45 protein-coding genes (2 of these 45 running past the window's edge) are annotated in these 57,671 nt (G+C 75.5%); 18 read left to right on the top strand and 27 right to left on the bottom strand.

All coding sequences use genetic code 11. The features are described from left to right. The 10 genes from CELF_RS12965 to CELF_RS12920 all read right to left on the bottom strand — a co-directional run. Positions 1-217, bottom strand: the 5' portion of a protein-coding gene (locus tag CELF_RS12965) for a hypothetical protein (protein ID WP_013771720.1). 86 nt of this gene lie to the left of the window's left edge; only the first 217 of its 303 coding nucleotides appear in the window; it begins with the start codon at positions 215-217; its stop codon lies beyond the left edge, outside the window. Then, positions 214-1,476 (bottom strand): putative T7SS-secreted protein, encoded by a 1,263-nt coding sequence (locus tag CELF_RS12960; RefSeq protein ID WP_013771719.1) that lies wholly within the window; start codon positions 1,474-1,476, stop codon positions 214-216. The genes CELF_RS12965 and CELF_RS12960 overlap by 4 nt, the downstream gene beginning before the upstream one ends. Next, positions 1,473-1,802, bottom strand: a complete 330-nt coding sequence (locus tag CELF_RS12955) for a hypothetical protein (RefSeq protein ID WP_013771718.1) — start codon at positions 1,800-1,802, stop codon at positions 1,473-1,475. The genes CELF_RS12960 and CELF_RS12955 overlap by 4 nt, the downstream gene beginning before the upstream one ends. 115 nt (positions 1,803-1,917) lie before the next feature. Then, positions 1,918-3,099, bottom strand: coding sequence for an acetyl-CoA C-acetyltransferase (locus CELF_RS12950; RefSeq protein WP_013771717.1), 1,182 nt, complete (start codon positions 3,097-3,099; stop codon positions 1,918-1,920). Continuing rightward, positions 3,096-3,758, bottom strand: coding sequence for a CoA transferase subunit B (locus CELF_RS12945; protein WP_013771716.1), 663 nt, complete (start codon positions 3,756-3,758; stop codon positions 3,096-3,098). Before CELF_RS12945 ends, CELF_RS12950 begins: the two co-directional genes overlap by 4 nt. After that, positions 3,755-4,534, bottom strand: coding sequence for a CoA transferase subunit A (locus CELF_RS12940; RefSeq protein ID WP_013771715.1), 780 nt, complete (start codon positions 4,532-4,534; stop codon positions 3,755-3,757). The genes CELF_RS12945 and CELF_RS12940 overlap by 4 nt, the downstream gene beginning before the upstream one ends. A gap of 9 nt (positions 4,535-4,543) precedes the next feature. After that, positions 4,544-6,082 (bottom strand): dihydrolipoamide acetyltransferase family protein, encoded by a 1,539-nt coding sequence (locus CELF_RS12935; RefSeq protein WP_013771714.1) that lies wholly within the window; start codon positions 6,080-6,082, stop codon positions 4,544-4,546. Then, entirely contained in the window at positions 6,079-7,158 is a 1,080-nt protein-coding gene (locus tag CELF_RS12930) for an alpha-ketoacid dehydrogenase subunit beta (RefSeq protein WP_013771713.1), read from the bottom strand. Before CELF_RS12930 ends, CELF_RS12935 begins: the two co-directional genes overlap by 4 nt. Further along, positions 7,155-8,333, bottom strand: a complete 1,179-nt coding sequence (gene pdhA, locus CELF_RS12925; RefSeq protein ID WP_013771712.1) for a pyruvate dehydrogenase (acetyl-transferring) E1 component subunit alpha — start codon at positions 8,331-8,333, stop codon at positions 7,155-7,157. Before pdhA ends, CELF_RS12930 begins: the two co-directional genes overlap by 4 nt. A 97-nt stretch (positions 8,334-8,430) precedes the next feature. Continuing rightward, complete coding sequence (locus CELF_RS12920; protein WP_013771711.1) at positions 8,431-9,150, bottom strand: SACE_7040 family transcriptional regulator; 720 nt, start codon at positions 9,148-9,150, stop codon at positions 8,431-8,433. Between the two features lie 84 nt (positions 9,151-9,234). Between CELF_RS12920 and CELF_RS12915 the strand changes: the two genes are divergently transcribed. The 6 genes from CELF_RS12915 to CELF_RS20475 all read left to right on the top strand — a co-directional run bounded on the left by CELF_RS12915 (position 9,235) and on the right by CELF_RS20475 (position 15,782). Further along, entirely contained in the window at positions 9,235-10,842 is a 1,608-nt protein-coding gene (locus CELF_RS12915; RefSeq protein WP_013771710.1) for a carboxyl transferase domain-containing protein, read from the top strand. A 5-nt stretch (positions 10,843-10,847) separates the two neighbouring features. Then, a complete protein-coding gene (locus CELF_RS12910; RefSeq protein ID WP_013771709.1) occupies positions 10,848-13,001 on the top strand; it encodes an acetyl/propionyl/methylcrotonyl-CoA carboxylase subunit alpha in 2,154 nt (717 codons plus the stop codon). After that, positions 12,998-14,173: an acyl-CoA dehydrogenase family protein gene (locus CELF_RS12905; protein ID WP_013771708.1), complete on the top strand. Its 1,176-nt coding sequence runs from the start codon at positions 12,998-13,000 to the stop codon at positions 14,171-14,173. The genes CELF_RS12910 and CELF_RS12905 overlap by 4 nt, the downstream gene beginning before the upstream one ends. After that, the gene (locus CELF_RS12900) at positions 14,170-14,646 is read left to right on the top strand and encodes a MaoC family dehydratase (RefSeq protein ID WP_013771707.1); all 477 of its coding nucleotides are present in this window, start codon (positions 14,170-14,172) and stop codon (positions 14,644-14,646) included. Before CELF_RS12905 ends, CELF_RS12900 begins: the two co-directional genes overlap by 4 nt. Beyond that, complete coding sequence (locus tag CELF_RS12895) at positions 14,643-15,452, top strand: HpcH/HpaI aldolase/citrate lyase family protein (RefSeq protein ID WP_013771706.1); 810 nt, start codon at positions 14,643-14,645, stop codon at positions 15,450-15,452. Before CELF_RS12900 ends, CELF_RS12895 begins: the two co-directional genes overlap by 4 nt. Before the next feature lie 177 nt (positions 15,453-15,629). Next, on the top strand, positions 15,630-15,782 hold the full coding sequence (locus tag CELF_RS20475) for a hypothetical protein (RefSeq protein WP_157457163.1): 153 nt from the start codon (positions 15,630-15,632) through the stop codon (positions 15,780-15,782). 46 nt (positions 15,783-15,828) lie between these two features. On the opposite strand, the gene CELF_RS12890 is transcribed toward CELF_RS20475, so the two are convergent. From CELF_RS12890 to CELF_RS12875, 4 genes are all read right to left on the bottom strand, one after another. Beyond that, positions 15,829-17,499 carry a hypothetical protein gene (locus CELF_RS12890; RefSeq protein WP_013771704.1) on the bottom strand — a complete coding sequence of 557 codons (1,671 nt, stop codon included), beginning with the start codon at positions 17,497-17,499 and terminating at the stop codon, positions 15,829-15,831. A 117-nt stretch (positions 17,500-17,616) separates the two neighbouring features. Further along, positions 17,617-18,732 (bottom strand): bifunctional 2-methylcitrate synthase/citrate synthase, encoded by a 1,116-nt coding sequence (locus CELF_RS12885; protein ID WP_013771703.1) that lies wholly within the window; start codon positions 18,730-18,732, stop codon positions 17,617-17,619. Between the two features lie 47 nt (positions 18,733-18,779). After that, positions 18,780-19,673 carry a methylisocitrate lyase gene (gene prpB / locus CELF_RS12880; RefSeq protein ID WP_013771702.1) on the bottom strand — a complete coding sequence of 298 codons (894 nt, stop codon included), beginning with the start codon at positions 19,671-19,673 and terminating at the stop codon, positions 18,780-18,782. After that, complete coding sequence (locus tag CELF_RS12875) at positions 19,673-21,205, bottom strand: MmgE/PrpD family protein (protein ID WP_013771701.1); 1,533 nt, start codon at positions 21,203-21,205, stop codon at positions 19,673-19,675. The genes prpB and CELF_RS12875 overlap by 1 nt, the downstream gene beginning before the upstream one ends. Before the next feature lie 494 nt (positions 21,206-21,699). On the opposite strand from CELF_RS12875, the gene CELF_RS12870 reads away from it, so the two are divergent. The 3 genes from CELF_RS12870 to CELF_RS12860 all read left to right on the top strand — a co-directional run bounded on the left by CELF_RS12870 (position 21,700) and on the right by CELF_RS12860 (position 25,247). After that, complete coding sequence (locus CELF_RS12870) at positions 21,700-22,977, top strand: alkaline phosphatase (RefSeq protein WP_013771700.1); 1,278 nt, start codon at positions 21,700-21,702, stop codon at positions 22,975-22,977. 50 nt (positions 22,978-23,027) lie between these two features. Continuing rightward, positions 23,028-23,642, top strand: a complete 615-nt coding sequence (locus CELF_RS12865; protein WP_013771699.1) for a maleylpyruvate isomerase N-terminal domain-containing protein — start codon at positions 23,028-23,030, stop codon at positions 23,640-23,642. A gap of 132 nt (positions 23,643-23,774) precedes the next feature. Next, positions 23,775-25,247, top strand: a complete 1,473-nt coding sequence (locus CELF_RS12860; RefSeq protein ID WP_013771698.1) for a glutamate synthase subunit beta — start codon at positions 23,775-23,777, stop codon at positions 25,245-25,247. 20 nt (positions 25,248-25,267) lie between these two features. Here CELF_RS12860 and CELF_RS12855 read toward each other — a convergent pair whose 3' ends face one another. Both CELF_RS12855 and CELF_RS12850 read right to left on the bottom strand, forming a co-directional pair. After that, positions 25,268-26,122, bottom strand: a complete 855-nt coding sequence (locus CELF_RS12855; RefSeq protein ID WP_013771697.1) for a hypothetical protein — start codon at positions 26,120-26,122, stop codon at positions 25,268-25,270. Between the two features lie 61 nt (positions 26,123-26,183). Next, positions 26,184-27,062, bottom strand: coding sequence for an alpha/beta fold hydrolase (locus CELF_RS12850; RefSeq protein ID WP_013771696.1), 879 nt, complete (start codon positions 27,060-27,062; stop codon positions 26,184-26,186). Between the two features lie 147 nt (positions 27,063-27,209). On the opposite strand from CELF_RS12850, the gene CELF_RS19580 reads away from it, so the two are divergent. The 4 genes from CELF_RS19580 to CELF_RS12830 all read left to right on the top strand — a co-directional run bounded on the left by CELF_RS19580 (position 27,210) and on the right by CELF_RS12830 (position 32,001). Beyond that, a complete protein-coding gene (locus tag CELF_RS19580) occupies positions 27,210-28,466 on the top strand; it encodes a matrixin family metalloprotease (protein WP_157457162.1) in 1,257 nt (418 codons plus the stop codon). 101 nt (positions 28,467-28,567) lie between these two features. After that, on the top strand, positions 28,568-29,164 hold the full coding sequence (locus tag CELF_RS12840; protein ID WP_013771694.1) for a GNAT family N-acetyltransferase: 597 nt from the start codon (positions 28,568-28,570) through the stop codon (positions 29,162-29,164). 471 nt (positions 29,165-29,635) lie between these two features. After that, complete coding sequence (locus tag CELF_RS12835; protein ID WP_041553501.1) at positions 29,636-31,084, top strand: dicarboxylate/amino acid:cation symporter; 1,449 nt, start codon at positions 29,636-29,638, stop codon at positions 31,082-31,084. 419 nt (positions 31,085-31,503) lie between these two features. Next, positions 31,504-32,001 (top strand): GNAT family N-acetyltransferase, encoded by a 498-nt coding sequence (locus CELF_RS12830; RefSeq protein WP_013771692.1) that lies wholly within the window; start codon positions 31,504-31,506, stop codon positions 31,999-32,001. On the opposite strand, the gene recD is transcribed toward CELF_RS12830, so the two are convergent. Genes recD through recC form a run of 3 tightly spaced genes read right to left on the bottom strand, consistent with a single transcriptional unit; the run spans position 31,984 to position 40,969 of the window. After that, complete coding sequence (gene recD / locus CELF_RS12825) at positions 31,984-33,870, bottom strand: exodeoxyribonuclease V subunit alpha (RefSeq protein ID WP_041554288.1); 1,887 nt, start codon at positions 33,868-33,870, stop codon at positions 31,984-31,986. The genes CELF_RS12830 and recD overlap by 18 nt on opposite strands. Positions 33,871-33,914: 44 nt before the next feature. After that, positions 33,915-37,565, bottom strand: coding sequence for a UvrD-helicase domain-containing protein (locus CELF_RS12820; protein WP_013771690.1), 3,651 nt, complete (start codon positions 37,563-37,565; stop codon positions 33,915-33,917). Next, the gene (recC, locus tag CELF_RS12815) at positions 37,562-40,969 is read right to left on the bottom strand and encodes an exodeoxyribonuclease V subunit gamma (RefSeq protein WP_232014240.1); all 3,408 of its coding nucleotides are present in this window, start codon (positions 40,967-40,969) and stop codon (positions 37,562-37,564) included. Before recC ends, CELF_RS12820 begins: the two co-directional genes overlap by 4 nt. Before the next feature lie 159 nt (positions 40,970-41,128). Between recC and CELF_RS19575 the strand changes: the two genes are divergently transcribed. Next, positions 41,129-41,986, top strand: coding sequence for a restriction endonuclease (locus tag CELF_RS19575; RefSeq protein WP_126297775.1), 858 nt, complete (start codon positions 41,129-41,131; stop codon positions 41,984-41,986). A gap of 44 nt (positions 41,987-42,030) precedes the next feature. Here the strand turns inward: CELF_RS19575 and CELF_RS12805 are convergent, their stop codons facing one another. From CELF_RS12805 to CELF_RS12795, 3 genes are all read right to left on the bottom strand, one after another. Beyond that, positions 42,031-42,933 (bottom strand): hypothetical protein, encoded by a 903-nt coding sequence (locus CELF_RS12805; protein ID WP_041554280.1) that lies wholly within the window; start codon positions 42,931-42,933, stop codon positions 42,031-42,033. An 8-nt stretch (positions 42,934-42,941) separates the two neighbouring features. Further along, positions 42,942-43,397 (bottom strand): DUF6318 family protein, encoded by a 456-nt coding sequence (locus CELF_RS12800; RefSeq protein WP_013771686.1) that lies wholly within the window; start codon positions 43,395-43,397, stop codon positions 42,942-42,944. Between the two features lie 369 nt (positions 43,398-43,766). Next, complete coding sequence (locus CELF_RS12795) at positions 43,767-44,015, bottom strand: WhiB family transcriptional regulator (RefSeq protein WP_013771685.1); 249 nt, start codon at positions 44,013-44,015, stop codon at positions 43,767-43,769. Positions 44,016-44,340: 325 nt separating this feature from the next. On the opposite strand from CELF_RS12795, the gene CELF_RS12790 reads away from it, so the two are divergent. Next, the gene (locus tag CELF_RS12790) at positions 44,341-44,751 is read left to right on the top strand and encodes a hypothetical protein (protein ID WP_013771684.1); all 411 of its coding nucleotides are present in this window, start codon (positions 44,341-44,343) and stop codon (positions 44,749-44,751) included. Here CELF_RS12790 and CELF_RS12785 read toward each other — a convergent pair. The 5 genes from CELF_RS12785 to CELF_RS12765 all read right to left on the bottom strand — a co-directional run bounded on the left by CELF_RS12785 (position 44,709) and on the right by CELF_RS12765 (position 54,181). Beyond that, on the bottom strand, positions 44,709-48,518 hold the full coding sequence (locus tag CELF_RS12785; protein WP_013771683.1) for an FtsK/SpoIIIE domain-containing protein: 3,810 nt from the start codon (positions 48,516-48,518) through the stop codon (positions 44,709-44,711). The two genes, CELF_RS12790 and CELF_RS12785, sit on opposite strands and share 43 nt — an antisense overlap. 124 nt (positions 48,519-48,642) lie before the next feature. Further along, positions 48,643-51,156 carry an FtsX-like permease family protein gene (locus CELF_RS12780; protein WP_013771682.1) on the bottom strand — a complete coding sequence of 838 codons (2,514 nt, stop codon included), beginning with the start codon at positions 51,154-51,156 and terminating at the stop codon, positions 48,643-48,645. Beyond that, entirely contained in the window at positions 51,156-51,971 is an 816-nt protein-coding gene (locus CELF_RS12775) for an ABC transporter ATP-binding protein (RefSeq protein WP_013771681.1), read from the bottom strand. Before CELF_RS12775 ends, CELF_RS12780 begins: the two co-directional genes overlap by 1 nt. 174 nt (positions 51,972-52,145) lie before the next feature. Further along, positions 52,146-52,859, bottom strand: coding sequence for a response regulator (locus tag CELF_RS12770; RefSeq protein ID WP_013771680.1), 714 nt, complete (start codon positions 52,857-52,859; stop codon positions 52,146-52,148). Further along, on the bottom strand, positions 52,856-54,181 hold the full coding sequence (locus CELF_RS12765; RefSeq protein WP_013771679.1) for a sensor histidine kinase: 1,326 nt from the start codon (positions 54,179-54,181) through the stop codon (positions 52,856-52,858). Before CELF_RS12765 ends, CELF_RS12770 begins: the two co-directional genes overlap by 4 nt. Positions 54,182-54,360: 179 nt before the next feature. On the opposite strand from CELF_RS12765, the gene CELF_RS12760 reads away from it, so the two are divergent. From CELF_RS12760 to manA, 3 genes are all read left to right on the top strand, one after another. Then, positions 54,361-55,053 (top strand): response regulator transcription factor, encoded by a 693-nt coding sequence (locus CELF_RS12760; RefSeq protein ID WP_013771678.1) that lies wholly within the window; start codon positions 54,361-54,363, stop codon positions 55,051-55,053. 3 nt (positions 55,054-55,056) lie between these two features. After that, positions 55,057-56,379, top strand: a complete 1,323-nt coding sequence (locus CELF_RS12755; protein WP_013771677.1) for a sensor histidine kinase — start codon at positions 55,057-55,059, stop codon at positions 56,377-56,379. A 133-nt stretch (positions 56,380-56,512) separates the two neighbouring features. Further along, positions 56,513-57,671, top strand: the 5' portion of a protein-coding gene (gene manA, locus CELF_RS12750; protein WP_013771676.1) for a mannose-6-phosphate isomerase, class I. 38 nt of this gene lie beyond the right edge of the window; 1,159 of the gene's 1,197 nt are visible here — the first part of the coding sequence; its start codon is at positions 56,513-56,515; the stop codon falls past the right edge of the window.

Genomic DNA, 57,671 nt, shown 5'->3' with positions numbered 1-57,671 from the left:
GGGGCGTCTCGTGCAGCAGGTGGATCAGCTCGTCGTGCTCGGCACGGGAGAAGTCCTCGAGGTCGAGCCAATGCAGGTTCGCGCTGTCGAGCTCGCGAAGTCGGGCCGCGAGCGACGGCGAGCTCGTGCGCGCGGCCATGGACTGCAGAAGCCAGAAGAAGACGCCCTTGCTCCCGTTCCAGCTCGTCCCGTTCAAGCCGTAGATGGTTGCACTCATTGCTCTCCCACGAAGTAGATCCGATCGGCGAACGGCTGCACGTACCAGCGGATCGTTGCGATCTGCTCGGCTGAGAACTGGGAGACATCGATCGGGACGATGTCCGCCTTCGCGATGTGTCGGTCGAGCTGGTCGAAGAGGTTGCTCCACTGGCGCTCTCGGTGGAGGTAGACGCCGTCGAAGTTGCCCATCGCGTCGTAGGTCGTTCCCGCGTCATCCAACCAGTCCACATGCGAGCCGTGGGGCGCGCGTTCGAGACGTAGGCCGTACTGATCGATCAGTCTCGTCGCGGTCTGGTACTCGCTGAGGCGGAAGAGCTTCGCGTCGGGATCCCATCCCAGCGAGTACTCCCAGGTGTTCAGGGCTGGGTGCTCCGGCCATTCCCGTGGCACACGCGGGAGTTCGTCGAGCCGCCGGACTCCCGTGAGCACTCGACTTCCAGACGCGACGCCGCCAGCAGCAGACAGCGCGAGGTCGGGGGCGAGGGTGCCCCACCAGCGGCCGGGGTTGTCGCGGAGGCCTTCGGTGTTGGCGAGAACGGGGCCCGCGTGCAGGGGGTCGTCTGTGACGAGGCGGAAGACGCCCGCGGTCGCATCCCACTCCGACCGGAGGTCGCCGAGCCAGCCGTCGTGGTCGACGGCGGCGCGGACCAGGTGCAGGCGCCAGAGCATGTCGGCGAGGCCCGCGGCCCAAGCGGCGACGCCCGCGAAGAACTGGTTTCCGTGCAGCTGTCCGTCGGGCATCCCTGCGCTGAGCTCGTCGAGCAGCGCTGCGAGCGCTTCGCCGGACTGCGCGGCGACACGCTGGCACCGGTCGAGGACGAGCGTGGCCGCGTGCCGGTGAGCGGCGCCGGGATCGGTCACCGGGTCGCCGGCGGCGGGAGGAGCAGTGGTCCACAGCACCCCCGCAGCGCGCGAGCGGTCGACGCCGTGGGCCCACAGGTCGACGGCGGTCGCGGCGCCGGCCTGCGCCCACGCGAGGGTGTCGGCGTGGCCGCGCAGCGCACCGGCGGCGCCGCGGTAGATCTCGGCGACCGTCGCGGGGACGGTGAGGAGCTCGGAGCGGCGGTGGTCCCACTGGTCGCGGGCCCACCCGCCCCAGGACGGCGTCTCGGTCCCCGTGCGCGCGTCCTCGGACACGGCGTCGAGGCGGACGGCGGCGGCGTCGAGGTCGTCGGCGTCGTCACGCAGCGCCTCCGGCTTGCCGGGGATCAGCAGCCGGACGTCCGTGGTGTTGCCGAGGTGCCACAGCGGGTTCACGTCGGGTACCGCTCGGCAAGCGTGCGCATCCGCATCGCGATGTCGGCGTCGGTCCAGTCGTAGCCCTCGGCGTGCAGGCGCAGCTCGTGGCCAGCGGCGTCGAACTCGCGGGACAGACCGCGGACGAGGTGAGCGAACCGGTCCTGGAACCGCCCCCCGGCGTCTGCCAGCGCCGTCGGACCCCACTGCGGTGCCCGCGCCGCGACGACCCGGGACGCCTCGTCGCCGAGCCGGTCGCCGAGCTCGAGCAGGCGGTTGCCCGCGCTCCGCAGCTCCTCCTGGTCGACCCAGAAGGAGTCCGGGACCACGGCCTCGTCGTTCGCCACACCAACCCCCTCGCACCAGCCCGTCGCGAGGACGCTAGTGGCGTGCCAGGGCGTGACTCAGTTGTCCACAGGCCGAGCTTCCGGGACGAGCGGAGCGCCGTCCGAGCTGGTCAGGTCAGCGTTCCAGCAGCATCGCCTCGCCCTGGCCGCCGCCGCCGCACAGGGCGACACCGGCGCGACCGGACCCGCGGCGGGCGAGCTCGAGGGCCGCATGGCCGGCGAGGCGCGCACCGGAGGCGCCGATGGGGTGCCCGAGGGCGATCGCGCCGCCGTGGATGTTGGTGCGCTCCAGCGGGTAGGCGAGGTCGGCGAGCGACTGCGCGACGACCGAGCCGAACGCCTCGTTGATCTCGACGAGGTCGAGCGTCCCGGTGTCCCACCCGGCGTGCTTGAGCGCGGCGGACAGGGCGGCCGACGGCTGCGAGTGCAGCGACGTGTCCGGTCCGGCCACCTGACCCCAGGCGACGACCCGGCACAGCCACGGCCAGCCGCGGGCCTCGGCGACGTCCCGCGCGGCGACGACGACCGCCGCGGCGCCGTCGGTCAGGGGCGAGGCGTTGCCCGCGGTGATGGTGCCGTCGGACGTGAACGCCGGTCGCAGCGCCGCGAGCGACTCGAGCGTCGTCCCCGGGCGGATGCCCTCGTCGGCCTCGACGAGCACGTCGTCGCCACGACGCTGCGGGACGGGGACGGGCACGATCTCCTCGGCGAACACCCCGGAGCCGACCGCAGCGGCCGCACGGGTGTGGCTCGCGACGGCGACCGCGTCCTGCGCCTCGCGCGTCAGCCCGAGCCGCGCGTTGCCGCGCTCGGTCGACGCGCCCATCGACTCGTGGTCGAAGGCGTCGGTGAGCCCGTCCCAGGCGAGGGAGTCGACGGCCGTCAGGTCCCCGTACGTCCAGCCGCGCCGGGACCCGGGCAGCAGGTGCGGCGCCTGGCTCATCGACTCCTGGCCGCCCGCGACGACGACGTCGGCCTCCTCGCAGCTGATCAGGCGCGCGGCGTCGACGATCGCGGTGAGGCCGCTGAGGCAGACCTTGTTGACCGTCGTCGCCGGGACGGTCCACGGCAGACCGGCCAGGTGCGCGGCCTGCCGGGCCGGGTTCTGGCCGGCGCCGGCGAGGACGACCTGGCCCATGAGGACGGCGTCGACGTCGTCGACGGTCGCGCCGGAGCGGGCCAGGGCAGCGCGGATCGCGGCCGCCCCGAGGGACGCGGCGGTCAGCGACGACAGCGCGCCGTTGAGCCGGGTCATCGGGGTGCGGGCGAAGGACAGGAGGACCGCCTCGCGGGTCATGAGAGCACCATCTCCCGGACGTCGTCGTCGATGAGCAGGGGCACGGCGGACGTGGCGGCGACCACGTCCGCGACGGTCATGCCCGGCGCGCACTCGCGCAGGGCGAGGCCGGCGGGGGTCACGTCGAGCACGGCCAGGTCGGTGACGACGCGGTCGACGACACCCGTGCCGGTCAGGGGCAGCGTGCACTCGGGAAGGAGCTTGGGGGACCCGTCGCGGGCCACGTGCTCCATGAGGACGACGATGCGGCGCGCGCCGTGCACGAGGTCCATCGCGCCGCCCATGCCCTTGACCATCTTCCCGGGGATCATCCAGTTGGCGATGTCGCCGCGGACCGACACCTGCATCGCCCCGAGCACGGCGACGTCGACCTTGCCGCCGCGGATCATCGCGAAGCTCGTCGCGGAGTCGAAGTACGCGGCCCCGGGGTGGACGGTGATGGTCTCCTTGCCCGCGTTGATGAGGTCGGGGTCGACGTCGTCGACGGTGGGGTAGGGGCCCACGCCGAGGACGCCGTTCTCGGACTGCAGCACGACCTCGACGCCCGGCGGCAGGTGGTTGGGGATGAGCGTGGGCAGCCCGATGCCGAGGTTGACGTAGGCGCCGTCGGGCAGCTCCTGCGCGGCCCGGGCGGCCATCTGCTCGCGGGTCAGGCTCATGACGGGCTCCCGTCGCGCAGGGTCCGGCGTTCGATGCGCTTGTCGTCGACCTGCTCGGGCGTCAGCGCGACGACCCGGTCCACGAAGATTCCGGGCAGGTGGATCGCGTCGGGGTCGAGCGTGCCGACCGGCACGAGCCGCTCGACCTCCGCGACCGCGACGCGCCCGGCGGCGGCGCACAGCGGGTTGAAGTTGCGGGCCGACGCGTGGAACACGAGATTGCCGGCCCGGTCGCCGACGGCGGCCCGGACCAGGGCGAAGTCGGCCGTGATGGCCTCCTCGCGGACGTACTCGTGCGCCTCGCCGCGCACCGTGAACGTCTCGACGGGCTTGGGCGGCGACGCGACCGCGACGGTGCCGTCGGCGTCGTACCGCCACGGCAGCCCGCCCTGCGCGACCTGCGTCCCGACGCCGGTGCGCGTGTAGAACGCGGCGATCCCGCTGCCCCCGGCGCGCAGCCGCTCGGCGAGCGTGCCCTGCGGCGTGAGCTCGACCTCGAGCTCGCCCGCGAGGTACTGCCGGGCGAACTCCTTGTTCTCCCCGACGTACGACGCGACGACGCGGCGCAGCCGGTGCTCCTGCAGCAGCAGGCCGAGCCCCCAGTCGTCGACGCCGCAGTTGTTGCTCACGACCTCCAGGTCCTGCGTGCCCGCGTCGAGCAGCGCACGGATGAGCACGCTCGGGATCCCGCACAGCCCGAACCCGCCGACGGCGAGCGTCGCGCCGTCGGGCACGTCGGCGACCGCCTCCGCGGCCGACCGGACGACCTTGTCCATCCGTCCTCCTCAGACCATCGCCAGCACGGACGCGGGGCGGGCCAGCACGGCACCGACGTCGGCGAGGAAGCGCGCGGCCTGCTCCCCGTCGACGACACGGTGGTCGAACGACAGCGTCAGCGTCATGACGTCGCGCAGCGCCACGGACCCGTCGTGCTCCCACGGGCGTCGCCGGACCTGGCCGACGGCCAGGATCCCCGCCTGCCCCGGGACGAGGATCGGGACGCCGCCGTCGACGCCGAACACGCCGATGTTGGTGATCGTGAACGTGCCTCCCGCCAGGTCGGCCGGAGCGGTCGTCCCCGCGCGCGCCGCCTCGGTGAGCGCCGCGAGCGCGTCGGCCAGCTCGGGCAGGCGCCGCTGGTCGGCGTCGTGCACGACGGGGACGAGCAGGCCGCGAGGCGTGGCGGCGGCGATGCCCAGGCCGACGTGCGCCGGCTGCACGATCGCCCCCGCGTCGTCCCACCGTGCGTGCAGCTCGGGCGTGCGGGCGAGCGCGAGCAGGACGGCCTTGGCGACGAGGGTCAGGACTGTGACGCGGCGCCCGTCGAGCGCCGGGTCCGCCCGCAGCTGCGCCAGCAGCGCCGTCGTGGCGGTGACGTCGAGCGTGAGGTGGACCGACGCGTGCGGTGCGGTGAACGCGCTCGCGACCATCGCCTCCGCCGTGCGGCGGCGGACGCCGGTCACGGGCACGCGGACGCCGTCGGCGGCCACCGCCTCACGGACGGCCTCGTGCGTCTGCGTGTGCGCGTGCCCGTGCGCCGGCGACGCGTGCGTCGGACGCGGTGCGTCGTCGTGCTCCGCCGGTCGCAGGACGTGCAGGACGTCGTCGCGCGTGACCTGCCCGCCAGGGCCGGAGCCGTGCACCTTGTCGAGGTCGACGCCGAGGTCGTGCGCGAGCTTGCGCACGGGCGGGGTCGGGCGTGGGCGGCCGGAGCTCGTGGTCGACGGGGCGTCCGCAGGGGGCTCGGTCGTCTCGGCCGGGCTCGCCGTCCGTGGACGCTCGGCGAGCGCGACGGCGCTCCCGGAACCGTTCGGCGTGTGCGGGTGCGCGGCCAGCCACGACGCCGACCTGGGCTTCCGGCGGGGCCGGGCGGACGCCTCCACGAGCGGCCCGTAGCCGACGAGCACCGACGTCCGCTCGGGGACGGCGGGGGTCTCCGGCACCGCGGGCGGCTCCGGCGCGGCGGGCGCGGCGGGTGGCCCCGCGGCCGGGGGTGTGCCGGACGACGCGTCGTCGTCTGCCTCGGGTCGGGGCACCGACGGCGAGGGCGCGCCGGAGGGCGCCGCGGGGTCGGCCGGCTCGTCGACCGCGATCGTCAGCAGACCACCGCCGACCGCGACGGTGGTGCCGGCCTCGACGAGCAGCTCGGCGACGCGCCCGGCGTACGGCGACGGCAGCTGCACCAGGGCCTTGGCGGTCTCGACCTCGGCGACCACCTGGTTGAGCGTCACGGTGTCGCCGACGGCGACGAGCCACTCGACGAGGTCCGACTCCGTCAGGCCTTCGCCGAGGTCGGGCAGCGTCACGGTCCGGGTCGTGGTCATGACGCCCTCCCGGTGACGAGACGGTGGCCGGCGCCGCCCGCGGCCCGGACCCCCGCGGGCGGCGGTGGTCCGCCGAGGTCGACGCCGCTCAGCGAGTGCGGCCGCCCGAGCACGCGGTCGACGGCGTCGAGGACACGGTCGAGGTCGGGCAGGAAGTGCTCCTCGACCGCGGCGGGCGGGTACGGTACGTCGAACCCCGTGACGCGCGCGACGGGCGCGGCGAGCACGTCGAAGCACCGCTCCGTGACGCTCGCGGCGATCTCCGCGCCGAGCCCGCCGTGGCGCTGCGCCTCGTGCGTCACGACGAGCCGCCGGGTGCGCCGCACGGAGTCCTCGAGCGTGTCGAGGTCGAGCGGCGACAGGGACCGCAGGTCGACGACCTCGACGGAGATGCCGTCGTCCTGCGCGGCGAGCGCGGCGTCGCGCGCCGTCAGCACGAGCGGGCCGTACGCGGCCACCGTCACGTCTGTCCCGGGCGCGACCACGCGCGCCCGGTCGAGCGGCAGCGCGCCGTCGAGCGACTCGTCGACCTCGTCCTTGACCCAGTACCGCCGCTTGGGCTCCAGGAGCACGACGGGGTCGTCGCAGGCGACGGCCTGCCGGATCATCGTGTGCGCGTCCTGCGGGCCGCCGGGCGTGACGACCCGTAGCCCCGGCGTGTGCGCGAAGTACGCCTCGGGCGACTCGGAGTGGTGCTCGACCGCCCCGATCCCGCCGCCGTAGGGGATGCGCACCGTGATCGGCATCCGCACCGCGCCCTGCGTCCGGTAGTGCAGGCGGGCGACCTGGGTGACGAGCTGGTCGAACGCGGGGAAGACGAACCCGTCGAACTGGATCTCGACGACGGGCCGGTAGCCGCGGTACGCGAGCCCGACGGCGACGCCGAGGATGCCCGCCTCGGCGAGCGGGGTGTCGCGGACCCGGTCGGCGCCGAACTCGCGCTGCAGCCCGTCGGTCACACGGAAGACGCCGCCGAGCGTGCCGATGTCCTCGCCGAGCAGCACGACCGTCGGGTCGTCGTGGAGCGCGTGCCGCAGCCCGGCGGTGATCGCCGCGGCGGTCGTCACCGGGCTCATGACGCGTCCCCCTCGAGCATCGCGCGGTACGCGGCGTGCTCGCGACGCTGCCGCTCCAGCCAGGCCGTGGGCTCCACGAGGACGTGGTCGAACAGGGTGTCGGACGGGGGAGGGGTGAGCGCGTAGCAGCCGTCCCGCATCGCCTGCGCGAACGCGTCGGCGCGGCCCGCGACGGCCCGGGCACCCTCGTCGTCCAGCGCGCCGCGGGCCCGCAGCAGCCGCTCGACGCGCGTGACCGGGTCGCGCGCCGTCCAGTGCTCGCGCACCGCGGGGTCGGCGTACCGGGTGGGGTCGTCGGACGTCGTGTGCGGACCCATCCGGTAGGTGACCGCCTCGACGAGCGTCGGGCCCTCGCCGCGGCGGGCGCGGTCGAGCGCCGCGCGCGTGACGGCGAGGACCGCCAGCACGTCGTTGCCGTCGACGCGCACGCCCGGGAACCCGTACCCGGCGGCCCGGGTGGCGATCGGCGTGCGGGTCTGCAGGTCGACGGGCTCCGAGATCGCCCACTGGTTGTTCTGGCAGAAGAACACGACGGGCGCGCCGCCGCTCGCGGCGAACACCATCGCCTCGTGCACGTCGCCCTGGCTCGTCGCGCCGTCGCCGAAGTACGCGACGACCGCGGAGTCGACCCCGTCGAGCCGGCAGCCCAGCGCGTACCCGGTGGCGTGCAGCGCCTGCGCGCCCACGACGATCTGCGGCGTCGCCATGTTGAGGTCGCGCGGGTCCCACCCGGACTGCGTCGTCCCGCGCCACACGCGCACGAGGTCCGTCGGGGTTGCACCGCGGCAGTACGCGACGCCGTTCTCGCGGTAGCTGCCGAACACGAAGTCGTTGGCGCGCAGCGCCCGGGCGGAGCCGACCTGCGCGGCCTCCTGACCGTTGAGCGGCGGCCACAGGCCGAGCTGGCCCTGCCGTTGCAGGGCGACCGCCTCGGTGTCGAAGCGGCGGACGACGACCATGTCCTCGTAGAGGGCGAGCAGCGCGTCGTCGTCGACGTCCGCGACCCAGGGGTCGTGCTCGGGGCGGTCGAGCCGGGTGCCGGCTGGGGTCAGGAGCCGGACGAGGTCGCCCTCGTCGGACGGGACGTCGCCGTCCCGCGTGGCCGTCGGCGCGGCCGCTCCGTGGTCGTGAGGGCTGGTCCGGGCAGGCCCGGCTGACACATCTGAACGCAACATGTTCCGCTCCGTCGTCGGCGGAGCCGTGCTCTTGTGAAGCGGTGGCCCCATTGCCTGATGTCCCGCCAGCGTAGGTCCGCAAGGGACCTTGTGCCCATCACCCGGTGTCGCGCGTCGGTGCGCCGGGCTCAGCCGACGGGTGGCCGAGGGCGGCGAGCGCCATGCGTTCGAGCAGGTCACGCGTGCGGGAGCGGCTCACGCCGCGGGCGCTGTGCGGGGTCGAGTTGAGGAGGCCGAACGTGGCCTGCGCGCGCAGGCGCAGCTCGGGCCGGTCGGTGGAGGGGTCGAGGTGCGCGAGGACGTCGACCCAGAGGTCGACGTAGCGTCGTTGCAGGTCGCGGACCTCCTCCTGGTCGGGGGCGGCGAGTGCGGCGAGGTCGCGGTCCTGCACGCGGATGACGTCGGGCTCGGCGAGGGCGAAGTCGGCGTGGAAGCGGACGAGGGCGGTGAGCGCGTCGCTGGCGGTGGGTGCGTCGGCGACCACCCGGCGGCCGCCGACGAGCAGCCCCTCGCTGACGCCGGCGAGCAGTGCGACGAGCACGGCCTGCTTGCTCGGGAAGTGCCGGTAGACGGCCGGGCCGCTCACCCCGACGGCGGCCCCCAGGTCCTCGAGCGAGACGCCGTCGAACCCGTGCCGGGCGAACAGCCGTGCCGCGGCGTCGAGCAGCGCGGCCCGCCGCTCGGCCTTGGCCCGCCCGCGCGCCGTGCTCGGTGGGGCGCCGGTGCTCGCGAGGTCGTCAGTACCGGTCGAGGTCGTCCGTTCGGGCTGACGACCTCGACCCGAGGTGACGACCTCGTCGGCGGGTCGTGGCGTCATGGGGCGCTCCCTGTCGTGGACAACCGGGCGTAGGCCCGTTAGCGTCGTTTGAGTTAGCGATCGTTAACTGTAGTGGAGCAGTCGATGGGGACCCTCCGCACGACCGCGGACCCGACCGCACCCGGGTTCGCCGCGAACACGGCTGCGCAGCGCGCGCTCGTCGACGAGCTGCGCGACCGGCTGCGCACCGCCGCGCTCGGCGGCCCGGACACCGCACGCGAGCGGCACGTCGCACGCGGCAAGCTGCTGGCGCGCGAGCGCGTCGACGTGCTGCTCGACGAGGGCAGCCCGTTCCTCGAGATCGCCCCGCTCGCGGCCCACGGCGTCTACGCCGACGACGCACCGGCGGCCGGCGTCGTCGCGGGCATCGGGCTCGTCGCCGGGCGGCACGTCATGGTCGTCGCCAACGACGCGACCGTGAAGGGCGGCACCTACTACCCGCTCACCGTCAAGAAGCACCTGCGGGCGCAGGAGATCGCCCGCGAGAACCGGCTGCCGTGCGTCTACCTCGTCGACTCCGGCGGCGCGTTCCTGCCGATGCAGGACGAGGTGTTCCCGGACCGCGACCACTTCGGCCGGATCTTCTTCCACCAGGCCCGCATGTCCGCCGAGGGGATCCCGCAGGTCGCGTGCGTCATGGGCTCGTGCACCGCAGGCGGCGCCTACGTGCCGGCGATGTCCGACGAGACCGTCATCGTGCGGGACCAGGGCACGATCTTCCTCGGCGGCCCGCCGCTGGTGAAGGCCGCGACCGGGGAGGTCGTGACCGCCGAGGAGCTCGGCGGCGGCGAGCTGCACGCGCGCACGTCCGGCGTCACCGACCACCTCGCCGACGACGACGCGCACGCCCTCGCGATCGTCCGCGACGTCGTCGCCACGCTGCCCGCGCCCGGCCCTCCGGCGTGGGACGTGGTCGAGAGCCGGCCGCCCGCGCTCGACGAGGACGGGCTCTACGGCGTCGTCCCGCCCGACCTGCAGACGCCCTACGACGTGCACGAGGTCGTCGCCCGGCTCGTCGACGGCAGCGAGCTGCACGAGTTCAAGCGCGAGTACGGCACCACGCTCGTCACCGGGTTCGCGCGCCTGCACGGCCACCCCGTCGGGATCGTCGCGAACAACGGCGTGCTGTTCTCCGAGTCCGCGCTCAAGGGCGCGCACTTCGTCGAGCTCTGCGACCAGCGCGGCGTGCCGCTCGTGTTCCTGCAGAACATCTCCGGCTTCATGGTCGGGCGCGCCTACGAGGCCGGCGGCATCGCGAAGCACGGCGCCAAGATGGTGACCGCCGTCGCGACCACCCGCGTCCCGAAGCTCACGGTCGTCATCGGCGGCTCGTTCGGCGCCGGGAACTACTCCATGTGCGGGCGGGCCTACTCGCCGCGGTTCCTGTGGATGTGGCCGGGCGCGCGCATCTCCGTCATGGGCGGGGCGCAGGCGTCGTCCGTGCTGGCCACCGTCCGGCGGGAGCAGCTCGAGGCGCGCGGCGAGACCTGGGACACCGACGACGAGGAGGCGTTCCGCGCCGCCCTGCGCGAGCAGTACGAGACCCAGGGCAGCCCGTACTGGTCGACCGCGCGGCTGTGGGACGACGGGATCATCGACCCGGCCGACACCCGCCGCGTCCTCGGCATGGCCCTCGACGTGTGCGCGCGCGTCCCGCTCGCCGAGCCGCACCTCGGCCTGTTCCGGATGTGACGGCGATGACCACGACAGCCACCGCCGCGACCCGCGCGGCCTTCGCCCGGCCGTTCGCGACCGTGCTCGTCGCCAACCGCGGGGAGATCGCGTGCCGGGTCATGGCGACCTTGCGCCGGCTCGGCATCCGGTCCGTGGGCGTCTGGAGCGACGCCGACCGCGACGCGCGGCATGTCGCGCTCGCGGACCTCGCGGTGCGGCTCGGGCCTGCCGAGCCGCGGCTCAGCTACCTCGACGTCGACGCGGTCGTCCGGGTCGCGGTCGCGACGGGCGCCGACGCGGTGCACCCGGGGTACGGGTTCCTCTCGGAGAACCCCGACCTGGCGCGCGCGTGCGCCGACGCCGGGATCGTGTTCGTCGGCCCGGGCGTGCGGGCGCTCGACGTCATGGGCGACAAGATCCGCGCCAAGGACCACGTCAGCGCGGCGGGCGTGCCGGTGATCCCCGGCGCACCGCTCACGGACGACGAGGACCCGGCCGTCGTCGCCGCACGCGTCGGGTACCCGCTGCTGGTCAAGCCGTCCGCGGGTGGCGGCGGCAAGGGGATGACCGTCGTCGCGGAGCCGGGGGCGCTGGACGACGCGCTGGCCGCGTCGCGGCGGGTCGCGCGGGCCGCGTTCGGCGACGACACCCTGCTGCTCGAGCGGTACGTGCGCGCGCCCCGGCACATCGAGGTCCAGCTGCTCGCCGACGCCCACGGCGGCGTCGTGCACCTCGGCGAGCGCGAGTGCTCGCTGCAGCGGCGGCACCAGAAGGTTGTCGAGGAGGCGCCGTCGCCGCGGCTCGACGCCGCGACACGCGCCCGGATCGGCGCGGCGGCGTGCGACGTCGCGCGCAGCGTCGACTACGTCGGCGCCGGGACCGTGGAGTTCCTCGTGTCCGACGAGGCACCCACGGAGTTCTTCTTCATGGAGATGAACACGCGGCTGCAGGTCGAGCACCCCGTGACCGAGCTCGTCACCGGCCTGGACCTGGTCGAGTGGCAGCTGCGCGTCGCCGCGGGGGAGCCGCTCGGGTTCGCGCAGGACGACGTGCGGCTCACCGGGCACGCCGTCGAGGCGCGCGTGTACGCGGAGGACCCGTCGCGCGACTTCCTGCCCACCACCGGGAGGATCCTGGTGCTCGACGAGCCGACCGGCGAGGGCGTGCGCGTCGACAGCGCGCTGCAGCCCGGGCTGGTCGTCGGCACGACGTACGACCCGATGCTCGCGAAGGTCGTCGCGTGGGGGGCCGACCGCCCCGAGGCGTTGCGGCGGCTGGACGCCGCCCTGGCCCGCACGACGGTCCTCGGGGTCCGCACCAACGTCGGCTTCCTGCGTCACCTCCTCGCCGGCCCCGACGTGCGCGCCGGCCACCTCGACACGGGCCTCCTCGCCCGCATCGACGCCGCAGCCCCGGGCCCGGTGCCCGTGCCGGACGCTGCCTGCGTCGCCGCCGTCCTGTGGCGGCAGGCGACCGCGACCGCCACCGCGTGGAGAGCCGACGGCTGGCGCCTCGCGGGCGGCACTCCCGTCCGCCGCTGGGTGACCGCGGACGACCGGGAGGTCGAGGTCCGCCTCACCCCCGCCGAGACAGCGACATTCCCCCGAGACCGCCACATGCATGTCGCGGTCTCGGGGGAAGGTGTCGATCTCGACGGCGGAGTGGGGGGCAGGAGCGGGGCGGGGCACGTGGTCGTGCTGGGGGACGGGGCCGGGCTCCTCGCGCGGCTCGTGCGCGGCGGGGTGGACAGCGGGCTGCTCGACCTCGACGGCGTGACGCGGCCTGTGCGGATCGCCGTCGACGGGGGCGTCACGTGGGTCGCCGTCGACGGGACGACGCACGACCTGCGCGTCCACGGGCTCGCCGAGCACCACGCCGCGCGCCTCGCCGTCCGCCGGTCCGGCGCGACCGGCAGCCCCGGCGGTCCCGGCAGTCCGGCGGCCCCCGAGGTTCGCGCCCCCATGCCCGGCGTCGTCGTCGCCGTCGACGCCGCGACCGGCGACCACGTCGTCGCCGGCCAGCCGCTGCTCACGATCGAGGCGATGAAGATGGAGCACCGCCTCGCCGCCCCTCGTGACGGCGTCGTCACCCTCACGGTCCGACCGGCCGACCGGGTGTCGCTCGACCACGTGGTCGCCACCATCACCCCGCACCCCCACGAAGGGACCCCGGAATGAGCCACGACCTGACGCCCGAGCAGCGCAAGCTCCGCGACGAGGTGCGGGACTTCGCCGACCACGTCGTCGCGCCCGCCGCCTACGAGTACGACACGAAGCGCGAGCTGCCGTACGAGATCCTCGCGCAGATGGGGGAGATGGGGCTGTTCGGCCTGCCCTTCCCGCGCGAGTACGGCGGGCAGGACCGCGACATGTTCGACCTGTGCCTGGCCGTCGAGGAGCTCGGCCGCGTCGACCAGTCCATCGGCGTCACGCTCGAGGCCGGCGTCGGTCTCGGGGCCATGCCCGTGTTCCGGCACGGCACCGACGCGCAGAAGGAGGAGTGGCTGCCGCTGCTCGCGTCGGGACGTGGGCTCGCGGCCTTCGGGCTGACCGAGGCGGACGCCGGGTCCGACGCGGGCGGCACGCGCACCACGGCACGGCTCGAGGACGGCGAGTGGGTGATCGACGGCTCCAAGCAGTTCATCACCAACTCCGGCACCCGGATCACGCGCCTGCTGACGATCACCGCCGTGACGGGCGAGCGCGTGCGCGACGACGGCACGAGGACGAAGGAGCTCACCGCGATCCTCGTCCCCGCCGGCACCCCGGGGCTCACCGTCCTGCCGGCCTACGACAAGGTCGGCTGGCACACGTCCGACACGCACCCGCTGCGCTTCGAGGACCTGCGCGTGCCCGAGGCGAACCTGCTCGGCACGCGCGGACGCGGGTTCGCGCAGTTCATCCAGGCGCTCGACGAGGGCCGGGTCGCCATCGCCGCGCTGTGCACCGGTGCCGCGCAGGGCTGCCTCGAGGAGGCCATGCGGTACGCCCGCAGCCGCAACGTCTTCGGGCACCCCATCGGCGAGAACCAGCACATCGCGTTCAAGATCGCGCGCATGGAGTCGCGCGTGCACGCCGCCCGCCTCGCGTGGCAGGACGCGGCACGGCGGCTCGTCGCCGGGCAGCCGTTCAAGCTCGAGGCCAGCCTCGCGAAGCTGCTCGGCAGCGAGGCGGCGATGGACAACGCGCGCGACGCGACCCAGATCTTCGGCGGGTACGGCGTGCTCAACGAGAACGCCGTCGCACGGCACTACCGCGACTCGAAGATCCTCGAGATCGGCGAGGGCACGACGGAGGTGCAGCTCATGGTCATCGCACGCGAGCTCGGGTTCTCGGGGGCGCCTCGATGACGGACGAGGTCGTGCAGCGCGGGCTCTACTACGAGGAGCTCGGGGTCGGCGTGCGCTACCTCCACCGCCCGGGTCGCACGCTCACCGAGGCCGACAACGTGCTGTTCAGCACCCTGACGATGAACCCGCAGGCGCTGCACCTCGACGCCGCCTGGTCCGCGACCCAGCCGTTCGGCGCGCGGCTGGTGAACTCGATGATGACGCTGGCCGTGCTCGTGGGCTCGTCCGTCGCGCAGCTCACGCAGGGCACCATCGTCGCCAACCTCGGCCTGACCGACGTCCGCTTCCCGCACCCGCTGTTCCACGGCGACACCCTCTACGCCGAGACGGTCGTGACGGACAGACGGCTGTCGACCTCGCGGCCCGGACAGGGAGTCGTGACGCTCGCGCACACCGGGCGCAACCAGGACGGCGTCGTCGTCGCCGAGGCGACCCGCTCGGTCTTGTTCTGGTGCCGGGACGCCGCGCCGTGACCGCGTTCACGCTCGGCCCGGCGCTGCTGTTCTGCCCCGCGGACCGGCCCGACCGCTACGCCAAGGCCGCCGCCGTCGCCGACGGGGTGGTCCTCGACCTGGAGGACGCGGTCCGGCCCGAGGCCAAGCCCGCCGCACGCGACGCCGTCGTCGCCGCCGACCTCGACCCGGCGCGCACCGTGGTGCGCGTGAACCCGGCCGGCACACCCGACCTCGACAAGGACCTGCGCGCGCTCGCCTCGTCGCCGTTCCGCACGCTCATGCTCGCGAAGACGGCGTCCGCCGCCGACGTGCGGGCGCTCGACGGGTACGACGTCGTGGCCCTCGTCGAGACGGCCGCGGGCGTGCTGCACGCCGCCGAGATCGCCGCCGAGACGTCCGTCGTGGCGCTCCTGTGGGGCGCCGACGACCTCGTCGCATCGCTCGGCGGCACGTCGAGCCGCCACCCCGACGGCACCTACCGGGATGTCGCCCGGCACGCGCGCTCGGTCGTCCTCGTCGCCGCCGGAGCGCACGGGAAGGCCGTGGTCGACGCGGTCCACATGGACATCGAGGACCACGCCGGCCTGAGCGCGGAGGCCGCCGACGCCGCTGCGGTCGGCTGCGTGGCGACCGCGTGCATCCACCCGGGCCAGGTCGACGTCGTGCGTGCCGCCTACCGGCCCACGGACGGCCAGGTCGCGTGGGCCCAGGCCCTGCTGGCGCAGGCGGAGCGGGAGCGTGGCGTCTTCCGGTTCGAGGGGCGCATGGTCGACGGTCCCGTCCTGCGGCAGGCCGCCGACGTCCTGCGGCGCGCGACGCGCTGAGCGCCCCGGCACGCGCCCCGCCCGGCACGCGCCCCCGTCGGCACGCGCCCTCGCCCGGCACCGAACCGCGCGTCCCGCCGGTACGGCCCGGTCCGGTGGCGCCCGGCGGGTCGCGGACTACCGTCGGGAGGACGCGTGGGGGAGCGGCGCGTGACGACCCGGGACCGGGGAGCGACCATGAGCACGACCGACGAGCAGGGCACCGGCGGACGGGACGACGAGGCCGAGGAGCTCGCGCAGGGCGGAGGCGTCGGACTGGGCGCGGGCGAGCCGACGACGTTCGAGCCGGAGGAGGACCCGGAGGCGCCGGCCGCCGGCCCCTCGAGCTGACGAGCCGGCGGCCTCGTGCAGGGGACGACACGGGCGGTGCACACCGTCACGGCCGGTGCACGGGCGCTGCGTCGGCGCCCAGCACCGTCACGTCGCCCGAGTGCGAGACGACCGCGGCGACCACGACGACCGACTCGGTCCGGAGAGACGTCCGCCAGCCGGGCTGCCCGACGAGCTCGGCCACGACCGGGTCGGTGAAGCGCAGCGGCTCGTCCGCGGACGTCGAGGAGAGCGTGGCGCTCACGTCGAGCGCGAGGACCGTGAGCGTCCCGTCGGCGACGCCGAAGGCCCGCGACGCACCACCACGCCCGAACGGGTCCTCCTGGTCGCCCCAGGCCTGCACCGTGAGCGACTGCACGACGGCGCCGAGCTCGTCCACGGGCAGCAGGTCGTGCCGCACCTCGGCGAGGTCACCCATCGCGACGACGCCCGTGCCGTCGCCCGTCGCCAGGTAGTGCTCGACCGCGTCGAGGGCCCCGGCAGCACGTGCGAGGTCGTCCTCCGTCGGGGCGTGCGAGATCGGACCGTCGGCGGCGCGCAGGGTGGTGCCCGCGGGAACCGACGCCTCCGCACGAACGTGCCACGCGTCGAGGACGTCGCGTCGCTCGAGCAGGCGCACGAACGGCGGCGCGGTCTCGTCGCCCGCGGCTTGGGCGAGCAGGACGCGGTAGAGCGGGTAGGACGTGAAGCTCGGATCGATCTCCTCGAGCGTCACCAGCTCGTACGTCGACCCGTCGACGGGCGTACCGTCCGTCGCGGCGCGGGCGAGCTCGATGCGCGTGCTGAGCTCCCTGATCTCCAGCTCCGGCCCGCCGGTGACCTGCGCCCAGGCGGACGGGTCGCCGGCGGCTGCCGCCTGCGAGGCCACCTGGTACGGGTGCGGGGTTGGCTCGGGCTCGCTCTGCTCGGCGGCGGTGAGCGCGGGGCGTTCGGGGCGCGCGGCGCGATCGGCGAGTCCGGGGACGGGCGAGCAGCCCGCGAGGGCCGTGGCACCCGCTACCGCAGCGCCGACGGCGACGAGGCGCCGGCGGACGCCCGGCTCGACGCGCTGAGCAGCACGCTCGACGTCCTCCGGTGTGGTCGCCGGCACCCGCTCGTGCGCGTCGGTGGACGTCGTGCGCGGACGTCCCGCCCCGCCCCGCAGCAGCAGGACCAGGCCGGTGCCGACGAGCAGCCCACCACCGACGGCGCAGGCCGCGGCGACCGTGAACGCCGAGTTGATCTCCAGACCCACGCCGAACCGGATCGGAGCGGCCGGGACGGCGGTGGCGACGACGACCGCGACCGGCTCGTCGGTGAGCGGGACGTCGATCGAGCGAGTCCCTGCGCCGCGGTCCTCGGCCGTCCAGAACGTCGCGGCCGCCACGTCGAGCGGCGCCGCGTCCGGCGCTCCGCGGACGTCACCGACGGGCCGTCCGTCCGCGCCGACGCGCTTGACCACGAGACGGCGCGCCACCCCGGTGTACGACGCGACGTCGACGGGGTGCGCCGACCCGACCAGGACGTCCCCGCTCTCGGCGCGCGCCTCGACGTGCAGCGTCACCCCGGTGAGCGGCACGAGGTCGTGCGGGACGACCACAGCCTGCACGCCGGCGGGCGCGGCACGCTCGCGCAGGTCGACGCGGTCGTCCGGCCCGACGAGCACGGCGGCTGCGGTCCCGAGCAGGAGTGGTACGGCTCCGACGACGATGCAGAGCACGGCGATGACGCGGCGCATGAGGCCCCCTTCGACTGGTCGCCGCCGAAGGTAGTGAGGGCACGCCGACGCCCGTGCAGTTCATCCACAGCCTCCGGACCGGCGGACCCCCGAGTCCGCACGCTCCGAAGCCCGAGGTCACGGCCGCGCCGGGACCTCGCGGCGGGGCGGGCCGTCGTACAGGCTCAGGGGTCGGATGAGCGAGTTGGACGCGAGCTGCTCCATGACGTGCGCGGTCCACCCGACGACGCGGCTCGCGGCGAACAGGGGCGTGAACGTCGGGGTGTCGAAGCCCATGAGGTGGTAGGCGGGACCGGTGGGGTAGTCGAGGTTGGGCAGGATGCCGGTGCGCGCTGCCATCGCGTCCTCGAGCGCGAGGTACAGGTCGAGCAGGTCCGGCCGGTCGTAGTGCTCGACGAGCGTGCCGAGCCAGCGGCGCATGGTCGGCACGCGGGAGTCGCCGTGCTTGTAGACGCGGTGCCCGAACCCCATGACCTTGCGCTTCGCGGCGATCTCGGCGTCGAGCCACGCGGCGGCCCGGTCGGCGGTCCCGATCTGCGCGAACGTCGCCATGACCGCCTCGTTGGCACCGCCGTGCAGCGGGCCCTTGAGCGCGCCGACGGCGCCGGTCACGGCCGAGTGCAGGTCCGACAGGGTCGAGGCGATGACGCGCGCGGTGAACGTCGACGCGTTGAAGGAGTGCTCCGCGTACAGAACGAGCGACACCTCGAACGCCCGCAGGACGACGGGGTCGGGCACCTCGCCGAACGTCATCCAGAAGAGGTTGTCGGCGAACTTGAGGTCGTCGCGCGGCTCGATCGGGTCCAGGCCGCGGCGCCTGCGCTGGTCGACGGCGACGACGGCGGGGATCTGCGCGAGCAGCCGGACGGACTTGGCGAGGTTCGCCTCGGGCGACGGGTCCTGCGCGGACGGGTCGTGCGCGCCGATGATGCTCACGGCGGTGCGCACGACGTCCATCGGGTGGCACGTCGTCGGCAGCGCGAGCACGGCGTCGATGACCGCGCCGGGCAACGCGCGCTGCGACCGGCCGCGGCCCTGGAAGGCGGCGAGCTCGTCCGGCGTGGGCAGCTCGCCGTGCCACAGGAGGTACGCGACCTCCTCGAACACGCAGCGTTCCGCGAGCTGGTCCGCGGGGTAGCCGCGGTAGAGCAGCGAGTTGCTCTCGGGGTCCACCGACGAGATCGCGGTCGTGTCCACGACCACGCCTGCGAGCCCCTTGTGGATCTCGGTCATCGAACCTCCATCGCCGTTGACGGATGCACAGACGCCCTCGTGAGGCGTCACAGCCGGAAGGTGAACACGTCCTCGTCGAACTGGTTGTAGGACGCGTAGTCGAGCAGGTCGTACAGCTCCGCGCGCGTCTGCATGCGGTCGACGACGCCCTCCTGCGTCCCGGTGCGCAGGATCTCGTCGAGCCCGGCGTCGGCGGCGCCCATCGCGAGGCGCAGCAGCGTGACCGGGTAGATGACGATGTTCATGCCGAGGTCGGTGAGCTCCTGCACGGTGAGCAGCCGGCCCTTGCCGAACTCGGTCATGTTGGCGAGCAGCGGCACGTCGAGCGCGGCGCGGAACGCCGCGAACTCCTCCGGGCCGGTGAGCGCCTCGGGGAACACCGCGTCGGCCCCCGCGTCGACGAGCGAACGCGCGCGGTCGATCGCTGCGTCGAGCCCCATGACGGCGCGCGCGTCGGTGCGGGCGACGAGCAGGAAGTGCGGGTCGCGGCGCCCGTCGACGGCGGCACGGATGCGCCGTAGCGCGGTCTCGTCGTCGACGACGTCCTTGCCGTCGAGGTGCCCGCACCGCTTGGGGTTGACCTGGTCCTCGATGTGGCAGCCCGCGAGGCCCGCGTCCTCGAGGCCCTGCACGGTGCGCGCGACGTTCATGGGCTCGCCGAACCCGGTGTCGGCGTCGACGAGCGACGGCAGCCCGGTCATGCGGGCGACCTGCCCGGCGCGCGTGGTGACCTCGGTCGCCGTCGTCAGGCCGATGTCCGGCAGCCCGAGCTCGGCCGACAGCACCGCACCGGACACGTAGACGCCGTCGAAGCCCTTGCGCTCGATGAGCCGCGCCGACAGGGGGTTGAACGCGCCGGGCATCCGCAGCAGCCGCCCCGACGCGAGGGCCTCCCGGAGCGCGACCCGCTTCTCGGCGGGCGTCGGCGTCGCGTACAGCATCAGAAGAGTCCTTCCGGGGCGGGGACGGCGTCGAGGAGAGCCGGAGGTGCGACGAGGGTGAGCCCGTCGAGCTCGTCCGCCCGCAGCGACGGCAGCCGCTGCGCGACGTCGAGGAACCGCTCGACCTCGGTGTCGTCGAGCACGCCCGCGGCGAGCGTGCGGAGCTTGGCGACGTAGTCGGGGCGCGTGAACGGGCGGGCACCGAGCGGGTGCGCGTCGGCGACGGCGATCTCGGCGACGACGACCTCGCCACCGGTCGTCGTGATCTCGACGCGCCCGCCGAACGCCTTCTCGGCGGGGTCGCTCGAGTGGTAGCGCGCGGTCCAGGCCGGGTCCTCGGTCGTGGTGACCTTCTGCCACAGGGCGACGGTGTCCGGCCGGGCGGCGCGCTGCGGGGCGTAGGAGTCGACGTGGTGCCACGTCCCGTCCTGCAGCGCGACCGTGAAGATGTACGGGATCGAGTGGTCGAGCGTCTCGCGCGACGCGGCCGGGTCGTACTTCTGCGGGTCCTGCGCACCCGACCCGATGACGTAGTGGGTGTGGTGCGAGGTGTGGATCACGACCGACGCGACCCGGTCCGGGTCGGTGAGGTCCGGACGCTCACGGTGCAGTCGGCGCGCGAGGTCGATGAGCGCCTGCGACTGGTACTCCGCGGAGTGTTCCTTGGTGTAGGTGTCGAGGATCGCCGTCTTGGGCTCGCCCGGTGCGGGCAGGGGCACGTCGTAGGACGCCGACGGCCCGTCGAGCATCCACGCGACGACGCCGTCCTCGCCCTCGTAGATCGGGCTCGGCGCACCTTCGCCACGCATCGCCCGGTCCACCGCCTCGATCGCGACCTTGCCCGCGAAGGCGGGCGCGTAGGCCTTCCACGACGAGATCTCGCCCTTGCGCGACTGCCGCGTCGCGGTCGTGGTGTGCAGCGCCTGCCCGACGGCCTGGAACGTCACCTCGGGCGGCAGGTCGAGCAGCGTGCCGAGCCCGGCCGCGACGGACGGGCCGAGGTGCGCGACGTGGTCGATCTTGTGCGCGTGCAGGCTGACGGCCCGCACGAGGTCCACCTGGATCTCGTAGCCGGTGGCGATCGCGCGGACGAGGTCCGCACCGGTGCGGCCGGTGTGCTGGGCGACGGCGACGAGCGGCGGGATGTTGTCGCCGGGGTGGGAGTAGTCGGCGGCGAGGAACGTGTCGTGGAAGTCGAGCTCCCGCACCGCGACGCCGTTCGCCCACGCGGCCCACTCCGGGGACACGCGCCGGTCCGGCGCGAGCCCGGACACGGTGGCGCCGTGGCGCTCCGACGACGACGGGTGCGGGTGCGCGACGGCCTGCGCGCGGGCGGCGACGACGGGCGGCCTCGTGAGCGACGCCGCGGTGACGGCGGCGTTGTCGATGACACGGTTCACCACCATCTCGACGACCTCGTCGGGCACCGCGACCGGGTCGGCCGCGACCTCGGCGATCGCCCACGCGAGCTGCTCGCCGCGCGGCAGCCGGTCGGCGCTCGGGTGGACGCGCAGGTGGTGCGTGCGGGGCATGCGTCTCCGTCCCTCGTCGGACGCGCCGACCCGCAGGTCGACGGTGCTGGCCGGCGCGCCGGTGCGCCTGCCACGAGCCGAGGCTAGCCGTCACCGCCCGGCGTGGCCCGCCTCCGCGCGTGCCGGTGCGTCGACCGGGTGACCCGCACCGTGTCGTACCCCCGTGTCCGACGGCCGACCTGGACTGCGCGCCGTGCCCACCCGCGCGTGTTCGCCACCGCCTCGCCTGGGCGATGACGGGCGAACGGGCTGGCGCGGTTCGGTGCGCGCCGTGGGGGTGCCGCGCCCGGCGGAGGCGCGCGACCTGCTCGCACGGGTGACGCCGGACTGACCGTCCTGTCGCGGATGCGCGACAGGACGGTCAGGGCCAGCATGGGTCGGTCGGGGCCAGGACGGTGCCCCGGCCTGCCGGCAGGACGACGACGTTCGACGGGGGCAGCACCATGAGCGGGTTCGGCGCACGACGGGGATGGGTAGCGACCGGAGGGGCTGCCTTGCTGGCGGCCGGCCTCGCGGCGGGAGGGGTCGCGCCGGGCGGCCTCGCGACCGGGCAGGACGACGTGCAGCGCGGGGGCGGTGGGCGCGGCCCGTCGGGCACCGCCAAGAACGTCGTCCTCGTCGTCGGCGACGGCCTGAGCATCGCCGCCCGTGACGCGATCCGCCTCTCCACCGTCGGCAAGGACGGCCTCCTGGCGATGGACCAGCTCCGCTACGCCGGCTGGACCGCCACCGACTCCGCGGACCCGGACGACGCCGTGACCGACTCGGCAGCGGCCGCGACCGCGTTCGCGACGGGGGTGCGCACCTACAACGGGGCGGTGGCCGTCGACGTCGACGGCAACCCCGTCCGTACGCTCCTCGAGCACGCGAAGGCGCTGCGCAAGGCGACCGGGCTCGTCACGACCGCCCAGGTCACCGACGCGACCCCGGCCGCGTTCGGCGCGCACGTGCCCGACCGCGGCACCCAGACGGAGATCGCCCGCCAGCTCGTCGAGGTGTCCCGGCCGGACGTCATCCTCGGTGGCGGCGAGGACTGGTGGTACCCGACGGGAGACGAGGGCGCCTACCCCGACGACCCGGCCGACCCGCGGCCCGAGGTGAGCCGCAGCACCATCGGCAACCTCGTCGAGCGTGCGCAGGAGGTCGGCTACACCTACGTGAGCACCGCGGCGGAGCTCGAGGCCGCCGATGCCGACCGTCTGCTCGGGCTGTTCGCCAACGAGGAGATGTTCGAGCAGGCACCCGAGGGCCAGGGCGACGAGTACGCGCCCGTCGTGCCGCTCGCCACCATGACGGCGAAGGCGCTCGACGTCCTGTCGCAGGACCGCCACGGGTTCTTCCTGCTCGTCGAGGAGGAGGGCGTCGACGAGATGGCGCACGCCAACAACGGCGCCCTCACGCTCGCGGCGGGGCAGGCGCTCGACGAGACCGTCGCGGTGGTCCGTGACTTCGCTCAGCGCCACCGCAACACGCTCGTCGTCGTCGTCGGCGACCACGAGACGGGCGGCCTGGCCGTCGAGAACGTCGACCCCGAGGACGAGAGCGGCGATCCCGCGAGCACCGACCCGGGCGTGCTGCAGAGCCTCGAGGACGGACCGTTCCCGGTCGCCGGGAGCGACCTGCAGTTCACGATCGACTGGACGACGAGCGGCCACACGGGCGCCGCGACGCCGCTGACTGCCGAGGGCCCCGGCGCCGAGCGCCTGGCCCGCTCGCAGCGCAACACCGACGTGTTCGACGTCGTCCTGGACGCGATGCACGGCCGACGCTGACCGGCCCCGCTCGACGCGAAGAGCGCGCCGCCCGGTCCTAGAGTCGCCGCATGGAGCGGGACTGGGCAGGGGCGCGGTTCGCGTTCGCCGAGGCGGCGGGCTGGTTCGCTGCGACCGCGACGCAGGTCGGGGACAGGTGGGACGCACCGGGGCTCGGCGAGTGGGACGTGCGTGCGCTCGTCGGGCACACCAGCCGGGCGCTGCTGACCGTCGAGGCGTACCTCGAGCAGCCGGCGCTGGACGTGGAGGTGCCGACGGCGACCGACTACTACCGCGCGACGCGCGCGATCGCGGCGGGGCCGGACGTCGCCGAGCGGGGGCGCGCGGCCGGCGCGGCGCTGGGCGACGACCCCGCGGCGGCGGTCGCGGAGATCGTCGACCGCGTGCCGCCGTCGCTCGCCTCGCGCACCGGCGACGAGCTGCTGACGACGGTCGCGGGCGGGATGCGGCTGCGCGACTACCTGCCGACCCGGACGTTCGAGCTCGTCGTGCACACGCTCGACCTGGCGGCGGCCCTCGGGGAGGACGCCGAGCCTCCGGCGCTCGGCGCGGCCGAGGCGGTGTCGGTGCTCGCGGACCTCGCGGTCGCCGACGGGCACGTGGGCACGCTGCTGCGCGCGGCGACCGGTCGGACGGCGCTGCCGCACGGCTTCAGCGTGCTCTGAGGGCCGGAACGACCGCTCCGTGAGACGGCGCCCGGCGTGGTCCGGGCCCCACCCGCGTGTCGGCGGGCGTGCCGGGCGTGCCTAGGACCTTCGGCGCCGCTGCGCGGGGCGGGCCGCGGCTACCGTCCCGCCATGGCCGACCCCCGTGGCTTCCTCAAGACGCGCGAGCGCGAGCTGCCCGCGGACCGCCCGGTCGCGGTGCGGATCCTCGACTGGGACGAGGTCCACGCGCACCCGCGCGGCGACGCGGCCTACCTCGAGACGCTGCACCGGCAGGCGGGACGCTGCATGGACTGCGGCGTGCCGTTCTGCCACCACGCGTGCCCGCTGGGCAACCTCATGCCCGAGTGGAACGACCTCACGTGGCGCGGCCAGTGGCAGGACGCGAGCGACCGGCTGCACCTGACGAACAACTTCCCCGAGATCACGGGCCGCCTGTGCCCCGCGCCGTGCGAGGCGGCGTGCGTGCTCGGCATCAACGAGCCGCCCGTGACGATCCGCAACGTCGAGCTGTCGATCACGGAGGAGGCGTTCGACCGCGGCCTGGTCCACCCCGAGCAGGTGCACCGGATGACGGAGTGCACGGTCGCGGTCGTCGGGTCGGGGCCTGCGGGCCTCGCGGCGGCGCAGCAGCTCACGCGGGCGGGGCACAGCGTCACGGTGTTCGAACGGGCGGACGCCCCGGGCGGCCTGCTGCGGTTCGGCATCCCCGAGTACAAGCTCCCGGCGTCGGTCATGGAGCGTCGTCTCGACGTCATGCGGGCCGAGGGGACGCAGTTCCGCTGCGGCGTCGAGGTCGGGCGCGACGTCACGGGCGACGACCTGCGGCGCCGGTTCGACGCGGTCGTCGTGACCACGGGCTCGACCGTCCCGCGCGACCTGCCGATCCCGGGCCGTGAGCTGCGCGGAGTGCTCCCGGCGATGGAGTACCTGGTCCCGGCGAACCACGCGGCGACCGGGGCGCCCCTGACCGACGCGGAGGTCGCGACGGGGCTCGACGTCGTCGTCATCGGCGGAGGCGACACCGGCGCGGACTGCGTCGGCACGGCGGTCCGCCAGGGCGCGCGCTCGATCACGCAGCTCGAGATCCTCGCGGAGCCGCCGCACGCCCGTCCGGCGGAGCAGCCCTGGCCGACGTACCCGACGGTGTTCCGCGTCTCGACGTCGCACGAGGAGGGCGGAGAGCGGGTCTTCGCGGTGAGCTCGCTGCGTCTCGACGGCGACGACGACGGCCGGGTCAGCGGTCTGCACGTCGTCGACGTGGAGCGTGTCGACGGACGGTTCGAGCCCGTCGCTGGCACGGAGCGGGTGCTCCCGGCACAGCTCGTCGTCCTGGCGCTCGGGTTCGTCGGGCCGGAGCGCGGCGGGCTGGCCGAGCAGCTGGGCCTGACGACGGACGCGCGCGGCGCGTTCGAGCGGGCCGACGACTTCTCCACCGCGACGCCGGGCGTGTTCGTCGCGGGCGACTGCGGGCGTGGTCAGTCGCTCGTCGTGTGGGCGATCGCCGAGGGACGTGCGGCGGCGGCTGCCGTCGACCACCACCTGACGGGCCGGTCGGAGCTCCCGGCCCCCATCCGCGCGAGCACGGTGGCGATGCGCGCCTGACCGTGTGACGGACCGGACGCTCAGCGCGGCGCCGGGCGCGGCACGTTCCACGTCCGGCGGGTCTCCAGCACCCAGAAGACGAGGAACAGCGCGATCTCGTACCACTCGACGAACAGCGTGGTGTAGCGCCAGCCCGCCGCGCGCAGCACCACGAGCAGCACCCCGCCGAGCAGCATGAGGATCGCGAGCACCCGGTACGTCGCGCGGAACGCCGTCGGCTGGCCGTCGACCGGCCACCCGTGGCTCGCGACCGCCAGCGCCAGGCTCACCACCAGCAGGTACGCGGCGCTCAGGTGCACGCCGCCGAACGCGTCGCCCTCGACGAGCCGGTAGAACACGAGCAGGACGAACGCGACCCACAGCGCGCCCAGGGCGAGGAACGCGAGCCGGCGCTTGGGCGTCGCCATGAGCGTCTGGGGGGACAGCTGACGCGTGCGCCAGTCCGCGAGCAGGAAGGCCGCGGTCACCAGGAGCGCGCCGATCACGGTCACGCGCAGCGCGTCGACGGTCTCGGCACGCTGCGCGGGCCCCATGCCGTCGAGCGACTCCGCGAGGCCGGTGGGCACGAGCGCCACGAACACCGCGTAGAAGCCCGCGAGGTTGAGCGCGAAGTCCTCGATCGGCGGGTCGCCGCGGTACGCGACGAGGCAGACCGCGATCCCGATCATCGCGCCGACGAACGTGTCGCGGATCGGGCCGAGGTAGTACGCGCTGAGTGACGTCTCGAACCGTCCCGTCACGACGAAGATCAGCAGCGTCCCGACGAGCAGCAACGTCGGCAGCGCGACGAGGATCAGTCGCAGGTGACGGTAGGTGTCCCGGGCCACGGGGTCCTGTCCGGCGGTCGGGGCCGGGGGCGGGGCGTCGTCGCTCACGTGGGCATCGTCCCGCGTCGACCCGCCCCCGGCACGCCCGACCAGCGCGCGGGACGCGACGTCATGCGCCGTCGGCGAGCACCTCCAGCAGACGCGCCGCGAACGCCTCCGGTACGCCGCCGTACCCGTTCGCCGGGTCCAGGAAGCCGCCGTGGTCGCCGGGGAACACGGTGAGCTCGAGGCCGAGCCGTGCCGCGAGCGCCTCGGGCGCGCGCCAGGTCAGCAGGTCGCGGCTCTCCTCCCCGACGGCCAGCACGATCCGCGTCGGTGCGGCCGCGAGGGCGTCGACGTCCGGGCGGTACGCCGTGACGGGTGCGGACACGCCGGACAGGAGCGCGTCGTCGCGGCGGCCGTCGTCGTCGCTGGGGAAGCCGAACTGCGCCGGGTCGACGGGCTCGCGGACGACGTCGTCCGTGATCTCGCCCTTCCACGACGCGAGGGCGATGAACGTCGCCATGCCCGTGCCCCAGCCGTGCCGCTGGTACGCCTCGTCGACGCGGCGACCCGCGGCGGCGGCCGCCTCGGCGTCGGGCAGGACCGTGAGCAGCGGCGGCTCGTGCGCGACGAGCGTGCGGACGTCCTCGGGGTGCGCGGTGACGAGCGCGAGACCCGTGATCGCGCCGCCGCTCGAGCCGAACAGGTCGACGGGCCCCGCGCCGAGCGCCCCGACGAGCGCGTGCAGGTCCTCCGCCTGCACGACGGGGTCGTTCGTCGTCCCGCCGTCGTGCCGCGTGCTGCGCCCGAGCCCGCGGGGGTCGTACGTGACGGCGGTGCGACCGGTCAGCAGCGACGCGAGCTTGTGGAAGTACGGGCCCTCCATGGGCTGACCCACGACGAGCACCGGCGGCCGGCCGTCCGCGGTCGGCAGGGGGCCGTGCACGTCGTAGGCGAGCGTCGCACCGGGGACGTCGAGGGTGCGGGTCTCCGTGGTGGTGGTCATGGCGTGCTCCTCGGGTCGGCGGTCGCGGACGACGACGCCCGCTCACCACCACAGACTCCCGCACGCGCCGGAACTCGTCGGGGTGGACGACGCGGATCCGGTCGCGCGGCGCCTCAGACGCAGGCCCCGCCTGCCGATCCCTCGGACGTGACTCCAGACGAGCCGGTGACGCCCGGGCGACCCGCGACCCTGCCGACGTCACCGACCGGCCGCACGCCGCAGTGGGTCGTGGACGAGCACCGGCGCCGGCACGAGGTGCCGAGCGACGGCGCCGCCGGCGACGCGACCGCCGACCACCTCGCGGCCGGACCGGCCCACCGCGAGGTGCCGGTGGTCGACGACCCGGCCGCCCCGCGCCCTGGCGTCGACGGTCACGCGGCCGGGCGCCCGGCGGTCGACCTCCCGGCGACCGCGGCGGCGGTGCGCGCGTCAGGACCCCCCGAGGACGACGCGAACGCGCTGCTGAGCGACGCGTGGGTGGACCGCACCCGGGCCACGCGCAGCCCCGGCCGGGCCGTGCGCGCGTCCCGGTCGCCCGGACGTCCGACGGCGTGGCCGCCGCGACGCCGGCCCTGGTTGACGCGGCTCGTCGTCGTGACCGTGCTCGCCGCGCTGGTCGCGACGTTCGGCCCGCACTCGCTCGACGAGACCCGGGACCTCGTGGGTCGGGTCACGAGCGCACGTCTCGAGGTGCGCGACGGTGCCGTGACGCTCGGGGTGCACGGGGACGCGCTGCCGCCCGCCGGTGTCGATCTCGCCGCCGAACGCCTCGCGCCCGTGCCGCCGCTGCGCGAGGTCAGCCGTGCGCACGCGTTCCTCCAGACGCAGCCCGGGGGGACGGCGCCCGTCTCGTTCGACCCGTGCCGACCCGTCCACTACGTCGTGCGTCCCGACGGCGCCCCGGCGGGCGGTGCGGCGCTCGTCGACGAGGCGGTCCAGCGGCTGTCCGCCGCGACCGGCCTGGTGTTCGTCGACGACGGCGAGACCGACGAGGGCCCGTCGGACGACCGCAGCGCCTACCAGCCCGACCGGTACGGCGAGCGCTGGGCGCCGGTGCTCGTCACCTGGTCCGACGAGACCGAGGACCCGCGGCTCGCGGGCTCGGTCGCGGGCGTCGGCGGGCCCGTGACGACCGTCGTCGGCGACCACCCGCGCGTCACGGTGTCGGGGTCGGTCTCGCTCGACGCGGCCGGGATCACCGAGATCCTCGCGACCCCCGACGGCACCGCGATCGCCCGCTCGGTGGTCGTGCACGAGCTCGCGCACGTCGTCGGGCTCGCGCACGTCGACGACCCGACGCAGCTCATGGCGCCGCGCTCCGACCCGGGCGTCACCGAGCTCCAGGCGGGCGACCTCACGGGCCTCGCGCTCGCCGGTGCGGGGGCCTGCGCGCCCTGGCTCTGACCCGGGGCCGTCCGCGGGCGGTGCTCGGTCGGCGCGCCGGACCCGCGACGGTGCGCGAGGCAGCGGCCGGCCTGTCGGACCGTGCCGCTAGGGTCCCGCGCATGACCGGACCCGTGGGGTGGCGCGTCGCCGTGGCCGACGCCGACCGCTGGGAGGACGTGCGCACCGTGCTGGCGTCGCGCGCCGACGGTGCGCGGTGCTGGTGCCAGCGGTACCGGATGGCACCGCGGGAGACGTGGGCCGGGGTCGGCGCCGAGGCGCTCGAGGCGCGGCTGCGCGCGCAGGTCGCGGACGTCAGCGGGCCGGCCACGGCCGTCGGCCTCGTCGGGTACCTGCACGACGACCCCGTCGGCTGGTGCGCCGTCGCGCCCCGACGGGACCACGACCGGCTGCTGCTGCGTACCCGCGTGCCGTGGGAGGGGCGCGACGAGGACCGCCAGGATCCCGGCGTGTGGGCGGTGACGTGCTTCGTCACGCGGGCCGGGTACGGGCGCGAGGGCGTGGCGACGGCCCTCGCCGCGGCCGCGGTCGACGTCGCCCGGCGTGCGGGGGCGCGGGCCGTCGAGGCGTACCCGATGACGACGACCGCCGCGCTGCCGGTCGAGCTGCATCCCGGGACCGTCGCCATGTTCGTGGCCGCGGGGATGCGCGAGGTGCGCCGGTCCGGTCGCCGGGCGGTGGTCCGCCTCGACCTCTGACCGACCGGGCGGCCGGGCGACCGGGCACGACGCGGTCCACCCGCTCGTCCTCCTCGTCGCCGCCGTGCCGGAGGCGGCGACGCGGGAGAGCCGACGTGCTCCGGGTGGGATGCGCTTGCCTGTGACGTCCGACTCATCGTGCGGATCCGGGCCCCGGCCGGAAGAATCGCCCGGGTCGCATCGTTACGACCCATGGCCGCCGACCACGGCCGCCGCACCGAGACCCGGGAGCCCGCACCTGTGAGCACGTGCCTGACCGAGCGCCGCGCCGTCGACCTGCACCGGGTCTCCAGCGCGCTCTGTCGGCTCCCGTCCGGTCGCTGACCCGCGGGCTCGACGCCCGCCCCCGCACCCGGTCGGTCCCGCGCCGCCCGCACCCGTCCGCGCCGTCCCGGCCGGCACCCGCGTCGTTCCGACGCCCTCCGACCTCGTCGTGACGTGCCCCTGCGCACGCCTCCGAAAGGCCTCGTCGTGCCCGACACCGCCGTGCAGCCGAAGCGCCGGCTGCGCTTCCCCTCGTTCACCGTCCAGGTCCTGCTGGGGCTCGCCCTCGGCGTGCTCCTCGGCTGGGTCGCCCTCCAGATGGGCCCCACCGCCGACGGCACCCCGAACTGGCTGACCACCACGCTCGACACCATCGGCTCGTCGTTCGTCACCCTGCTCAAGGCAATCGTCCCGCCGCTCGTGTTCCTCGCGATCGTCACCTCCATCGCGAACCTGCGGCAGGTCACCAACGCCGCACGCCTCGCCGGCCAGACGCTCCTGTGGTTCGCGATCACCGCCGCGATCTCCGTCGCCGTCGGCATCGGCCTGGGCCTCGTCTTCCAGCCGGGGTCGCGCTCCACGCTCGACCCCGCGGGGGGCAGCGAGCCGAGCTCCACCGGCTCCTGGCTCGACTTCCTCAACGGTCTGATCCCCGGCAACGTGCTGGGCCTCGGTGCCGGCACGCAGGTCACGCCCGGCGACGACGGCTCGTTCACCGCGACCACCTCGATCTCCTTCAACGTCCTGCAGATCGTCGTCGTCGCGCTCGTCATCGGCATCGCCGCGCTGCGCACCGGCAAAGCCGCCGAGCCCTTCCTCGCCTTCAACCGGTCCGCGCTCGCCGTCGTCCAGAAGGTCCTGTGGTGGATCATCCGGCTCGCGCCGCTCGGCACCCTCGGCCTCATCGGCAAGGCCGTCGCGACCTACGGCTGGGACCTGCTCGCTCCGCTCGGCACGTACGCGGTCGCGATCTACACCGGCCTGGCCGTCGTGCTGCTCGTCGTCTACCCGATCGTGCTGCGCACCAACGGCCTCGGGGTCGCGAGCTTCTTCCGCGGCGCCTGGCCCGCGATCCAGCTCGCGTTCGTGTCCCGCTCGTCCGTCGGCACCCTGCCCGTGACCGAGCGGGTCGTCGAGCGGAACCTCGGGGTGCCGCGCTCGTACGCGTCGTTCGCCGTGCCGCTCGCCGCGACCACCAAGATGGACGGCTGCGCCTCGATCTACCCGGCGATCTCCGCGATCTTCGTCGCCCAGCTGTTCGGCGTCGACCTGTCCGTCACCGACTACCTGCTCATCGCGTTCGTGTCCGTCGTCGGGTCCGCCGCGACCGCGGGCCTCACCGGTGCCGTCGTCATGCTGACCCTCACGCTGTCGACGCTCGGGCTGCCGCTCGCCGGCGTCGGGCTGCTCCTCGCGATCGACCCGATCCTCGACATGGGCCGCACCGCGGTGAACGTCGCCGGCCAGGCGCTCGTGCCGACCGTCGTCGCCAAGCGCGAGGGCATCCTCGACCTCGACCGGTACGCCTCGGCGTCCGCCGAGAACCTGTTCACCGACGACGAGCCCGCGGCCGACGACACGACCGCCGTCGGGGCCGAGCAGGACGCGGTGTCGCGGGACGTGCCCGCACAGCGGGAGCCGGTCCGCACGGCCTGACGCGCGTCTGCCGGCCGACGCCCCGCGCCGCCCGCGGCGTGCCCGGCCCGGCTGACGCCCCGCGCCGCCCGCGGCGTGACGGGCCCGGCTGGCCGACCGCGCCCCTCGGTGCCCTTCGCCGCCGGTGCGGTGACGGGCCCGGCCGGTCGACTGCGCCCCCGGCGCCCCTCGCCGCCCGTGCGGTGAAGGCCCGGCCGGTCGACCGTGCCGCCGACGCCCCGGTCGCCGCTCCTCGTGAGCCGGTGACCGGGGCGTCGTCGTGCCGGCCGGCCGCGCGCTCCGCGTCAGGGGCTCACCGTCGCGCCGCGCGCGCAACACCGCCGACACATCGGCGCGCCAGGATCGCCCTGCCACCCCGATGCGGGTCGACGGGCTCTGCCGGCGGGTGGTGCGACACCCGACCAGGAGGAGCTGCCGCCGTGCCGACCACCACGACCGTCGTCGTCGACGCCGACGACCCGCTGCGCCCGGACGTGCGGGCGCTGCTCGAGGAGCACCTCGCGGACATGTACGCGACGTCGCCGCCCGAGTCCGTGCACGCCCTCGACCCCGCCTCCCTCACCGACCCTGCCGTGACGTTCTGGACCGCCCGCGACGCGCGCGGGGCACTCCTGGGGTGCGTCGCCGTGAAGGAGCTCTCCCCGGCCGACGGCGAGCTCAAGTCCATGCGCACCACCGTCCCGGCCCGGGGGCGCGGCGTGGGCGCGACGCTGCTCGCGCGGGCGGTCGCCGAGTCGGCCTCCCGCGGGTACCGGACGCTGCACCTGGAGACGGGGACGCAGGACTACTTCGCCGCGGCCCGCCGCCTCTACGTGCGCGCGGGGTTCGTGCCCTGCGGCCCGTTCGCGGACTACGCGCCGGACCCGCACAGCGCCTACTTCCGGCTGGACCTCGTCGCCTCACAGCGGGTGCCGTAGGCCGCTCGCACGTCGGACGGGTCGCTCGACGGCTGCCCGCACGGCGTCGGGCGAGCCGATCACGTGCACGGACTCGCGGGCGCGCGTCACGGCGGTGTAGAGCAGCTCGCGGGTCAGCAGCGGCGACGTCGCGGGCGGCAGCAGGACGGTCACGCGCGTGAACTGGCTGCCCTGCCCCCGGTGCACCGTCATCGCGTGCACCGGCTGCACGGCGGGGAGCCGGTGCGGCCGCACCAGGTGCGGACGATCGGGATCGCCGAACGCCACGACGACGGCATCGCCCGGTGCCGGTCCGTGCGCCGCCGGCCCACGGGTCCCGGTGCCGACCAGGTCCCGGACCACGACCCCGGTGTCGCCGTTGGACAACCCGCTCGACGGGTCGTTCTCCGTGACGAGCAGAGGCAGCCCCAACGGCCACGGCTCCCGGGAGTCGCGCGCGTCCGTGGCGGCCTCGACCCACGCCTCCGCCTGGGCCGCCCAGCGGGCCACGCCGGCCGGGCCCTCCCGGTGGGCGAGCAGCAGCCGGTGCTGCCCGAGCGCCGCGAGCGCGGCGGCCGCGTCGCCGGCACGAGCGGCCGCGACCAGCGCCCGACCGGCGGTGACGACGTCGTGGCGCAGGCCGACCAGGTCGTCCGGCGCCGGCGCGTCGACCTCCGTGGCCGTGAGACGGACGTGCGCACCGCCCGTCCTCAGGAGGGCCAGCGTGGCGTCGGCGTCGCCCGCGCGGACCGCCGCCGCGAGTGCGGCAAGGTCGTCGCCGAACCGGTGGGTCTGGGTGAGCCGCACCACCGCGCGCCCGTGCAGGGACGCCACGAGGTCGCCCAGCACGGCACCCGCCTCGACGCTGGCGAGCTGGTCGGGGTCACCGACGAGAACGAGCCGGGCGTCCGGCCGGAGCGCCTCCACCAGCCGGGCCATGAGCGGCAACGACACCATGGAGGACTCGTCGACCACGACGACGTCGTGCGGCAGGCGGCGGTCCCGGTCGTGCCGGAAGCGGGTCGTGCTGCCCGGGCGTGGCCCCAGCAGCCGGTGCAGCGTCGTCGCCGTGAGCGTCCCGACGCGCGCCCGGTCATCCTCGTCGAGGGTCGCGACCTGGGCGTTGACCGACTCCTGGAGCCGGGAGGCGGCCTTTCCGGTCGGCGCGGCGAGCGCGACGCGCAGGCCCGGTCCGGCGGTCGCCTGCAGCGCGGCGACGAGCCGCGCGACCGTCGTGGTCTTGCCCGTGCCGGGGCCGCCCGTCAGGACCGTCAGCAACGACGTCGACGCCGTCCGCAGCGCCTCGCGCTGCCGGTCGTCGGTCGCGGCGGGGAACAGCCTGCGTGCGACGTCGTCGATCGCGCCGTCGCTGCAGTTGCTGCCGTCGACGGGCCCGTCGCCGCCCGCCGCGTCGATGTCGGCCTGGTCGTCCGCGGCCCCGGGTGCGGCCGGTGCCCCGCGAGCGAGGCGTGCCTCGACCTCGCGGCGGACCGACAGCTCGTCGCGCCAGTACCGGTCGAGGTAGACGCGGCCGTCCACCCACCGGACCGGCCGGTCGTCGGCACCGTCGAGCCCGTCGCCGACCAGCGGGCTCCGGCGCACGGCGGCCACCCAGCCGTCGGGACCGTCGAGCGCGGGCCAGGGCAGGTCGGCGGCACGCGGGGGATCGGCCCCGTCGAGCAGCGCGGCGACCGCACCCGGAGCGTCGGCGAGCTCGACGCAGACCGACCCGGCCCGCACGGCCGCCACCGCGAGCGCGACCGCGAGGTGCACCCGCTCGTCGGTCTCGTGCGCGATCGCCCCGAGCCGACGCGCCACATGGACGTCCGCCGACGCGAGCGCCCCCGCTCGGACGAACGGGGCGAGCAGCCCGTCGACACGCCACGGCACGCGGGGATCGGTGCCTCGCCCGTCCCCGGCAGGTGCGTCGACCGTCACCCGGCACCTCCCGCCAGCAGGTCCGAGAGCGCGACGACGAGCGCCGCCGGTGGCCGCCAGGCCATGACGCCGGTCGGCTCGGCGCCGACGACCGGTGCGTCGGGTCCGGTCATGCCCCGGACGAACAGGTACAGCCCGCCGCCCAGGTGCTGCTCCGGCGCGTACCCGGGGAGCCGCCAGCGCAGGTACCGGTGCAGCGCGACGGAGTAGAGCAGGAGCTGCAGCGGGTAGTGGGACGCGACCATGGCGTCCACGAGCGCGTCCGGGCGGTAGTGCCAGGCGGTCAGGTGCTCGTCGTGAGGCGCCAGCCGGTTGGTCTTGTAGTCGACGACGAGGTACCGGAACCCACCGCTCGCAGCGGGCACGCGCAGCACCGCGTCGATGCTGCCGGTGAGGTAGCCGCGCAGGTCGCCCGACCCCAGGTCGCGGTCGATCCGGTCCGCGTAGCCGGCGAACGGGTCGTCCGCGGCGAGGTGCCGTCGCAGCGCCGACGCCACGTCGCGCAGGCTCGCCGCCCCGCCACGTGCGCCGTCGGGTGGTCGTCCGCCGCCGCCGATCCCGCCGCCGTCCCCGCCGGCCAGGGGCAGCTCGAACTCCAGCTCGGCGAGCCGGTCGGCCGGCGCGACGTCCGCCAGCGCGAGCCCGTTCGCGAGAGGCCCGAGCGGGGTCCGCAGGGCGGGGAGCAGCGCGTCGGCGAGGACGTCCGGCGCCACCCCGAGGGGAGCCGCGAGGCCGGTCGCCGCGCACGCGTCCACGAGTGCCGCGCGGAGGTCGGGAGCCCGGGTGTCGACGTGCTCGAGCACGGCGTGCGTCAGCGTGCCGAAGGCGGTGCCGCCCGGCAGATCGGCCATCGGCGAGTCGACGGCCCGCAGCGCGTGCTCCTTGTCGGCCGGAGCCGCGGGGGACGTCGGCGAAGTCGCCGACGCCGGGGACGCGGGGGACGCCGAAGACCCCGAAGACCCCGAAGACCCCGAAGACCCCGACGACCCCGAAGACCCCGACAACCCCGGAGACACCGGGGATACGGGGGCTACCGGGGACGCCGCGGGGGTAGGGGACGTCGGGGGAGCCGGGAGAGTTGCCGTCGGCGCCGACCCGACGGTCGCCGGCGTCGTCGCGCCCACGCTCGGGGCCGTGGTCCCCGCGGGTGGCCTCGGCGTGCCGGCGTGCAGAAGCTCGTCGTGGTCGGGCTCGTCCTGCGTCCCGGGCTGCTCGGGCTCGTCGCCCACCCCCGAGTCGTGGGCGTGGGCGGTGAGGCCGGAGTAGGAGGTGCGACGCCACACGAGGTCGACTGAGCGGTCGAGGACCGCGACGTCGAGCGGGGGAGCGGGCCGTTCGGCGGGCGACCACCGGACAGGTCCGGGCGCGGTGTCGACGACCTCGTGCACGAGGGTGCCGCTCGAGCCTTGCGCGAGCGCGGCCAGGCGGGCCCGCACCTGCGCGTCGCTCGGGAGAGTCACGCGGGCCGCAGCGGTGCCCGCGTCGTCGCGCGCGCCCAGAAGCAGCCGGGTCAGGGCGGACGTCGAGGAGTTCGCACTCGGCGCCCACCACACGACGACGTGCGAGTGTGCGCGGGTCAGGGCGACGTAGGCGAGCCGCAGGTCCTCGCCGGCCTCGTCGGCCTCGTGCCGTGCGAGGGCCGCCTCGTAGCCCGGGCTCCCGGGCCCTCCCACGTGCAGGACCCTCTCGTCGTCCTCGTGGAAGCGCAGCACGTCCGGCTTGGGCGGCGACCAGCGGTTCCAGGCGAACGGCACGAGGACGACGGGGAACTGCAGCCCCTTGCTCGCGTGCACGGTGATGACCTGGACCGCCGCCGCGTCGGTCTCCAGCCGGCGGCTGCGCTCCTCGGCGTAGTCCCCGGAGGCCTCCTCGATGCGGGCACGCAGCCACTCCGAAAGTGCCGCGGTCCCCAGCCCCCCGTCGAGCGCCGCCGCGTGCAGCGACTCGCCGACGTGCCGGAGGTCGGTCAGATGCCGCTCACCGTGCGCGGCGCGCAGCAGACGCTCGCGCAGACCGGTCGCGGCCGTCGACTCGAGCAGCGCCGCGACGCCACGCTCCTCGAGGACGTGCGCCCACGTGCGCACCTGGTCGGCCAGGGCGTCGAGGTCGTCGTCCGAGGCGAGCGCGAGCCGGTGCGCGTCCCACCCGACGAACGGCGTCATCGCGGCGGCCGCCGCGGTGCGGCTGTCACCGAGCCGTGCGAGAGCCGTCAGCAGCGTCAGCCAGTCCTGGGCAGCCGGGGAGCCGAACACGCTCGCAAGCCCCGAGATCACGGCGGGCACACCGGCGCCGACGAGCGCGGCGTGCACGGCCAGCGCTTCGGCGTTGGTCCGCACGAGCACCGCGACGTCCGCCGGCCGGGTCGGCCGCAGGGTCCCGGGCGCCTCCACGAGCTGCGTCTCGTCGAGGGTCCGCACCACCTGGGCCGCGACGTCCTGGTAGACGAGCGCCCGGACACGGGCCACCGCCGGCTGGCGCCCGGTCGTCGGCCCGACCGCGTCGCGCACGACCTGGCGCAGCACGACCGGGGGAGCACCGACGAGCCTCCGTTGGCTCCGGGCCGCCTGCACGGGCCGCACGACGATGCGCGGGTCTCCGAGCGCCGCCCCGCCGAGGATCGGAGTCAGTCCGTCGATCACGGGGCCGTCCGTCCGCCAGTTGCGTCCGAGCGTCTGGGCGCTGCCCTCGCGCGCGGCCCGCAGGTAGGTCGCGACGTCGGCGCCGCGGAACGCGTAGATGGCCTGCTTGGGGTCGCCGATGAGCACGAGCGTGCGGCTGCCGTGGAAGGCGAGCCGCAGGATGTCCCACTGCACCGGGTCGGTGTCCTGGAACTCGTCCACCATCACGACGCGGTACCGCCCGCGGACGCGGTCCACCGCGGCGGCGCCCGTGCGAGGGTGGGCGAGCGCGTCGCGCAGCAGGACGAGCAGGTCGTCGTAGTCCACGAGCCGCCGTGCGCGCTTGCGGCGCACGAGCTCGTCCCGGACGGCCCGGGCCAGGCCGTACCGGTGCTGGGCAGGGGTGCCCGGCTCCGCGTCGTCGGGACGCAGCGTCGCGGCGTGGTCGCTCACGGCGGCCCGCGCGACCGTGCGCGCGGTCGCCACGTCGAGCACCGCGGCGTCCGAGGTCGCGTACTTGCGCAGGTAGAGGTCGTCGACGACCTCCGCCTCCAGGTCGGCGACGTCCGGGATCAGGGTCGCGTCGCGGTCGACGTCGCCCGCGGTGCCGAGAACGGCGAGCATCTGCTGGCAGAAGCCGTGCGTCGTCGTGATCGTCGCGGCGTCGAAGTCGGCGATCGCTCGCCGGAGCCGTGCGCGCCGCACCGCGAGGTCGGCCGGGGACACGTCGGCCAGGTGGCGGACGACGTCGTCCTGCGACGCCGCCGCCGACTCCTCCCGCAGGGCGCGGTCGACCTCGACGAACCGTGCGCGCACCCGGTCGCGCAGCTCGGCGGTCGCGGCGCGGCCGAACGTCACGAGCATGAGCTCCGGCAGCGTCGCGACGCCCTCGGCGACGTACCGGACCGCCAGCGACGCGATGGTCGTGGTCTTGCCCGTCCCGGCGCTCGCCTCCAGCACGACGGTGCCCGTCGGGAGGGGACCGCACACGTCGAAGACGGGGACGGCGCCCGGCGGGGCCGTGTTCACGCGACCACCATCGCGACCGTCTCGTGGTCGAGCAGCGCGTCCCAGACCGTGCGGGCCAGGGCACCGAAGCGCGTCACGTCCTCCGGCCAGCGGGCGAGGTCGACCGGGGTCGCCGTTCCGGCAATCGTGTCCAGCGAGAACCCCTCGCCCCAGACGAGCGCGTGCGAGGGCTCGACGACGTCGAACCCGCCGGCGCCGCGGCGCGCCTCGTCGAGCGTCCCGAGCTCCTTGCGCGCGGCGGCCAGCGCGTCGTGCACCGGTTGTCCGTCCCACCGTGCCGAGCCGTACGCGCAGCTCGCGGCGAGCGGCAGCGGGAGCGGCTCGCACAGGGCCTGGTCCGCGACGGCGGCGAGCTGGCCGAGTAGCGACGCAGCGAGCTCGGGTGCCGGTGCCTGCAGCTCCGCGATCCGCGCGCCACCGCCCGGTCCGCGACCGACCGTGACCGCACGGGCGAGCGCGCCCGGTTCGGCGACGGCCGCGGCGAGGAGCAGCACCCACGCCCGCAGCCGGTGCTTGGCCGCGAGCCGGGAGTACACCGCGCGCACCAGCGTGTCCCCGTGACACGGGCCGACGGTTCCCGTCACGGGGCGGCCGTCGGGCAGCGTCAGCGCGACGTCGAGCGTCCGGCCCGGCTGGACGCGCAGCGTGCGCACCGCGTCGAGCACGGGCACCACCGACCGGGCGACGTCGTCCAGCGTCGCCGTCCCGAGCGATCCGGGCGGGACGTGGCCGCGGCGCCGCTCGGCCGCCACCGCCGTCGTGAGGTCCGCGCCGGTCAGGGCCGCGTCGAGGAGACGGTCGCCGATCTCCCACCGCTCGAGCCCGTCGAGCTGCAGCGGCAGGCGGTCGTCGAGCTGCGGCGCATCCCCGGGGGGCATCGCGCGTAGCCGACGTCGGACGAACGCGCGGACCGGGTGCGTGAGCACGTCGGCGACGTCGCCGACGTCGTCCAGCGGCTCGACGGGCGGCAACGGCTCCACCAGGAACGGTCGGCGACCCGCCCGCACGGCCCGGCCCGCGCGTGCGGCGGCGAGGTCGAGCGCGTCGAAGCTGAACGGCCCCGGCCGGCCGAGCGCGCCGCCGACGAAGTTGCGCTCGTCCACGGTCTGCAGCGGGTGATGGACGACGACGTGCTCACGCGCCGGCAGCCCGTCGGGAAAGACGACCGCGTCGTCCAGCGCGTCGAGCAGCTCGCCGACCGGCACCGCGGCCGGCCTCGTCGCGCCCGTGCGCTCGTCGGCGCCCGAGTGCACCACCAGCAGGTGGTCGGTGGCGCTCGTGACGGCGTCCAGGAAGAGACGTCGGTCCTCGGCACGGCGGTCCCGTTCGCCGACGAGCGGCTCCCGAGCGAGCAGGTCGTCCCCGTCGCGACCATGACCACGCGGGAAGGCGCCGTCGTCGAGGCCGAGCAGGACGACGACGCGGTGCGGCACCGCACGCATCGGCTCGAGCGAGCACACGGTCAGCGCTCCCGTGCGGAAGCCCGCGCGCGTAGGCCGGCCGCGCAGGTGAGGCTCGAGGACCGCGACGACGTCGGGCAGGCGTAGGTCCCTGTCGTGCTGCGCGGCCGAGGTCCGGACCTCCCCGAGGACCCGGAGCGCCTCGACCTGCTGCCAGCGGTCGGCCGGCGCGACATCGGTCAGCAGGTCGAGCGCGGCGGTCAGGGTGTCCAGCCACGCCGTCGCCGGACGGGTCCCGTCGAGCGCGTGCAGGACGGCGGTGAGCCGGTCCAGCAGCTCGGCGAGCCTGCCGACGAGGTCGACGTCGGTGCTGCCCACGTCGTCGACCGGCAGCACGGCGCCGACGTACCGCTGGTCCTCCTCCGCCATGGCGACGCCCAGCAGCAACCGGTCCAGCGCCCCGGACCACGTGCCCTGCGGGACGGAGCCCAGCCGGAAGCGGTCCCGTCGTGCGACGTCCTCACCCCAGCGGACCCCGGACTCCAGCGCCCACGCACGGATGCGGTCGAGGTCGGCGTCGTCGAGGCGGAACCGGTGCCGCACCGGCGCGAGCCCTGCGAGGTCGACCACGGCCGAGGCCGTCACGCGCGACGCGGCCAGATCCAGGAGCGTCGAGATGAACGCGAGCAGCGGGTTGGCGCGCGCCGGCGCCCGGTCAGCGACCCGCACGCGCAGCGACCGTCCCGGGTGCTCCCACTGCGTCCCACCGGTGCTGCCCGCGCCGAACGCCGCCGAGACCAGCGGGGCGAACGCCTCGACGTCCGGGCACATCACGACCACGTCCCGCGGCTCGAGCGACGGGTCGTCCGCGAGCAGACCCAGCACGGCCTCGCGCATCACCTCGACCTGCCGTGACCGGCCGTGGCACGCGTGCACCTGCACGGACCGGTCGCCCACGTCGACGACCGGTCGCTGCGCCGCCGCCTCGGTCGGTGCGGCGTCTGCCCGGAGGCGGCGCTGGAGGTGGCCGAGAGCCGTCGCCGGCGGATCGGCTGCGGCGTGCAGGATGACCTGCGCGTCGACGGCTCGCAGCCGGATCTGCAGCTCGACGGCGTCGCCCGCCATCGAGGCCAGGAGCGGGTGCTCGGCGACCGGTGGCAGGTCACGTCGCCGACCCGCTGGCGGCGACGCTGCTCCGACCCGCTCCCACAGCCGCAGCGACGGGTGGGGCAGCCAGAGGTGGACGTCGCGGTGCCGAGCCAGGGCGTCGAGCACCCGCACGTGCGCGTCCGGGAGTCGCGTCGCGCCCAGGACCGAGAGCCGGGCGGGGAGCGAGACCGTGTCCGGGGCGGAGGCGAGCATCGCGACGGCCTCGTCGATCCGTTGGGCCGGCGACGGTACGGCCGCCCGTGCCCGCACCAGCCGCCACAGGTGCGCCTGCCACGCGAGGTCGGCGGGGAGAGGGGCGCCTGCGCCGTCCTCGTCCCGTCCGTCGGCCCACGCGCGCACGACCGTCGGCCGCTGCACGTCGTACGCGGCGAGCAGGTGCGCGACATGCTGCGCGAGCCCGAACCTCCGCCCCTGCCGCATCGCGTCGTCGCGCGCGCCCAGGTGGTGCACGGGCGCCGCCAGGAGCGGGTCGTCGGCGTGGTCGTCGAGAACGCCGAGGACGTGCCAGGCGAGCTGTTCCGGCGCCCACGGGTCGTCCTCGGGCGCTGCACCTACCACCGCGGCGAGGACGTCGGCGACCGCCCGCGCGGGAGAGGAGAACCGGACGTTCGCACAGACGCCGTCGCCGCCACCGGCCTGCCCGAGCCGGTGCGAGAGCCGCTGCGCGACCCAGCGTTCGACGCCGCGCGTCGGCACCAGCACCACGTCGGGGGTGAAGGGGTCCGCGGGGGCCTCGGCGAGCACGCGTGCCAGCTCCTCCACGAGGACGTCGGCCCGCTCCGCGACGTGGACGTGCATCGCCCCCGCGTCGGTGCCGTCGGTCGTGTCCCTCACGGCCGTCACGCTAGCGGCCGGCCCCGACGGTCGCGGCAGAGCGGCGCTTGCCGTGGGAGCGCCGGGGCGCGCCGTGGGCTGTGGACGGTTCGACACGGCGCGGGTGTCGCCCTCGTGGCGTGCCGGACTTGTCGGATCCGTTCGCTAACCTCCTGCGACGTGAGCGAGTGGGTGCCCGGCCGGCATGTCCTGACCCCGCGTGAGGCGGAGGAGATGGCGGCGCACCACATGCGCCAGCTCGGGCACCCCGACGCCCGCACCAACCCCGGTCGCGGTGCAGACGGTGGCCTCGACGTCACCGCGTCGCGTGCACTGGCCCAGGTCAAGTTCCGGGGCGGCCGCGCGGGTCGGCCGGACCTGCAGCGTCTCTACGGCGCCCGTGCCGACCGCACCGACCTCGAGCTGTGGTTCTTCACCGGCCCGGGGTACTCCGACGAGGCGGTCGAGTACGCGGACCGGCACGCGATGGTGCTGTTCACGTTCGACCTCGCCGGTGCCCTGACTCCCGCCAACCAGGCCGCGTCCGACGTGCTCGACCGGGCCGCGGCCCTGCTCGCGTCCGGCGGGTTCGGCGCTCCCGCACGAGACGCTTCGCCTCCTCGACGGGCTGCCCGCCCGTCGGAGCCCGACGCCGCCCCGGACGGCGCGACGCGCTGGTGGGACGGCCCGCAGCACCCCGCCCCCGAGCCGGAGTTCACCGGGTGGCGGTGGGTCTCACCGGGCCGCGCCGTGCGGCGCAACCTGCTGCTCGTCGTGGGCGTCCTCGCTGCGGCCGCTGCGTGGCTCGTGGGTGCGAACGTCGAGCGCGTCGAGCACGCCGCCGCCACGGTCGAGCGGCTCACGGGACGGGTCGTCGACGTGGGCGCGGTCTTCGTGTGGTCGAGCGGCGTCGCGCTCGCCGCCGTCGTGCTCTACGTCGTGCAGGTGGCGATCATGTTCCGGCTCGGCAAGCACCCGCTCAAGGTGCCCGCGGGCCGTCGTCGTCGTCGTCAGCGCGAACGAGCGTCCGTCCGCTGACCCGCCCGCGGCGTCCGCGCCCGATCCTGGTCGTGCCGCCGCGCTCAGCAGTCGTCGGGCGTGGGGATGTCGGTGCACAGGTCGTCGACCAGCCGTGAGCGTCGCTCCTCGACGGTGAACGGCGCGCTCGTGGTCGCCGTCTCGGCCGTACCCGGGATGTCGTGCCAGACGCCGCTCCCGGCGAGCCGGTAGCGACCGGTCCAGGTGGTCGTCAGGGTCACGGCGACGGTCCCGAGGGTCTCGTACCGGTGGAAGGTGTCGTGGTCGGGGTACGGGTGCCCTGCGCTGGTGGTGACCAGGTCGCGCGACCCGTCGCCGAAGTCGTACCGGTAGGAGGAGGGCGAGGCCACGACCTCGATCGAGTACCCGAGCAGGGTGGTCTGCAGCGTCTGCTCGGCGTCGTCGGTCATGACGATCGTCTCCTTGTTGACCAGCACCCAGCCCCGGTCCGGCTGCAGCCGCAGCACCGGTGGCGCCAGTGGCAGTCGACGGAAGTCCGCCTCGGTCATCGGCGGCACGACGTCCTCGGGGCAGGAGTACCCGTACGCGAGCGTCCACGTCGCGGGCCACGGGTCGGCTGCCGAAGCGCGTCGCTGGCTCCACAGGGGGAGCAGCGGCGGACCGTCGACACACACGGGGACAGGCACGGTCGTGTTCGACGGACCGCAGGCGATCAGTCCGTCACCGTCCCGGTCCCCGCCGCCGAACTGCTCGTCCGCGTCCCCCATCTCGGCACCCCCGCCCGTGGCCACGTTGCACATCGGCGCCCGCGTGTACCGCACCAGCGCAACAGCGGGATCGACAGTGCGAGAGCGGCGGTCCTCCTGTGCCGCCTCGAAAGCTGCCAAGAAGACCGAGTCGCCTGCAGAGTGTTCGTCGATCTGGACGGCGGCAGCGGGCGTGATCGCCGTGCCGAGGATGCCGACCGCAAGGAAGATTGCACCCACGGCCCTCTTCACGACAGCGTCTCGTACGAGAGCTCTCGTACCGTCCACGTGCCGCCCTCGAATAGAGCGACAGCGGTGACGGCGTAGGTGTGCCCCGGAAACGTCGCCATGGTCGAGCCTGATTGATCGAGTTCGCTCGAGGGCGCCTCGACGAGGGTGAGTGACACGTTGTACCAGCGGCCGACCGCGACCTCGAGCACGCTGACGTCCGAGATGGTGTAGCCGCCCCCTACCGAGTGCTCGCCACGCGCGATGAGGTCGTCGATCGAGTCGAGCATGCTGCGGCAGAACACGCACTCCGGGTGGCTGAGCGACCGAGCCTCGCTCGTGTCGCCCACTTGCTGCGAGAACGGGAGCAGTTGCAGCCAGTAGGTGAGAACCGCTACGGCTGCGTCGGTCGATCCGGCATGGCCGAGCGCGGCAGGCCTCGCGGGCCGCTCGCCGTCCGGCAGCGCAGCGATCACCCCAGGTTCCGAAGGGGCGGGGTGGGGCGTTGGCGTCCCGCTCGCGGTTGGTGTCGGGCTCGCGCTCACGGACGGCGAGGCTGGCGACGCTCCCGGTTGTGAGGTGCACGCACTTGGTGCAAGCAGCCCGGCTGCGACAACGACGCCGAAGAGTGAGCGGCTGGACCCTCGGCGTCGCGTCGGCATGCGCGGAAAAGTACCCGAAACGGACATCGGGCGGGCGGTGTCGTCCACAGTCGGCGTCGGGCCCCGGACGCGACTGAGCCCGCCGCACCGGGGAGGTGGGGCGGGCTCAGGTCGTTCGAGCGGCGTCAGGCCGGGACGGCGTCGGGGGGACGTGCCGTCAGGCGGGACGCGACGTCGTGCGTGTCAGCCGGCGCGGCGCTGGCGGGCGGTGCGGCGCTTGAGAGCGCGGCGCTCGTCCTCGGAGAGGCCGCCCCAGACACCGGCGTCCTGACCGGTCTCGATCGCCCACTTGAGGCAGGTGTCCACGACGTCGCACCGACGGCACACGGCCTTGGCCTCGTCGATCTGCAGCAGGGCGGGGCCGGTGTTGCCGATCGGGAAGAACAGCTCCGGGTCCTCGTCGAGACACGCTGCGCGGTGGCGCCAATCCATGAGAGATCTCCTTGGGCACACGGCGGCCCGACGCACCTGGGTGAGGGCGCGCGGCTGCCGGGTGTGATCGGGGTGGGGGGGACGTGCTCCATCTAGGGTCACATCGCGTTCCGTGGCGCACAAGGGGTTACGGCTGCGTTTCAACTGGGTAACGGGTGAGGCGTTGGTCACACCTGTGCGACACCTGTGCGCCGGGCGGGGTCCACCTTGCCCGGCCGGCGGGTAAAAGTCCAGGTCAGCCGCTGGTCAAGGGCTGTGTGTGACGGCCGCCACGGGCGGCTTCGCGGGCCCGTCGCGCGTCGTGCGCGGCCCCTAGGCTCAACGTGTGAGCCCTCGTCCCGCACCGCTCGTCGTCGCCTGTGTCCTGACGCTGCTCGAATCCGTGGTAGTGGGGGCGATGGGCGTCGCGTTCCTCGTCGACCTGGTCCGCGGACGCACGGTCATCCCTGCGGCGACGGTGTTCCTGGTGGTGTTCTGCGCGGGGGTCGCGACGCTGCTCGTGCTGGCCGCACGGGCGTTGTGGAACGGCCGCCGGTGGGCGCGTTCGCCCGTCATGACGTGGCAGGTCCTGCTCGTGGTGCTGTCGGTGGGATGGCTCCAGGTCGAGATGACTCCGTGGGCGCTCGCGGTGCTCGCCGTCGCGGTCGTGCTGGGCGTCCTGCTGCTCCTGCCGCAGGTCGTGGCGGCGACGAGTCAGACGCGTCCGCCCGCCGACGAGGCGCCCGCCGGGCGGTAGACCTGCAGGGGGACGGCGCTCCGCCCCGTCACCAGGACGCCGCGCCCCGTGGGGCGGGTGGTGCCGTCGACGAGCCAGGGCGCAGCCCCGCCGACGAGCTCGGCGCTCGCGGGCTCGTGCACGTCGAGCACGAGCAACCGGCGGTGTCGCAGCAGTGCCACGTGCGGTCCGCGGAACGACGCGACGGCGGCACCGGACGTCGTGGCGGCGACGACGCATGCGCCGGCGCTCGGGCGGCGGATCAGGTCGTGCAGGGCGTCCGACGCGTCCGGGCTCAGGCGCTCCACCTCGTCGAGGTCGTCGACGAGGACGACCGCGTCGAGCCCGGCGAGCGCCTCGGGCGGGACGTCGATCACACCGGGTGGCGACGGTAGGCTCGCGAGGCCGTCGACGGTCAGCCGCACCACCGGGCGCCCCGCCGCCCGCAGCCCGGACGCGAGCACCGCGAGCGCGTTCGACCGCCCGGACCCCGGCGGTCCCGCGACGAGCAGGCCGCGGTCGAGACCGACGACCACCTCGCGCGCCTCGTCGCCGCCGACGCCGAGCGGCACTCCCGCCTGGACCCTGGGTGCGCCCGCCCCGCCGCCCGCGCCGCGAGGGGCGGCGAGGTCGACCACCGACGGAAGCGCCTCCACGCGCAGGACGTCGGCCCGTGCTGCGCTGGCCGGCGGGGCGGACGGCTCCGGCGGTCCCGCGACCTGGCACAGGACGGCGGTGCCGTCCCGGAGGGCGACGGCGCGCCCGGCGGGTCCCCGCGGCCCGGCCAGCGCGACGGGCACACCCGCGAGCGCGTCGGTGGCGGCGTCGGCGACGGGCAGCACGAGGCGGTCTCGGAAGGCGGCCGCGTGGTGGAGGGAGGCCGTGCTGGCGTCGGCGCTCGCCGCCACCGCGACGCGTGCGGCGACGGTGCCGCCCCACAGGGCGACGAGGCGATCCGCGCCAGCGCCGCGGGCGATCCCGCCGAGCGCGTCGAGCACCGCAGGCAGGCCGTCGACGAGCAGGACGGCACGGGCGCCGTCGGTGCGGGCGGCGAGGAGCTCCAGCAGGCGTGCGACACGGCGAACCTCGGCCGCGTCGGCGACCGTCCCGAGGGTGCCGTGCGCGTCGGCGGCCCGCAGGCGTCCGACGGCTGCCGGTGGCAGCCCGACGGCGTGCACCTCGGTGCCCTCGGCCAGTGCCTGGACGCCGAGCGTCGTGAGGGCGGTGGTGCGTCCGGACCCGGGGCCGCCGAGCACGAGGAGGTGGCCGTGCTCGGGCTCCCAGCGCACGGCGGTCCGTCGTTGCTCGTCGGGCAGGTCGCCGAGTGCGAGGGCGAGACCCGGCCCGGCGGGGAGGTCGCACGGGCGTACCGCCCCGGGCAGCGCGGGCACCCAGGGCACGGGCCGCACGGTCCGGCCCGCGGCGGCGTGCCGGGCGGCGTCCACCCACGGGCCCGGTCCCGGCGGGCCGGACGCCGGTGGTGGGGGCGCCGGCGTCCAGCGGGGCCGGCCGGGAAGGGGACGGGCGGTCCGCACGGGGGAGGCACCCCGGCCGGGCAGGGGCCTCGCGACCTGCACGACCTGCGGCGCTGCCGACCCGCGCCGCACGAGGGCACGTCCGGGCGTGGCGGGGTCCAGGCGGGCCGCGTCCGGGACGTCGAGCACGTCGCGCGAGTCGGCCTCGTCGGTGACCCGCAGGGCGATCCGCAGCGCCACGTTCGCGCGCAGGTCGGCCGAGACGACGCCGGCGGGGCGCTGGGTCGCGAGCACGAGGTGCAGGCCGAGGGCGCGTCCCTGCGCGGCGAGGCGGGCGAGCGTCGGCACCGCGTCGGGGACGTCGTCGGCGAGGGCCCGCAGCTCGTCGACGACGACGAGGAGCCGCGGGGGCGTCGCGTCGTCGTCCGGGTCGAGGTCGGTGAGGTCGGTCGCGCCGTGCGCGGCGAGGAGCCGTTCGCGCCGCCGCGTCTCGGCGCGCAGCGCGACGAGCACCCGCCGGGTGCGGGCGGCGTCGAGGTCGGTCACGTGGTCGACGACGTGCGGGAGGCCGGCGACGGGCCCGAGCCCGGTGCCGCCCTTGAAGTCGACGAGCAGGACGGCGAGCCGCTCCGGCGGGTAGGCGGCGGCGACCGCGAGCACGAGCGTGGCGAGCAGCTCCGACTTGCCGGAGCCGGTGGTCCCGGCGACCAGTGCGTGCGGGCCGTCGGCGACGAGGTCGACCTGCACGGGTGGTCCGCCGGGGCCGCGGCCGAGGGCCACGGACAGGCCGGGGGGAGGCTGCGACCAGGAGTGCCGCAGTGCCGTCGGGGACGGTGCCGGCATCGCGGGAAGGTCACCGAGGTGCACGGTCGCGGGCGGTGCCGCCCCCGGGCCCGACCCGCCCTCGGCGAGCGCGCGGGCGGCGTGCGCGCGCTCCAGCTGTCGACGCGAGCGGTGCACGGTGACGGCGTGCAGCGGCACGGGGGTGGGGTCGTGCCCGGCGCGCCGCAGCACCGGTGCGTCGGCGGTGACGTCGAGCATGTGGTGGCACCACCCTGGCACCGCGTCCGCGTCGGTGAGCACGAGCAGGACGAGCTCGCGGCCGGGACCGTCGCGGCGGCGCCGTGCGAGCTCGCCCAACGCTGCCGGGTCGTCCGCGACGACGACGAGCGGCGCGTCGTCCTCGCTCCACCGCGTCGTTCCGGCGTGACCGTCGGGGGCGGGCTCGGCCACGTCGACGCACCACGCCCACGCGCCGGGGTCCGCGGTGCGGACGGCGAGCCGCCCGCGCAGGTGCGAACCGAGCTCGGTCAGGAGGATCCCGCGGGCCACGGCGAGCGCCTGTGCACGGGGTCCGACGACGGCCAGCGACCCGTCGGGACCCCACGGGGTGCCGCCCGCCACCTCGGGGCCGGAGGCGAGCGCGGCCCGCGTGGTCGCGGCCGTCAGGTCGGCGGGGTCGGTCGCGGGTCGCACGCGCTCGGTGGCCGGGGGACCGGCGTCGGGGGCGCTGATGGGAGGGGTGCGCCGGCGCGCGGCGACGCGCACGGCGAGGGCCGCGAGCGGTGTCACGAGGCCGACGAGCAGCAGCAACGGCTGGCGGACCACGGCCGCGAGGACGACGGTGCCGACGAGCGGCCCGACCCAGGTCGCGACCGCTGTCGCGTCGAGACGGTGCTCGACGCCGGGCGCGCCCCGGCCGGACCGCGAACCCCCGCCCTCCTCCGTGGTGCCCCGCAGCGCGAGGGTGGTGCGCCCGACGACGACGTCGCTGCCGGGCCGCCACCGTCGCCAGCGCCCGGCCGGCAGGCGTCGACGCCGCGGCGGGTGTGCGCGGCGGCCGGGGCGGACGACGACGCCCGGTGTCGCGCTGCGGACCTGCACCCGCCGGCCGTGCGCGCGCACCGCGAGGGCGTCGACCGAGACGTCGGTGAGGGGGTCCGGCGCGCCGGTGTCGCGCAGGTCCACCGCACCGTCCGCGGGCACGGCGACGAGGGCGCCGCTGTCGGGACCCGCGACGACGGCGACGTGGAGACGCGCGCGCACGGCCGCACGGTCGCAGGCTTCGGGTCCGCGGCCGACGCGTACGGTCGCACCGGGGACGAGAGGGGGTTGGCCGGCGGGGTGCGACTCGTCGAGCAGGACGTCGTCGACGGCGAGGCGCGCACGCGCGCTGCACCATCCTCGGTACCCGGTGATCCGGGCGAGGTGCGGGCGCAGCTCGGCCACCGACGTGCCCGCGTCGACGTCGACCTCCGTCGTCGCGAGGCCGCGTCCGCGGGCCGGGTCGGGGTGCAGGGCGTGGAGTCGCACGCGCAGGAGCCTCCCCTGCGGGCACCCGGGCGGACGCGACGGCCGGCGGACCCGTGGACAGGAGTGCTGTCCACAGGCCCACCGGCCGGTTCGTGCAGGGACGGGGCCACCGGCCCGCCGCGGGTCAGTCCACGGCGAGCGCCGCCACCGGTGACGTGCGTGCGGCGGCGCGGCCGGGCAGGACGGAGGCGAGCAGGCCCGCGGCGAGCGCCACGGCGAGCACGACGACCAGGTCCTGCCACGGGACGGCGAGGTGGACCGACCCCGTCGTGCCGAGGATGATCGCCGCGCCCGCCCAGCCGTACAGCATCCCGAGCAGCACCCCGAGCAGGGCGCCGATCCCGGCGATGAGCATGCCCTCGATCGCGAGCATCCAGCGCAGCTGGCGTCGCGTCAGGCCGATCGCCCGCAGCGTCGCCGACTCGCGCCGGCGCTCGATCACCGACAGCGACAGCGTGTTGGCGACACCGACGAGGGCGATCACCACCGCGACGCCCAGCAGCCCGACGACCACGGCGAGCAGCCCGTCGATGACGCGCTCGTACTGCTGGCGCTCGGCGGCCGCGCTCTCGACGACGAGCCCGTCGGACGAGACGGCGTCGGTGACGGCGAGCGCGGTCGTGGCGGCGTCCGCACCGGGCTCCAGGGCGACCCACAGCGTCGACGCGACCGCGTCGGGCTCGATCCGCTCGAGCGTCCCGGGCGTCACGAGCATGTCGACCCCCGCCAGCGCCGTGTGCACGACCGTGAGGTCGACGGCCTCCCCGTCGGACGTGCCGCGGGCCGGCTCGGACTCGACGGTCACGCTCTGCCCGTCGAGGTCCTCGCCGCGGTACTCCGGGGCGATGACCGTCGTGTCGTCGAGCTCGTCGAGCGGTGCGGTGTCCCGCAGGACCGCGAGCGCGTCGTCGGGGTCGGGCGCCCGCAGCACGGTCCACTCCCCGGCGACGGTCGCCTGCGCCGACGGGACGGCGACGACGCGCTCCACGCCCGGCACGGCCTCGACCTGCGCGATGCTGTCCGCGCCGACCGCCGTCTCGGTGCCGGACGGGCTGCTCACGGTGAGGTCGACGGGGTAGTGGTTGTCGAGCTCCGCGGCCAGCGAGATCCGGGCGCTCGCGGCTCCCGTGCTCATGAGCGCGACGAGCGTCACGCCGATGAGCAGGGCGGTGCTGGTCGCGGCGGTGCGGCGCGGGTTGCGGACCGTGTTGGCCGCGGCGAGGCGGGCGCTGGACCCGGTCGCGGCGAGCGCGCGGCCCGCGAGCGACACGACGCGCGGCAGCCAGAACACGGCGCCGACGAGCACGCCGACGAAGGACGCCGCCCCCGCGAGCACGCCGAGGGCGAGCAGCAGCATGGGGTCGCCGCCGCCGACGACCGCGCCGGCGACCGCGGCGAGCAGCCCGGCGACGCCGCCGACGACGAGCAGGAGCGACAGGACGAGCCGCACGCGCCCGGCGCGGGCCCCGACGGTCGGGGCGTCGATGGGCCTCAGCGCTGCGACGGGAGAGACGCGGGTCGCCTCGCGCGCCGGCACGAGCGCGGCGAGCGCCGTGACGAGCGTCCCGACGACGAGCGGCACGAGGACGACGGGGAGCGTCACGGCGACGGTCGCGGGCAGCGGCGCACCCGTGTCGACCCGGGCGAGGATCGCGAGCGTCGCCTGCGAGAGCCCGAGCCCGAGCAGCACGCCGACGACGGACGACAGCAGCCCGAGGATCGCGGCCTCGGTCAGCACGGACGCGCGCAGCTGACCCTTGACGGCCCCGACGCAGCGCAGCAGCGCGAGCGTGCGGGCCCGCTGGGCGACGAGCACCTGGAACGTGTTCGCGATGACGAGCGCCGCGACGAGCAGCGCGATCGCGGCGAAGCCGAGCACCACCATGAGCAGCGCGTTGCCCTCGCCGGTGACCTCTTCGATCGAGGCCTTGGCCGCCTCGTCCCTGGTGAGCACCTCGGCACCGGGCAGCGCCTCGACGAGCGCGTCGCGGGCGGCGCTCGTGCCGTCGGTCAGGACGAGGACCGGCGACGTGAAGTCGGGCATGTCGGCGACACCCGTCCACAGGGCGAGGTCGTCGGGTGCGGCGAGACCCGCGCCGCCGTACATCGCCCACGCGCCGGCCGGGTCGTCGACGATGCCCACGAGCGTCGCGGGCGCCTCCTGCCGGTCGAAGTCGTCGTCGGTCTGGACGTAGAAGCCGCTCTCGAGCTCGTCGCCGAGCCGGGCCTCGAGCCGGTCGACCGTGGTCTGGGGGAGCGCGATCTCGCCGCTAGAGGACGGCAGGCGTCCCTCGGTCACGACGACCGAGCCGAGGCGCTCGTCGCTGGGGACGGGCAGCAGCGCCTGGTAGGTGGTGCGCCCGCCGTTGGTGAGCTCGGTGCCGCCGACGAGCAGCAGGTCGGCGGCCGTCACACCGGGCGTGTCCCGCACGGTCGCGACGTCGGCCGCGGTCGCCTCCTTCACGACGAGGTCCGCGCTCGCGTACTGCGCGGTGACGGAGTCGTAGCCGGTGCGCTGCATGACGTTGCCCGCGACGAGGGTCGCGGCGAGGAACGCGGTGCCGATGGCGATCGCGACGGCCGCGGCGGTGAGCCGTCCGACCGAGCGGCGCATCTGCGCGAGGGTGAGGCGCAGCATCAGGCGCTCACCGCCGTGTCGGTCGTGGTCTCCAGGGTGCGCAGTGCGTCGAGGCCGGCCAGGACGGCGTCCGGCGTCGGGTCGAGGATCTCGCCCGCGATCCGGCCGTCGGCGAGCAGCACGACGCGGTCGGCGTAGGCGGCCGCGGTCGGGTCGTGCGTGACCATGATGACGGTGCGCCCGAGCTCACGGACCGAGCGGCGCAGGAAGCTGAGCACCTCCGCGCCGGAGCGCGAGTCGAGGTTGCCGGTCGGCTCGTCGGCGAAGACGACGTCGGGCTTGGCGATGAGCGCGCGGGCGATCGCGACGCGCTGCTGCTGGCCGCCGGAGAGCTCCGACGGCCGGTGCGTGAGCCGCTGCCGCAGGCCGAGCGTGTCGACGAGCGTGTCGAACCAGGCGGGGTCGGGCTTGACGCCCGCGAGCTCCAGCGGCAGCAGCACGTTCTGCTCGGCCGTGAACATCGGCAGGAGGTTGAACGACTGGAAGACGAACCCGACGCGGTCGCGGCGCAAGCGCGTCAGGTCGCCGTCGTCGAGGGTCGTCAGGCGGGTGGTGCCGAGCAGGACCTCGCCGGACGTGGCGAGGTCGAGACCCGCGAGCAGGTGCATGAGCGTCGACTTGCCCGAGCCGGACGGCCCCATGATCGCGGTGAACGCCCCGGCCGCGAAGTCGACGTCGACGCCGTCGAGCGCCCGCACGGCGGCCGCTCCCTCGCCGTACACCTTCGTCAGGCCGCGGGCGCTGGACGCCACCGAGCCGGTCGGCGGGGTCGCTCCGGAGGTCGGTCCGGACGGGACGTGCACGGTCGTGTCCACGGGTGGGCTCCTCGAGCTCGGGTGCGGCGCCGGCTCACGGCGCCCGATGACACCACGACGCTAGGTCGCGGGCCGCGCCCCCCGCGTCGCGCCGCGGTCTGCTCCTGGCGGCTCCGGGGTCCGCCCACGGGCCGACGCGCACGCGCCGCGGGTGCGACCGTCGGCGCACGCGCGTCACTCGCCGGGGCGGACGAGACCCGTCTCGTAGGCGGTCACGACGGCCTGGACGCGGTCGCGGGCGCCGAGCTTGGCGAGGATCCGGCCGACGTGCGTCTTGACGGTGGCCTCGGCGACGAACAGGTCCTGCCCGATCTCGGTGTTGGACCGGCCCTTGGCCATGAGGACGAGCACCTCGCGCTCGCGCTCGGTGAGGTCCGCCACGGCGCGGCGGGCGGGGTCGGCAGCGGCCCCCGGGGCGTCCGGCGGGAGCGCCGTGATCAGGTGCTCGAGCAGCCGCCGCGTGCTGGACGGCGCGATGACCGCGTCGCCGTGGTGCACGGTGCGGATCGCGGCGAGCATCTCCTCGGGCGGCGCGTCCTTGAGCAGGAACCCGCTCGCGCCCGCGCGGATCGCCGCGAGGACGTACTCGTCGAGGTCGAACGTCGTGAGCACGATGATCCGCGGTGCGGGCGCGGCGTCGGTGCCTGCGGCGGTGATGTGCGCGGTCGCGGTCAGGCCGTCCATCGTGGGCATGCGCACGTCCATGAGGACCACGTCGACCTGACCTGCGGCCCGCGCGACCGCCTGCACGGCCTGGGCGCCGTCGCCGGCCTCGAGGACGACCTGGAGGTCGGGCTGGGAGTCGATGACCATCCGGAACCCGGCGCGCACGAGCTGCTGGTCGTCGACGAGGGCGACCCGCACGGGGCTCGCGGTGGTGTCGGTCATCGGTCGTCCTGTCCGGAGGTGGGGGTGGTGCGGCCGGGCTGTGCCGCGCCGCGGCCGTCGGTGTGCGCGGGGCCGGTCGGGAGCACGGCTCGCACACGGTAGCCGCCGCCGGGGCGGGGGCCGGTGCTCACGGAGCCGCCGAACATCGCGGCGCGCTCCCGCATGCCCAGGAGCCCGTGACCGAGCCCGTCGGAGTCGGCGGCGGCCCCGCGCCCGTCGTCGGCGATCTCGAGCGTCACGTCGTCGGGCCGCCACGACAGCAGGACGGTGACCCGCGGGTCGGGCCCGGCGTGCTTGAGCACGTTGGTGAGCGCCTCCTGCGCGATCCGGTACGCGGTGAGGCCGACGCCGGGCGGCAGGTGCCGCGGCGTGCCCATCCGCACGAGCGAGACGCGCAGGCCGCTCGCGCGCATCTGGTCGACCAGGCCGGGGACGTCCTCGACGGCGGGCTGCGGCGCGAACTCGGTCGTGGCGCGCTCGGCGGCGGACGGGGCGGCGGGTGCCGAGGCCGGCGTCACGACGGGGACCGCGCCGGTCCGCACGGGTGGGCCGGCGCGCAGCACGCCGAGCAGGCGGCGCATGTCGGTGAGCGCGGCGCGGCCGGTCTCGGCGATCGTGCCGAGCGCCCGGGTCGCGGCGGCCGGGTCCGCGTCGGCGGCGTACCGGCCGCCGTCGGCCTGGGCGATCATCACGGTGAGCGAGTGCGCGACGATGTCGTGCATCTCCCGGGCGATGCGGGCGCGCTCCGCGGCGGTCGCGATCTGCGCCTGCTGGTCGCGCTCGCGCTCGAGCTGCTCGGCCCGGTCGACGAGCGCCTCGAGCGTCTCGCGCCGCGACCTGCGGGCGAGGCCGAACGCCCAGACGGCCAGCGCGACGGACCACACGAACACGGTCATGGCGACCGCGCCGGCGGGGTCCCACCAGTCGTCCATGAGCATGGGCAGCAGGACGCCGCCGACGATCGCGCCCCAGATCGCGACGCGGTGCGCCCACCGGGGCCCGTGCACCGTGACCGAGTACAGCGCGACGAGGACCGCGAAGTCGGCGGGCAGCACGAGCGGCGTCACCAGCAGCATCTGCAGCAGCGCGACGGTGTAGATGGTCGCCGCCGACGCGGCGGGGCGCACGCGTCGCCAGGCGAGCGGCGCGACCATGAGGAACGAGACGACGAAGGTGTCGAGCCCGCGCGCGGTGCCGCTCGTGGACGCCGCGACGTCGACCGACGCGACGAGCACGACGAGCAGCAGCAGGCCCGTCCCGAACACGTCGACGGTGAACCGGTGGGAGTCCTCCCAGCGCAGCACCCGGTCCCACCACGTCACCCGACGAGCGTAGGTGCGCGCGGGACCCGCGTCGTGCACCCGGGGGCGGACGTGCGGGCACGCGGCGCCCGACCGTGGGCCGACCCGCGTGCGCCCCGGGTGCGACGCGCGAGGTCCGGGCCACGAACATGCGCCGTGCCCCTGGCGGTCCACACCGTCCCGTGACCTAGCATGGGCGAATGACCCAGGTGCTGCTGGCTGAGGACGATCCCGCCATTGCCGAGCCTTTGGCCCGGGCGCTCGGGCGTGAGGGTTACGACGTGCGCGTGCAAGGCACCGGTCAAGGCGCCATCGACGGAGCGTCCACGGCCGACCTCGTGGTGCTCGACCTCGGCCTGCCCGACATGGACGGCCTGGACGTCGCGCGCGCGATCCGCAACCAGGGCCTGACCACGCCGGTCCTCGTGCTGACCGCGCGCGCCGACGAGGTGGACCTCGTCGTGGGCCTCGACGCCGGCGCCGACGACTACGTGACCAAGCCCTTCCGCCTCGCCGAGCTGCTCGCGCGGGTGCGTGCGCTGCTGCGCCGCACGGTGGGCGACCCCGGCGACGAGGACGAGCTGCACGCGCAGAACGTGCGCGTCGACGTCGCCGCGCACCGCGCGTTCCAGGGCGACCGCGAGCTGCACCTCACGGCCAAGGAGTTCGACCTGCTGCGCGTGCTCGTCGCGGCGGCGGGCACGGTCGTGGCCCGCGAGACGCTCATGCGCGAGGTGTGGGGCTCCGACCCGACGGGGTCGACCAAGACGCTCGACATGCACGTGTCGTGGCTGCGCCGCAAGCTCGGCGACGACGCGGGTGCGCCCCGCTACGTCACGACCGTGCGCGGGATGGGCTTCCGGTTCGAGACGGGCGCCGGCGAGCGGGCCTGACGGGTGCGGCGTCGCGTCCTGCAGGCGACGATCGCGGCGGTCACCGTCGCGGTCGTCCTCCTGGGCTTCCCCCTGGCGTTCCTCGGTGCGCAGCTCGTGCGCGAGAACGAGATGCGCCAGCTCGAGACCCGGCTGCAGGCCACGGCCCGGGCGGTCGACTTCCGGGCCGACACGGGCGTCATGCTCACCGACCGGATGCTCGAGCCCCAGGCGACCGCCGAGGGCGAGATCCCCGCGCAGATCGTCGTGCGGACGAACGACGGCCAGGTGTACGAGGCGGGCGAGCCGATCGAGGGCCGCAGCCTGTCGCTGACGACCACGTCGCAGTCGACGGCCGTCGTCGTGCTGACGGTGTCGTTCTGGGACGTCTTCTGGGTGAGCGTGCGCGTGATCGCCCTCGTGGTGGTGGCCGCCGTCGTCGCGTTCGCGGCGGGCATCGCGATGGCCATCTGGCAGGCCAACAGGCTCGCCGCGCCGCTGGTGTACCTCGCGGCGTCGGCCGAGCAGCTGGGGTCCGGCCAGGTGCGCCCGCGGCTCGAGCCGTCCGGCGTCGAGGAGATCGACCTCGTGGCCGCGGAGCTCGCGCGCTCGGCCGACCGGATGGCGGCGCGGCTCGCGGCCGAGCGGCAGTTCGCGTCCGACGCGTCCCACCAGCTGCGCACGCCGCTGACCGCGCTGTCCATGCGGCTCGAGGAGATCATGCTCGCGGCGGGCGACGACCAGGTGCGCGAGGAGGCCCGGATCTCGCTCGAGCAGGTCGAGCGGCTCGTCCGGGTCGTCGACGACCTGCTCGCGAGCTCGCGCCGCGCGCAGGGCGGCACGACGGAGGCCGTGCGCCTCGTGGACGTCGTGCACCAGCAGGAGGAGGAGTGGTCCGCGACGTTCGCGGCGGCGGGCCGTCGGCTGCGTGTCGAGGTCGACCCGCAGACCCAGGTGCTGGCCACGCCGGGGGCGCTGGCCCAGGTGCTCGCGACGCTCATCGAGAACTCGCTCAAGCACGGCGCGGGCACCACGACCGTCCGCTCGCGTGCGGGCGGCCCGTCGGGTGCCGTCGTCGTCGAGGTCGCGGACGAGGGTGCGGGCGTGCCCGACGAGCTCGCCGGGCGCATCTTCGAGCGGAACGTGACGTCCGGTGCGGGGACAGGGCTCGGCCTCGCGCTCGCCCGTGACCTCGCGAACGCCGACGGCGGCCGGCTCGAGCTGGCGCAGCGCCGGCCGGCGGTGTTCGCGCTGTTCCTCTCGGGTGTCCCCGCGTCGCTGCGGCCCGACGTCGTGCTGCCGCTGGGAGCCGTCTTCTCGGCGCGCCCGGACCGGCGCCGCCGCTGACCGCGCACGTCCGAGCGGGCGAATTCTGACCGTTTCGACCGATTCGTGCCGGATCGGTCGCGCCTCGTCCCGTACCCTCGTGGGACGAGTCGGCAGGTCGTCGGCTCGACCACGACCGAGGGGGAGGGGCGCCGTGCGCCGGATGACGCCCGCGAGGCAGCACTACGCCTGGGGCTCGACGACCGCGATCCCGGACCTGCTGTGCGAGGTGCCCGACGGCCGCCCCGTCGCCGAGGCGTGGTTCGGCGCACACCCCAGCAGCCCCGCGCTGGTGCACGGCGACGACGAGCCCACCCCGCTCGACACCCTCATCGCGGACGACCCGACGGGCACCCTCGGCGACGACGTGGCGCACCGCTTCGGCGAGCAGCTGCCCTACCTGCTCAAGGTCATCGCCGCCGAGTCGCCGCTGTCGCTGCAGGTCCACCCGAGCCGCGAGGCCGCCCGCCGCGGCTACGAGGCGGAGGACCGCGCCGGCATCCCGGTGGACGCGCCGCACCGCAACTACCGCGACCGCAACCACAAGCCCGAGCTCGTCTACGCGCTCACGCGGTTCGACGCGATGGTCGGCTTCCGGGCGCCGCGCCGTGCGGCGGAGCTGCTGCGCGGCCTCGACGCGCCGCTCGCCGCCGAGCTGCACGAGCTGCTGGTCGCGGACCCCACCTCCGCGGGCGTGCACGCCGCGTTCGAGTGGCTCCTCGCGCCCGACACCCGTCCCGGGCACGCGGACGTGCAGAAGTTCGCCGACGCCTGCGCGCAGCGCCTGGTCGACGGGTCGCCGTCGCCGCGCACGGACCGCACGGTCATGCGCCTCGCCGCGGCCTACCCGGGCGACGCGGGCGCGGTGACGTCCGTCCTGCTCAACCCCGTCACGCTGCACCCGGGCGAGGCCCTGTTCGTGCCGGCCGGCTCCGTGCACGCGTACCTGCACGGCCTGGGCGTCGAGATCATGGCGAACTCCGACAACGTGCTGCGCGCGGGGCTGACCGCCAAGCACATCGACCTGTGCGAGCTGCTCGCGAACCTCGACGCGGTCGCCGCGCCGCCGATCCGGATCGCCCCCGAGCGCGTCTTCACCTCGACGGAGATCTTCTACGCGCCCGTCGACGACTTCGAGCTGTCGGTCACGCGCCTCACCGACGAGGGCGTGACGCGGGTGCCGGGGCGCGGTCCGCGTGTGCTGCTGTGCCTCGAGGGCGAGGTCGAGGTGCACAACGAGCGCGGCGGGCTGCTGCTGCTGACCCGGGGGCAGGCGGCGTTCGCACCCGCGAGCGACGGTGCGCTCACCGCGC

It is taken from the genome of Cellulomonas fimi ATCC 484, from assembly GCF_000212695.1.
Lineage (GTDB): Bacteria > Actinomycetota > Actinomycetes > Actinomycetales > Cellulomonadaceae > Cellulomonas > Cellulomonas fimi.
Note: the sequence above shows the minus strand (reverse complement) of the source record. Positions and strands in the feature narration are given on the sequence as shown.

Coding starts and splice junctions, on each gene's coding strand:
- CELF_RS12935 (WP_013771714.1), bottom strand. CDS start 6,082: ATGACCACGACCCGGACCGTGACGCTGCCCGACCTCGGCGAAGGCCTG.
- CELF_RS12945 (WP_013771716.1), bottom strand. CDS start 3,758: ATGAGCCTGACCCGCGAGCAGATGGCCGCCCGGGCCGCGCAGGAGCTG.
- CELF_RS12950 (WP_013771717.1), bottom strand. CDS start 3,099: ATGACCCGCGAGGCGGTCCTCCTGTCCTTCGCCCGCACCCCGATGACC.
- CELF_RS20475 (WP_157457163.1), top strand. CDS start 15,630: ATGAGCACGACCGACGAGCAGGGCACCGGCGGACGGGACGACGAGGCC.
- CELF_RS12795 (WP_013771685.1), bottom strand. CDS start 44,015: ATGGATTGGCGCCACCGCGCAGCGTGTCTCGACGAGGACCCGGAGCTG.
- CELF_RS12915 (WP_013771710.1), top strand. CDS start 9,235: ATGGGGACCCTCCGCACGACCGCGGACCCGACCGCACCCGGGTTCGCC.
- CELF_RS12780 (WP_013771682.1), bottom strand. CDS start 51,156: ATGCTGCGCCTCACCCTCGCGCAGATGCGCCGCTCGGTCGGACGGCTC.
- CELF_RS12920 (WP_013771711.1), bottom strand. CDS start 9,150: ATGACGCCACGACCCGCCGACGAGGTCGTCACCTCGGGTCGAGGTCGT.
- CELF_RS12885 (WP_013771703.1), bottom strand. CDS start 18,732: ATGACCGAGATCCACAAGGGGCTCGCAGGCGTGGTCGTGGACACGACC.
- pdhA (WP_013771712.1), bottom strand. CDS start 8,333: ATGTTGCGTTCAGATGTGTCAGCCGGGCCTGCCCGGACCAGCCCTCAC.
- CELF_RS12940 (WP_013771715.1), bottom strand. CDS start 4,534: ATGGACAAGGTCGTCCGGTCGGCCGCGGAGGCGGTCGCCGACGTGCCC.
- CELF_RS12850 (WP_013771696.1), bottom strand. CDS start 27,062: ATGACCACCACCACGGAGACCCGCACCCTCGACGTCCCCGGTGCGACG.
- CELF_RS12860 (WP_013771698.1), top strand. CDS start 23,775: ATGGCCGACCCCCGTGGCTTCCTCAAGACGCGCGAGCGCGAGCTGCCC.
- CELF_RS12770 (WP_013771680.1), bottom strand. CDS start 52,859: ATGACCGACACCACCGCGAGCCCCGTGCGGGTCGCCCTCGTCGACGAC.
- prpB (WP_013771702.1), bottom strand. CDS start 19,673: ATGCTGTACGCGACGCCGACGCCCGCCGAGAAGCGGGTCGCGCTCCGG.
- CELF_RS12865 (WP_013771699.1), top strand. CDS start 23,028: ATGGAGCGGGACTGGGCAGGGGCGCGGTTCGCGTTCGCCGAGGCGGCG.
- CELF_RS12910 (WP_013771709.1), top strand. CDS start 10,848: ATGACCACGACAGCCACCGCCGCGACCCGCGCGGCCTTCGCCCGGCCG.
- CELF_RS12900 (WP_013771707.1), top strand. CDS start 14,170: ATGACGGACGAGGTCGTGCAGCGCGGGCTCTACTACGAGGAGCTCGGG.
- CELF_RS12930 (WP_013771713.1), bottom strand. CDS start 7,158: ATGAGCCCGGTGACGACCGCCGCGGCGATCACCGCCGGGCTGCGGCAC.
- CELF_RS12875 (WP_013771701.1), bottom strand. CDS start 21,205: ATGCCCCGCACGCACCACCTGCGCGTCCACCCGAGCGCCGACCGGCTG.
- CELF_RS12905 (WP_013771708.1), top strand. CDS start 12,998: ATGAGCCACGACCTGACGCCCGAGCAGCGCAAGCTCCGCGACGAGGTG.
- CELF_RS12840 (WP_013771694.1), top strand. CDS start 28,568: ATGACCGGACCCGTGGGGTGGCGCGTCGCCGTGGCCGACGCCGACCGC.
- CELF_RS12760 (WP_013771678.1), top strand. CDS start 54,361: ATGACCCAGGTGCTGCTGGCTGAGGACGATCCCGCCATTGCCGAGCCT.
- CELF_RS12890 (WP_013771704.1), bottom strand. CDS start 17,499: ATGCGCCGCGTCATCGCCGTGCTCTGCATCGTCGTCGGAGCCGTACCA.